This window comes from Streptomyces sp. NPDC013317 (assembly GCF_055563155.1).
In genome coordinates this window covers 57,497-100,720 of the sequence record NZ_JBVHDX010000020.1, presented here as the reverse complement: position 1 = coordinate 100,720, position 43,224 = coordinate 57,497, and the positions used below count along the sequence as shown (strand labels likewise).

The 43,224-nt window shown below is 71.8% G+C and carries 35 protein-coding genes and 1 pseudogene (1 of these 36 running past the window's edge); 16 read left to right on the top strand and 20 right to left on the bottom strand.

The window, feature by feature from the left end:
* Positions 1 to 218 precede the first annotated feature (218 nt).
* Together ACZ3IJ_RS33910 and ACZ3IJ_RS33905 are read right to left on the bottom strand one after the other, a co-directional pair.
* Positions 219 to 1,388, bottom strand: a complete 1,170-nt coding sequence (locus ACZ3IJ_RS33910) for a helix-turn-helix domain-containing protein (RefSeq protein ID WP_467474710.1) — start codon at positions 1,386 to 1,388, stop codon at positions 219 to 221.
* A gap of 397 nt (positions 1,389 to 1,785) precedes the next feature.
* Positions 1,786 to 2,121 carry a hypothetical protein gene (locus ACZ3IJ_RS33905; RefSeq protein WP_391797193.1) on the bottom strand — a complete coding sequence of 112 codons (336 nt, stop codon included), beginning with the start codon at positions 2,119 to 2,121 and terminating at the stop codon, positions 1,786 to 1,788.
* Between the two features lie 330 nt (positions 2,122 to 2,451).
* Here ACZ3IJ_RS33905 and ACZ3IJ_RS33900 point away from each other — a divergent pair, with 330 nt between their 5' ends.
* Positions 2,452 to 2,973 carry a universal stress protein gene (locus ACZ3IJ_RS33900; RefSeq protein WP_352190601.1) on the top strand — a complete coding sequence of 174 codons (522 nt, stop codon included), beginning with the start codon at positions 2,452 to 2,454 and terminating at the stop codon, positions 2,971 to 2,973.
* 192 nt (positions 2,974 to 3,165) lie between these two features.
* Positions 3,166 to 3,729 carry a GPR1/FUN34/YaaH family transporter gene (locus ACZ3IJ_RS33895; protein ID WP_467474707.1) on the top strand — a complete coding sequence of 188 codons (564 nt, stop codon included), beginning with the start codon at positions 3,166 to 3,168 and terminating at the stop codon, positions 3,727 to 3,729.
* Positions 3,730 to 3,927: 198 nt separating this feature from the next.
* On the opposite strand, the gene glmS is transcribed toward ACZ3IJ_RS33895, so the two are convergent.
* Both glmS and ACZ3IJ_RS33885 read right to left on the bottom strand, forming a co-directional pair.
* Positions 3,928 to 5,745: a glutamine--fructose-6-phosphate transaminase (isomerizing) gene (glmS, locus tag ACZ3IJ_RS33890; RefSeq protein ID WP_352190599.1), complete on the bottom strand. Its 1,818-nt coding sequence runs from the start codon at positions 5,743 to 5,745 to the stop codon at positions 3,928 to 3,930.
* Between the two features lie 44 nt (positions 5,746 to 5,789).
* Complete coding sequence (locus tag ACZ3IJ_RS33885; protein WP_041662420.1) at positions 5,790 to 6,065, bottom strand: hypothetical protein; 276 nt, start codon at positions 6,063 to 6,065, stop codon at positions 5,790 to 5,792.
* A 187-nt stretch (positions 6,066 to 6,252) separates the two neighbouring features.
* Between ACZ3IJ_RS33885 and ACZ3IJ_RS33880 the strand changes: the two genes are divergently transcribed.
* Positions 6,253 to 7,875, top strand: a complete 1,623-nt coding sequence (locus ACZ3IJ_RS33880; RefSeq protein ID WP_467474704.1) for a beta-N-acetylhexosaminidase — start codon at positions 6,253 to 6,255, stop codon at positions 7,873 to 7,875.
* A gap of 79 nt (positions 7,876 to 7,954) precedes the next feature.
* On the opposite strand, the gene ACZ3IJ_RS33875 is transcribed toward ACZ3IJ_RS33880, so the two are convergent.
* The 6 genes from ACZ3IJ_RS33875 to ACZ3IJ_RS33850 form a co-directional block, all read right to left on the bottom strand.
* Positions 7,955 to 9,727 carry an IucA/IucC family protein gene (locus ACZ3IJ_RS33875; protein WP_467474702.1) on the bottom strand — a complete coding sequence of 591 codons (1,773 nt, stop codon included), beginning with the start codon at positions 9,725 to 9,727 and terminating at the stop codon, positions 7,955 to 7,957.
* The gene (locus ACZ3IJ_RS33870; protein ID WP_467474700.1) at positions 9,724 to 10,257 is read right to left on the bottom strand and encodes a GNAT family N-acetyltransferase; all 534 of its coding nucleotides are present in this window, start codon (positions 10,255 to 10,257) and stop codon (positions 9,724 to 9,726) included. Before ACZ3IJ_RS33870 ends, ACZ3IJ_RS33875 begins: the two co-directional genes overlap by 4 nt.
* On the bottom strand, positions 10,254 to 11,537 hold the full coding sequence (locus tag ACZ3IJ_RS33865; protein ID WP_467474698.1) for a lysine N(6)-hydroxylase/L-ornithine N(5)-oxygenase family protein: 1,284 nt from the start codon (positions 11,535 to 11,537) through the stop codon (positions 10,254 to 10,256). The genes ACZ3IJ_RS33870 and ACZ3IJ_RS33865 overlap by 4 nt, the downstream gene beginning before the upstream one ends.
* Positions 11,524 to 12,963: a pyridoxal phosphate-dependent decarboxylase family protein gene (locus ACZ3IJ_RS33860; RefSeq protein ID WP_467474696.1), complete on the bottom strand. Its 1,440-nt coding sequence runs from the start codon at positions 12,961 to 12,963 to the stop codon at positions 11,524 to 11,526. The genes ACZ3IJ_RS33865 and ACZ3IJ_RS33860 overlap by 14 nt, the downstream gene beginning before the upstream one ends.
* A 128-nt stretch (positions 12,964 to 13,091) precedes the next feature.
* The gene (locus ACZ3IJ_RS33855; protein WP_467474694.1) at positions 13,092 to 13,958 is read right to left on the bottom strand and encodes a siderophore-interacting protein; all 867 of its coding nucleotides are present in this window, start codon (positions 13,956 to 13,958) and stop codon (positions 13,092 to 13,094) included.
* Positions 13,959 to 13,962: 4 nt separating this feature from the next.
* The gene (locus ACZ3IJ_RS33850) at positions 13,963 to 15,009 is read right to left on the bottom strand and encodes an ABC transporter substrate-binding protein (protein WP_467474692.1); all 1,047 of its coding nucleotides are present in this window, start codon (positions 15,007 to 15,009) and stop codon (positions 13,963 to 13,965) included.
* A gap of 96 nt (positions 15,010 to 15,105) precedes the next feature.
* On the opposite strand from ACZ3IJ_RS33850, the pseudogene ACZ3IJ_RS33845 reads away from it, so the two are divergent.
* From ACZ3IJ_RS33845 to ACZ3IJ_RS33820, 6 genes and pseudogenes are all read left to right on the top strand, one after another.
* Positions 15,106 to 15,387: pseudogene (locus ACZ3IJ_RS33845) on the top strand (Scr1 family TA system antitoxin-like transcriptional regulator); the annotation flags it as partial.
* A gap of 115 nt (positions 15,388 to 15,502) precedes the next feature.
* Positions 15,503 to 15,643: a DUF397 domain-containing protein gene (locus ACZ3IJ_RS33840; protein ID WP_467474690.1), complete on the top strand. Its 141-nt coding sequence runs from the start codon at positions 15,503 to 15,505 to the stop codon at positions 15,641 to 15,643.
* Positions 15,644 to 15,652: 9 nt separating this feature from the next.
* Positions 15,653 to 16,204: a GNAT family N-acetyltransferase gene (locus ACZ3IJ_RS33835; RefSeq protein ID WP_467474688.1), complete on the top strand. Its 552-nt coding sequence runs from the start codon at positions 15,653 to 15,655 to the stop codon at positions 16,202 to 16,204.
* Between the two features lie 115 nt (positions 16,205 to 16,319).
* Positions 16,320 to 17,330, top strand: coding sequence for a quinone oxidoreductase family protein (locus ACZ3IJ_RS33830; protein ID WP_467474686.1), 1,011 nt, complete (start codon positions 16,320 to 16,322; stop codon positions 17,328 to 17,330).
* 44 nt (positions 17,331 to 17,374) lie between these two features.
* Positions 17,375 to 18,823 carry a membrane-associated oxidoreductase gene (locus tag ACZ3IJ_RS33825; RefSeq protein WP_467474716.1) on the top strand — a complete coding sequence of 483 codons (1,449 nt, stop codon included), beginning with the start codon at positions 17,375 to 17,377 and terminating at the stop codon, positions 18,821 to 18,823.
* A gap of 93 nt (positions 18,824 to 18,916) precedes the next feature.
* The gene (locus ACZ3IJ_RS33820) at positions 18,917 to 20,812 is read left to right on the top strand and encodes an SMI1/KNR4 family protein (protein ID WP_467474684.1); all 1,896 of its coding nucleotides are present in this window, start codon (positions 18,917 to 18,919) and stop codon (positions 20,810 to 20,812) included.
* Between the two features lie 13 nt (positions 20,813 to 20,825).
* On the opposite strand, the gene ACZ3IJ_RS33815 is transcribed toward ACZ3IJ_RS33820, so the two are convergent.
* From ACZ3IJ_RS33815 to ACZ3IJ_RS33795, 5 genes are all read right to left on the bottom strand, one after another.
* Positions 20,826 to 21,329, bottom strand: coding sequence for a GNAT family N-acetyltransferase (locus ACZ3IJ_RS33815; protein WP_467474682.1), 504 nt, complete (start codon positions 21,327 to 21,329; stop codon positions 20,826 to 20,828).
* An 84-nt stretch (positions 21,330 to 21,413) separates the two neighbouring features.
* Complete coding sequence (locus tag ACZ3IJ_RS33810; RefSeq protein WP_158987554.1) at positions 21,414 to 22,574, bottom strand: acyl-CoA dehydrogenase family protein; 1,161 nt, start codon at positions 22,572 to 22,574, stop codon at positions 21,414 to 21,416.
* A 7-nt stretch (positions 22,575 to 22,581) separates the two neighbouring features.
* Positions 22,582 to 23,517, bottom strand: a complete 936-nt coding sequence (locus ACZ3IJ_RS33805; RefSeq protein WP_467474679.1) for a hydroxymethylglutaryl-CoA lyase — start codon at positions 23,515 to 23,517, stop codon at positions 22,582 to 22,584.
* Positions 23,514 to 25,511: an acetyl/propionyl/methylcrotonyl-CoA carboxylase subunit alpha gene (locus ACZ3IJ_RS33800; RefSeq protein ID WP_467474677.1), complete on the bottom strand. Its 1,998-nt coding sequence runs from the start codon at positions 25,509 to 25,511 to the stop codon at positions 23,514 to 23,516. The genes ACZ3IJ_RS33805 and ACZ3IJ_RS33800 overlap by 4 nt, the downstream gene beginning before the upstream one ends.
* Before the next feature lie 8 nt (positions 25,512 to 25,519).
* Positions 25,520 to 27,127 carry a carboxyl transferase domain-containing protein gene (locus ACZ3IJ_RS33795; protein ID WP_467474675.1) on the bottom strand — a complete coding sequence of 536 codons (1,608 nt, stop codon included), beginning with the start codon at positions 27,125 to 27,127 and terminating at the stop codon, positions 25,520 to 25,522.
* A gap of 87 nt (positions 27,128 to 27,214) precedes the next feature.
* Here ACZ3IJ_RS33795 and ACZ3IJ_RS33790 point away from each other — a divergent pair, with 87 nt between their 5' ends.
* Together ACZ3IJ_RS33790 and ACZ3IJ_RS33785 are read left to right on the top strand one after the other, a co-directional pair.
* Positions 27,215 to 27,802, top strand: a complete 588-nt coding sequence (locus ACZ3IJ_RS33790) for an SACE_7040 family transcriptional regulator (protein WP_383223879.1) — start codon at positions 27,215 to 27,217, stop codon at positions 27,800 to 27,802.
* 62 nt (positions 27,803 to 27,864) lie between these two features.
* A complete protein-coding gene (locus tag ACZ3IJ_RS33785; RefSeq protein WP_467474673.1) occupies positions 27,865 to 28,650 on the top strand; it encodes a phosphatase in 786 nt (261 codons plus the stop codon).
* Positions 28,651 to 28,809: 159 nt separating this feature from the next.
* Here ACZ3IJ_RS33785 and ACZ3IJ_RS33780 read toward each other — a convergent pair whose 3' ends face one another.
* Positions 28,810 to 29,772: a cation diffusion facilitator family transporter gene (locus tag ACZ3IJ_RS33780; protein WP_467474671.1), complete on the bottom strand. Its 963-nt coding sequence runs from the start codon at positions 29,770 to 29,772 to the stop codon at positions 28,810 to 28,812.
* 79 nt (positions 29,773 to 29,851) lie between these two features.
* Between ACZ3IJ_RS33780 and ACZ3IJ_RS33775 the strand changes: the two genes are divergently transcribed.
* Positions 29,852 to 32,617, top strand: coding sequence for a SpoIIE family protein phosphatase (locus tag ACZ3IJ_RS33775; protein WP_467474669.1), 2,766 nt, complete (start codon positions 29,852 to 29,854; stop codon positions 32,615 to 32,617).
* A 45-nt stretch (positions 32,618 to 32,662) separates the two neighbouring features.
* On the opposite strand, the gene tesB is transcribed toward ACZ3IJ_RS33775, so the two are convergent.
* The 3 genes from tesB to ACZ3IJ_RS33760 form a co-directional block, all read right to left on the bottom strand.
* On the bottom strand, positions 32,663 to 33,523 hold the full coding sequence (gene tesB, locus ACZ3IJ_RS33770; protein ID WP_391797213.1) for an acyl-CoA thioesterase II: 861 nt from the start codon (positions 33,521 to 33,523) through the stop codon (positions 32,663 to 32,665).
* Complete coding sequence (locus ACZ3IJ_RS33765) at positions 33,524 to 34,681, bottom strand: acyl-CoA dehydrogenase family protein (RefSeq protein WP_361851611.1); 1,158 nt, start codon at positions 34,679 to 34,681, stop codon at positions 33,524 to 33,526.
* A 138-nt stretch (positions 34,682 to 34,819) separates the two neighbouring features.
* Positions 34,820 to 36,385 (bottom strand): helix-turn-helix domain-containing protein, encoded by a 1,566-nt coding sequence (locus ACZ3IJ_RS33760; RefSeq protein ID WP_467474667.1) that lies wholly within the window; start codon positions 36,383 to 36,385, stop codon positions 34,820 to 34,822.
* A 151-nt stretch (positions 36,386 to 36,536) separates the two neighbouring features.
* Between ACZ3IJ_RS33760 and ACZ3IJ_RS33755 the strand changes: the two genes are divergently transcribed.
* Positions 36,537 to 37,214, top strand: a complete 678-nt coding sequence (locus ACZ3IJ_RS33755) for a hypothetical protein (RefSeq protein WP_467474666.1) — start codon at positions 36,537 to 36,539, stop codon at positions 37,212 to 37,214.
* Positions 37,215 to 37,253: 39 nt separating this feature from the next.
* On the opposite strand, the gene ACZ3IJ_RS33750 is transcribed toward ACZ3IJ_RS33755, so the two are convergent.
* A complete protein-coding gene (locus ACZ3IJ_RS33750; protein ID WP_467474664.1) occupies positions 37,254 to 38,780 on the bottom strand; it encodes a PucR family transcriptional regulator in 1,527 nt (508 codons plus the stop codon).
* Between the two features lie 186 nt (positions 38,781 to 38,966).
* On the opposite strand from ACZ3IJ_RS33750, the gene ACZ3IJ_RS33745 reads away from it, so the two are divergent.
* The 3 genes from ACZ3IJ_RS33745 to ACZ3IJ_RS33735 all read left to right on the top strand — a co-directional run.
* Positions 38,967 to 40,439: a sodium:solute symporter family protein gene (locus tag ACZ3IJ_RS33745; RefSeq protein ID WP_467474662.1), complete on the top strand. Its 1,473-nt coding sequence runs from the start codon at positions 38,967 to 38,969 to the stop codon at positions 40,437 to 40,439.
* 76 nt (positions 40,440 to 40,515) lie between these two features.
* Complete coding sequence (gene speB, locus ACZ3IJ_RS33740; protein ID WP_467474660.1) at positions 40,516 to 41,490, top strand: agmatinase; 975 nt, start codon at positions 40,516 to 40,518, stop codon at positions 41,488 to 41,490.
* A 141-nt stretch (positions 41,491 to 41,631) separates the two neighbouring features.
* Positions 41,632 to 43,224 carry the 5' portion of a thiamine pyrophosphate-binding protein gene (locus tag ACZ3IJ_RS33735; RefSeq protein WP_467474658.1) on the top strand. The gene runs 90 nt beyond the window's last position, so 1,593 of the gene's 1,683 nt are visible here — the first part of the coding sequence; its start codon is at positions 41,632 to 41,634; its stop codon lies off the right edge, out of view.

The window sequence follows — 43,224 nt, the reverse complement described above, 5'->3', positions numbered from 1 at the left end:
CCCCGGCTATCCGGCCGCCCCCACCCCCCCCGTCTTTTTGGTGGGGGGGGGCCCCCCCCCGGGGGGGGGGGGGGCCGGGGGGGGCCGGGGGGGGGCGGCCCGGGGGGGGGGGGGGGGGGCGGGGGGGGGCACGCCGACGGGCGCCCGGGAGAGGTGTCCCCGGGCGCCCGTCGGTTTTCTCTGTGCGCGGCTTGTGGCGCGCGCGGTCTGGCCCGCCCCTAGGGGGCGCTGCGCTGACCCGGCAGGGCAGCGCGACCTGAGGCGTACACGTCGGCATGCTGCTTGCCCGGCTCCATCGGGCCCCCGGGCCGCCGGACGACCGGCGGGCCCTGCTGGGGCACGAGCGGGTCGAGCACCGTCGTCGTGGTCTCGGCCTGCGGACGCCTGGCCCGGTAGGCCGCGCGGTACGCGGCCGGCGAGGAGCCGAGCTGGCGGCGGAAGTGCCCGCGCAGCGCCACCGGGGAGCGGAAGCCGCAGCGTCCCGCGACCTCGTCGACCGAGTAGTCGGAGGTCTCGAGCAGCCGCTGCGCCTGCAGCACCCGCTGGGTGATCAGCCACTGCAGCGGGGCGGACCCCGTCAGCGAGCGGAAGCGCCGGTCGAACGTACGCCGTGACATGTACGCGCGGGCCGCGAGCGTCTCCACGTCGAACTGCTCGTGGAGGTGCTCCAGGGCCCAGGCGACGACCTCCGCGAGCGGGTCGGCGCCGATCTCCTCTGGTAAAGACCTGTCGAGGTAGCGCTCCTGGCCGCCGCTGCGCCGCGGCGGGACGACCAGCCGGCGCGCCAGTGCGCCCGCGGCCTCCGCGCCGTGGTCGGTCCGCACGATGTGCAGACACAGGTCGATGCCGGCCGCGGTGCCGGCCGAGGTCAGTACGTCCCCGTCGTCGACGAAGAGCTCCCGCGGGTCCACATGGACCGACGGATAGCGCTTCGCGAGCGTCGGCGCGTACATCCAGTGTGTGGTGGCCGGTCTGCCGTCGAGCAGTCCGGCCGCGGCGAGCACGAACGCGCCGGTGCACAGCCCGACGATCCGCGCGCCCTCTTCGTGTGCCCGGCGCAGCGCTTCGAGCGCCTCCGGCGGTGGCGGCGAGGTGATCGACCGCCAGGCCGGTACGACGACGGTTCCGGCGCGACTGATCGCGTCGAGTCCGTACGGTGCGGTGAGTTCGAGGCCCCCTGTGGTCCGCAGCGGGCCCTCCTCACCGGCGCACACCAGCAGGCGGTAGCGGGGTACTCCCGCGTCCTGCCGGTCGATTCCGAACACGGAGAGCGGGATGGAGCTCTCGAAGATGGGGCCGCCGCTGAACAGCAGCACCGCGACGACTTCGCGGCGGCGGCGCCCGGTCAACTTCCGTGCGGCCTCCGTTACGGCGGAGTCCTGGCTCATGACGCTAAGCCCCCCTTGGTGTTCGCGTCTCCCTGGTCCTGTCGCTCCTGCACGTTTCCCCTCGGTTTTGCACGAGACCCCAGTCTTCGATACCCATGATCGAATCTACTGTGTTCCGTAGTGCCGACGTGACAAGTTCACCGTCCGGCACATTGTCGACAAGGCAACTTGGCGCGAAGCATTCGATCACGAAGCGTTCCACTCGCGGGCGGCGCAGGGAAGTGCGTCGTGACCGCATGGCCCGTCCCCGTAGGGTGCGGGGGCCGAGCCGAAGCCTTTCATGCCTGGTGGCACCAGGGTTGAGGGGGCATTCCGCCAAGGACTCACCGGCATGTGGAAGTTGGCTGAAATCATACGGGTGTGAGTGTGCGAACCCGTCAGCTTCACGGGGAGTCCGTCACCTCTGACGGTGGTTTCGGCCGCCATGGGAGTGTCGTCCGCGGGGGCCCGCGGCCTCGGCGCGCAGCCCCCGTTCCGCACGGCGCAGCAGCACCCGGCAGACCGCCGTCACCGCGGCGAGTCCGAGCGCCGTGCCCGCCGCCCCGCCCAGCGAGGTGCCGTAGACGACGAGCACGACGGGGACCAGGACGCAGCAGAAGACGGCCCAGCGGACGACGTCGCCCGCGGGGTCCGCCGGGGGGTGCGGGGCCGCGGGGCCGGGGGAGCGGGCGGGGGGACGGGGGCCGGCGGGGGCGGCGGAGGCGGGGGTGACGGCGGCCGGTGGTGCGGGCACGGGCGGGGCTCCCTGCGACGGTGACTGGACCTGTGGGAACGAGAAGCGGAACGTTCCGGTCACTCCCCGTGGCGGCCGTTCGGCCCCCGTACCGGACAGCTGTAGGACACAACCGGCATTGCCATAACGGGACGGGCTCGTGCATGCTCCCTGGAACGCCCTGCGGGCGCCGTGTGTGGCCCCGGACCGCTCTGGGCAGGAGAGAGGTGTCGCCGTACCCTTGGGGGTATGGGCTTGGGAAGATGATTCCCGGACACCGCTCCGTCGCCAACCGTTGCTCCGTACGACGCTCCGTCCCTTCCCACAAGGATCTTCTTCGCCGAGACACCGATGGCCGGTCACGAATTCTCCGAACCCGCGGACCGCAAGCGCGTCGCCGACTCCACGGTCGACCCCCTCGCGGTGGAACAGCCACGCCACTCCTGTGATCCCGCCTTCCGGCACGGAGTGGTCGTCGGCTTCGACGGCTCGACCTCCAGCGAACGGGCCCTGGCGTACGCCATCGGCATGGCCCGCCGATCCGGCTCCGGTCTGATCATCGTGCACGTCGCCAACCGGCTGCCCACCACCGTCTGGGCGGGATGCGAGCCCCCGGTCTTCGTCGACGTCCCGGACCATCGCACCGAGGTGCTCGGCCTGGAGTTGGCCTGCGCGGACTACCTGGCCGAGGTCCCCTGGATCCTCGTGGAGCGCGGCGGCGACATCTGCCACGAGCTGGAGGAGGTCGGCCGGGAGTACTCGGCCGACGCGATCGTGGTCGGCTCGACGCACGGCATCGTCGGCCGGCTCTTCGGCTCGGTGGCCGGCCGGCTCGCGAAGCGCGCGCAGCGGCCCGTGATCGTCATCCCGTGACCGGCGTCCGCTGACGCCGGCCCTTCCGGCCGCCCGGCCCTTGGCCGCCTCTCCTCGACGCTTCGTCAACTCCCTTGGCATGGCGATAATTTCTGCCGCCGTCAGGTGATTTGTGTGCTTGTGAAGGGTAGTTAAAGGTCACCGGAACAAGCAGCTCACGCAGCACAACTGCGCACCTGAAGGGAGCCCGCCGTGGACAACGAAGTCGCCGCGGGAAACACGACCTCCACTCTCGGCCACCTCGCGCTCGGACTGACCCTGCTGGCCTTCGGCATCGGCAGCACGGGTGTCATCGACAACGTCGCGGCGTCGGACGCCGCATCCCTCGCCACCTGGGTCGGCGGGGTGGCGCTCTTCCTCGTCGGTCTGCTCGCCCTGCGCGCGGGCAACGGCGGTGAGGGTACGGCCTATTCGGCGCTCGGTGCGTTCTGGTTCACCTGGGGGACCGGAGTGGGCGACGGTGGTTCGGCGGAGGCGACCGGCCTCTTCCTGCTGCTCTGGGCGCTGCTGGCGCTCACGCTGACGATGGCGGCCGGCGGCAGCGGTCTGTTCGGGCAGGGCGTGTACGGGCTGCTGTTCGTGGCGCTGCTGCTGCTCGGCATAGGTGCCCTCGCGGACAACGGCGGTCTGGCGAAGGCGGGCGGCTGGGTCGCCGCGGTGGCGGGCCTGGCGGCCTGGTACGGCGCGACGGCGGCGGTGGCGCACTGGCCGACCTCGGTCAGCCGCGCCCGCCGTGGAGCCCCGGCAGCCGGCTGAGACGCACAAGCGCCTGGCGAGTGAGCGGAGGCGAGCCGAGCCCTGAAGAATGCAGCGGTCCCCGCGCACCTCATCGGTGCGCGGGGACCGCTGTCATGTCCGGCCGGGCGTCCGGCCCTCCGGGGACAGGTCCGGAAATGCGGGCGGACGGGCTTTCCCGGCCGTGGTCGAGAGCTCCGGGGGACAGGCCCGGACGTGCTACTCGACCGTGACGGACTTGGCCAGGTTGCGCGGCTTGTCGATGTCGCGGCCCATGGCGAGCGCCGTGTGGTAGGCGAGGAGCTGGAGCGGGATGCCCATCAGGATCGGGTCCAGCTCGTCCTCGTTCTTCGGGACGACGATGGTGTGGTCGGCCTTGACCTGCTCCTGGTGCGCGACCGCGAGGATGCGGCCGCTGCGGGCCTTGATCTCCTCCAGCGCGGCGCGGTTCTTCTCCAGCAGGTCGTCGTCGGGGACGATCGCGACCGTCGGCAGGGCCGGCTCGATCAGGGCGAGCGGCCCGTGCTTCAGCTCGGAGGCCGGGTACGCCTCGGCGTGGATGTAGGAGATCTCCTTCAGCTTCAGGGAGGCCTCCAGGGCGACCGGGTAGCCCCGCACGCGGCCGATGAACATCATCGACTGGGCGCCCGCGTACTGCTCGGCGATCTTCTTGATCTCCTCCTCGGTCTCGAGGATCTCGCTGATCTGCGCGGGCAGCTTGCGCAGGCCCTCGATGATCCGCTTGCCGTCGGTGACCGAGAGGTCGCGGATGCGGCCGAGGTGGAGGGCGATCAGCGCGAAGGCGGTGACCGTGTTGGTGAAGCACTTGGTGGAGACGACGCAGACCTCCGGGCCGGCGTGCACGTACACGCCGCCGTCGGCCTCGCGGGCGATGGCCGAGCCGACCACGTTGACGACGCCGATGACCCGGGCGCCCTTGCGCTTCAGCTCCTGCACGGCGGCGAGCACGTCGTACGTCTCACCGGACTGGGAGACGGCGATGTAGAGGGTGTCGGGGTCCACGACCGGGTTGCGGTAGCGGAACTCCGAGGCCGGCTCGGCGTCGGCGGGGATACGGGCCATGGACTCGATCAGGCCCGCGCCGATGAGGCCGGCGTGGTACGAGGTGCCGCAGCCGAGGATCTTGATCCGGCGGATGGAGCGGGCCTCGCGGGCGTCGAGGTTGAGGCCGCCCAGGTGGACGGTGGAGAAGCGGTCGTCGATCCGGCCGCGCAGCACGCGGTCGACCGCGTCGGGCTGCTCGCAGATCTCCTTGTGCATGTACGTGTCGTGGCCGCCCATGTCGTAGGAGGCGGCCTCCCACTCCACGGTCTCGGGGGTGGCCGTCGTCGAGGCGCCCGAGGTCGTGTACGTGCGGAAGTCGTCGGCCTTGAGGGTGGCCATCTCGCCGTCGTCGAGGGTGACGACCTGGCGGGTGTGGGCGATCAGGGCGGCGACGTCCGAGGCGACGAACATCTCCTTCTCGCCGATGCCGAGGACGACCGGGGAGCCGTTGCGGGCCACCACGATGCGGTCGTTGAAGTCGGCGTGCATGACGGCGATGCCGTAGGTGCCCTCGATGACCTTGAGCGCCTCGCGGACCTTCTCCTCCAGGGTGGTGGCCTGGGAGCGGGCGATCAGGTGGGTGATCACCTCGGTGTCGGTCTCCGACGCGAAGACGACGCCGTCCGCCTCCAGCTTGGCGCGGAGCTCCTGGGCGTTGTCGACGATGCCGTTGTGGACGACCGCGACCTTGTTCTCGGGGTCCAGGTGCGGGTGCGAGTTGATGTCGCTCGGCGCGCCGTGGGTGGCCCAGCGGGTGTGGGCGATGCCGGTGGTGCCGGTGAAGCGCTTGGGGACGCGGGCTTCCAGGTCACGGACCCGGCCCTTGGCCTTGACCATCTTCAGGCCGGAGGCCTTCGGGCTGGTGATGACGATGCCGGCGGAGTCGTACCCCCGGTACTCCAGCCGCTGCAGGCCTTCCAGCAGCAGCGGGGCCACGTCGCGCTTTCCGATGTAACCGACAATTCCACACATAAAGGTGTTACCCCTCCTGGTTGGTGAGTGTGCCCGGCCGCGTGTCAGCCGTAGACGATGCGGCGCAGCTGCCGGAGCGAGAGCTCCGGTGGTGCCACGGCGCGGTGCGGCAGCTCGGCCGCGATGCGCTCGAAGATCTCGGCGTTCACGGCGCCCCCGGACTGCAGTTCGCGGTGGCGGCGGCGGACGAAGTCCTCGGTCGACTCGTCGAAGTACGCCAGCACGTCGAGCACCACCCGGGCCGCCTCACCGCGCTGCAGCGCGGTGCTGCGCACCAGGTGGTCGATGAGGTCGTCATGCGACGGGCGGCGTTCGAGCACCAGTGAATACTGAGGGGTGCCCCCCGGACTTCGCAAGAATCCTGCCCGAATTCGGGCAGAGGTCTTCATGATCGCCGCCTCGGAGAGGGTATTGGTCTACACCTTGACCCACGGAAGTGGTCCACGGTACGCATGGTGACTGTTCGGATACGCATATCCACAGCCGCGAAGTCCACCGAAAGGGACCATGCCTGTGAGACAGCGCAGAACGCTTCCCCGTGTGCTCGGCGCCCTGCTGCTCCTTGCGGCCGCCGGGATCTCCTGCGTCGGAGCCGCGCCCACCGCCCGCTCCGCCGCCGAGCCCGCACTCCGGCCGCTCGGCCAGATCGTCCCCGCCCCCGCCTCCGTGGCACCCGGCGGGCAGCCGTACACGATCACCGCCGCCACCCGCATCCGGATCGACGGCCGCTCCCGCGAGTCCCGCGCCGTCGCCGACTACCTCGCCGGGATCCTGCGCCCCTCCACCGGCCACCCGCTGCGCGTCGTCGACCAGGACGACGCGAGCGGCGGCATCCGGCTCCGGCTGACCGACGGGGAGAAGGCGCTCGGCGAGGAGGGCTACCGGCTCCAGTCCGGCCGTGGTGGCCTCACGCTCACGGCCCACCGGCCCACCGGGCTCTTCCGCGGCGTCCAGACCCTGCGCCAGCAGCTCCCGGCGGCAGTCGAGAGGCGCACCGTGCAGCCCGGCCCCTGGCAGGTCGCGGGCGGGACCATCACCGACACCCCGCGCTACGCCTGGCGCGGCGCGATGCTCGACGTCTCCCGTCACTTCTTCACCGTCGACCAGGTCAAGCGGTACATCGACCAGCTCGCCCTCTACAAGGTCAACAAGCTGCACCTGCACCTCTCCGACGACCAGGGCTGGCGCATCGCCGTCGACTCCTGGCCCCGCCTCGCCACCTACGGCGGCTCCACCCAGGTCGGCGGCGGACCCGGCGGGTACTACACGAAGGACGACTACCGGGAGATCGTGCGGTACGCCGCCTCCCGCCACCAGGAGGTCGTGCCCGAGATCGACCTGCCCGGGCACACCAACGCCGCTCTCGCCTCCTACGCGGAGCTGAACTGCGACGGCGTCGCCCCGCCGCTCTACACGGGCACCAGCGTCGGCTTCAGCTCCCTGTGCGTGCCGAAGGCCGTCACGTACGACTTCGTGGACGACGTCATCCGCGAACTCGCCGCGCTGACCCCGGGGAAGTACCTCCACATCGGCGGCGACGAGGCCCACTCCACGCCCCACGCGGACTACGTGGCGTTCATGGAGCGGGTGCAGCCGATCGTCGCGAAGTACGGCAAGACCGTCGTCGGCTGGCACCAGCTCACGAGCGCCGTCCCCGCCCCCGGCGCCCTCGCGCAGTACTGGGGCCTCGACCGGACCGGCGCGGCGGAGAAGGAGCAGGTCGCCGCGGCGGCGCGGAACGGCACCGGGCTGATCCTCTCGCCAGCCGACCGCCTCTACCTCGACATGAAATACACCAAGGAGACCAAGCTGGGCCTGGCCTGGGCCGGCTACGTGGAGGTGCAGCGCTCGTACGACTGGAATCCGGCCGCCTACCTTCCGGGCGCGCCCGCGGAGGCGGTGAAGGGCGTCGAGGCGCCGCTGTGGACCGAGACGATCTCCGAGGACGCGCACATCGACCAGATGGTGTTCCCGCGCCTGCCGGGCGTGGCCGAGCTGGGCTGGTCCCCGGCGGCGACGCACGACTGGGAGGCGTACAGGGTGCGGCTCGCGGCGCAAGGACCGCGGTTCGAGGCGCTCGGCATCGACTACTACCGCTCACCGCAGGTGCCGTGGCCGGCGGCTGAGTAGAGCGGCGGCCGGGGTAGATCGGGGCGGAAAGAAGCGTGTGCCCGGCGGAGGACCGTACTCCGCCGGGCACACGCCGGTCTCAGCGGGCGAACCGTGCGATGGGGTTCGCCAGGTCGCCGATCAGCTGGAGCGCCGCGGACGGGTCCGACAGGTCCACCATCTGCTTGTTGTTGCGCAGCTGCAGGCGGTTGAGGGCCGAGAGCGCGAACGTCTCGGCGAACATGTCGTACTGCGTGAACTTCTCCGCGAGCTCCGGCTTCGACTCCTGGTAGTCGCGGACGCACTCCGCGACCGTCCGCCAGAACGCCTCCTCGTCGAGCGTGCCCTCCGCGGCCAGCGTCGCCGCCATGAAGCGGAAGAAGCAGTCGAAGACGTCGGTGAAGATCGACAGCAGCTTCATCTCCTCGGGGACGTCGGCCCGCACCCGCTCCACCGCGGGCGGCAGGACCGCGGCCGGATCCATGACGCAGATCTCCTCGGCGATGTCCTTGAACACCGCCCGGACGACCGCGCCCCGCTCGTCGAGGACCAGGATCACGTTCTCGCCGTGCGGCATGTAGACCAGGTCGTACACGTAGAAGCTGTGCAGCACCGGCAGCAGGTACGCGTCCAGGTAGCCGCGCAGCCACTCCGTCGGCGCCAGGCCCGAGTCCTTGATCAGAGCGCCCGCGAAGGACGCGCCCTCGTGGTCGACATGGAGCAGCGAGGCCATCGTCGCGAGCCGCTCACCCGGCGCCAGGGAGGCCACCGGGGACTCGCGCCAGAGCGCGGCGAGCATCTTGCGGTAGGGGGAGTAGCGGTCGGTCGCGGCCTCGTACTCCAGGTGCCGGTAGCCGACCGCCGCCCGCTCGCGGATGATCGAGAAGCGGGCCGCCGTGAAGACGGGGTCGGCCTCGATCAGCCCGGACAGCCAGTCGTTGATCGCCGGGGTCGCCTCCATGTACGCGGCCGACAGGCCCCGCATGAAGCCCATGTTGAGGACCGACAGCGCCGTCTTGACGTAGTGCTTGGCGGGATCCGCGGTGTTGAAGAAGGTACGGATCGACTGCTGCGCCAGGTAGGCGTCGTCGCCCTCGCCCAGGTAGACCAGGCGCTCCTGGGCGACCTCGGCGGCGAAGGTGACCGACAGCTTGTTCCACCACTGCCAGGGGTGGGCCGGCATCAGCAGGTAGTCGGCCAGGTCCAGGCCCCGCTCGGCGAGGGTCTCGGCGAAGCCGTCGACCGCCTTGTCGCCCAGCTCGGCGCGGATGAACGCGTCGTAGTCGATGCCCGCGCCGGCCGTGAAGGTGGTGCGGTCGCGCCGCGCCGCCAGCCAGATCAGATGGATCGGGGCGGCTGCCTCGGGGGCGTACGCACGGTACTCGTCGACGCCGAAGCCGAGCCGGCCGTTGTTGGCGACGAAGCAGGGGTGGCCCTCGGTCATCCCGGTCTCGACGGCCTGGAAGTCCGCGCGGGCCAGTTCGGCGGAGGTGACGGGCGGCTTGGTCGACTTGTACGCCGTACCGGCCAGGGTGGAGGAGATCTCCTCCAGGTAGACCGGCAGGATCTCGTCGCTCAGGCCGAGCGAGCCGCGCAGCTCGGTGACGAACTGGAGCGCGTCGAGCGGGAGGTGCTCGTCGCCCCGGTGGCGGCTGATGGAGCCGGCGTCGATCTGCCAGTGGTCCAGGGCGTACCGGTCGGCGGTGAAGCGGTACTCGACGGCGCCGTCGTCACTGAGGACGCGGTAGCCGTCCTCTCCCAGCTCCTGCGGGTTCAGCAGCCGCTCGTGGGCGAACTCGGCGAGGCCCTTGCGGATCAGCGCGCGGTTGGCGTCCGCCCAGCGGGCGGGGGTGAGGTGGGCGACGGGGTTCACGCGGCGACTCCCACGGCGGCCTCGAACTGTGCGCGGGTGCAGAAGCTCAGCAGGGCCTTCTTCTCCGGCTTCTGGATCTCCCGCTCGGGCACGAAGCCGACGGCCTCGTTGAGCGCGTGCACGGCCTTGTTGGCCACGTCCGGCTCGACGACGACGCGCTCGGTGGCCGGGTCGGCGAACAGCTCGTGCATCACGGCGGTGATCACGGCGCGGGTGAAGCCGTGCACGGGGGTGTCGGTCGGCGCGACCAGGAAGTGCATGCCGACGTCGCCGGGCCGCGGGTCGTAGAGCCCGACCAGCTCCAGCCGCGAGGGGTCGTACCGCTCCATGAGGACCGCCGGCTCACCGTCCACCAGGCCGATGAAGGCCTCGTGGTGCGGGTTGGCGGCGAACGCCATGTACTCGCGCTCGACGTCCTCCAGTTTCGCGTCCTGCATCATCCAGAAGGCGGCCTTGGGGTGCGTGACCCAGGGGTGGATCAGCTGTGCGTCCGCGAGCGGATCGAGGGGGCGGAAGCGGATGGTGCTCATACTGCGAACTCCTGGAACGCGATGGTCTTCTCGACGGGGTAGTAGTCGTAGCCCAGCATCGCTCCGATGATGTAGGCGTTGCGGTACGCACCCATGCCGAGGTCGGGCGAGGTGATGGAGTGCGTGTGCACGGAGGCGTTCTGCAGGAAGACGCCCTGGCCCGTCGTGTCGATCGAATAGTTGCGGGCCACGTCGAAGCGGCCCTGCCCGTCCCACCGGAGGCGGTCCCTGACCGGCTCCAGGAAGGCGGGTACGGCGTACTTGTAGCCGGTGGCGAGGATCAGGCCCTCGGTCTCCACCGTGAAGTCCTTCTCCTGCTCCTCCTGGTGGAAGCCGAGCGTGTACGTGCCGCTCGTGTCGTCGTACGCGGCGGAGTGCAGGGCCGAGTTGGTGAGCAGGCGGGTGGGGACCGGGCCGGCCAGGTTCTTCTGGTACAGCAGGTCGAAGATGGCGTCGATCAGCTCGCCGTCGATGCCCTTGAACAGGTTCTTCTGCTGGTTCTCCAGGCGGTACCGGGTCTGCTCGGGCAGCCCGTGGAAGTAGTCCACGTACTCCGGCGAGGTCATCTCCAGCGTCAGCTTGGTGTACTCCAGCGGGAAGAAGCGCGGGGAGCGCGTCACCCAGTTGAGCCGGTAGCCGTGCACGTCGATCTCGGAGAGGAGGTCGTAGTAGATCTCCGCCGCGCTCTGGCCGCTGCCGACCAGGGTGATCGACTTCTTCTTCTGCAGCGCCTCCTTGTTCTGGAGGTAGCGCGAGTTGTGGGTCAGGTCGCCGCCGAGGCCCTGGCAGGAGTCCGGGACGTACGGCGGGGTGCCGGTGCCGAGCACGATCCGGCGGGCCCGGAAGGTCTCTCCGGCCTCGGTCGTCACCACGTACTCCTGGCCGGCCTCGTCGTACGCGACGGAGGCGACGGTCGTGGAGAAGCGGATGCTGCGCATCTTGTCGGCGGCCCAGCGGCAGTAGTCGTTGTACTCGGTCCGCAGCGGATAGAAGTTCTCGCGGATGTAGAACGAGTAGAGCCTGCCCTTCTCCTTCAGGTAGCTGAGGAAGGAGTACGGGGACGTCGGGTCGGCCATCGTGACGAGGTCCGACATGAACGGGGTCTGGAGGTGCGCGCCCTCCAGGAACATCCCGGAGTGCCACTCGAAGTCGGGCTTGGACTCCAGGAAGAGGCCGTTCAGCTCGTCGATGGGCTCGGTGAGGCAGGCGAGGCCGAGGTTGAACGGACCGAGCCCGATGCCGATGAAGTCGTACGTGTCGGGGGTATCAGGCGTGGACAAGGGTCTCTCCCAGGTACTGCTCGGCGTGGCCGGCTATCAGATCGAGGACGGCGGCGATGTCGGCCACGGTCGTCTCGGGGTTGAGCAGGGTGAACTTCAGGTACTGGCGCCCGTCGACCTTGGTCCCGGCGACGACGGCCTCGCCGGAGGCGAAGAGCGCCTTGCGGGCGTAGAGGTTGGCGCGGTCGATCTCGGCGGGCGAGGTGACGTTCTCGGGGATGTAGCGGTAGACCAGCGTGGACAGCTGCGGCTCGACGACCACGTCGTAGCGCGGGTCGGCGGCGAGCAGGGCGAAGCCGGCCTCGGCCAGGTCGCAGACCTCGTCGAAGAGCTCGCCGACGCCGTCGGCGCCCATGACGCGCAGGGTCATCCAGAGCTTCAGCGCGTCGAAGCGGCGCGTGGTCTGCAGGGACTTGTCGACCTGGTTGGGGATCTGCTCGGCGACGGTACGACGCGGGTTGAGGTAGTCCGCGTGGTAGGTCGCGTGGCGCAGGGTGGCCCCGTCGCGCACCAGAACGGCGGAGGAGCTCACCGGCTGGAAGAAGGACTTGTGGTAGTCGACCGTCACCGAGTCGGCGTGCTCGATGCCGTCGAGGAGGTGGCGGCGACTGAGCGAGGCGAGCAGTCCGCAGCCGTAGGCGGCGTCGACGTGCATCCAGGCGCCGTACTCCTCGGCGAGGGCGGCGATCTCGGGCAGCGGGTCGATGGAGCCGAAGTCCGTGGTGCCGGCGGTGGCGACGATCGCCATCGGGACCAGGCCCTCGGCCCGGCAGGCCTCCAGTTCGGCGGCGAGCACGACGGACTGCATCCGCTTGTTCCGGTCCACGGGGATGGAGACGACGGCGTCGGGACCGAGACCGAGCAGGCCGGCCGACTTCTGGACGCTGAAGTGGCTGCAGTCGGACGAGAAGACGCGCAGCTTGGACAGGTCCTTCGTCTTGGCCTCCTCGCGGGCGAGGAGCAGGGCCTGGAGGTTGGACTGCGAGCCGCCGCTGGTGAACACGCCGTCGGCCGAGGGGCCGAAGCCGATGCGGCCGGTGGTCCAGTCGATGAGCTTGCGCTCGATCAGGGTGCCGCCCGCGCTCTGGTCCCAGGTGTCGAGCGAGGAGTTGACCGCCGAGAGGACGGCCTCGCCGAGCACGGCGGGGATGACGACCGGGCAGTTGAGGTGGCCCAGGTAGCGCGGGTGGTGGAAGTAGACGGCGTCCCGGAGGTAGACGCTCTCGAGCTCGTCGAGGGCGGCGGAGGAGTCGCCGAGCGGCTTGTCGAGGTCGACGGCGTCGATGGTGGGCGCCAGCTCCGCGGGGGTGACACCGCTGAACGGGCGGCGCGTCGCGGCGAGTTTCTCCGCCACCCGCTCGACTCCTTCGGTGACGGAGCGCCGGTAGCTCTCCGCCGTGGCGTCGTTGAGCAGGTGGGAACGCATGGGGATGGTCCTCCGGGACGGAAAAGGGGCGAGGGGGCGTTGCGGTGCGTAAGTAAGGTTAGCCTAACCTAACTTTGCATCGCAACGCCCCCTCGCCCCCTCAGGGTGCGGGCGTCACCGCCGTCACCTCACGATTCGTCCTCGGGCGTCTCGCGCAGGGCGTCCTCGGACAGCCCCTTGCGCCAGTAACCGACGAACGTCACCCGGCGGCGGTCGAGTTCACGCTCGCGCACGAAATGACGGCGCAGCTCCTTCACGGAACCGGACTCGCCCGCGATCCAGACGTACGGCGCCTCGCCGGGCAGCTCCACGGCGCGCACCGCCTCCACGGCGGAGGGCGCGCCCTCCTCACGGACCAGCCAGGTGACGGTCGCGTCGGCCTGTGTCGCCGGCTCCATGCGGTCGCCGGAGTACGGGACTTCGAGATAGACGTGGGCGCGGGTCTCGGCCGGCAGCCACTCCAGGATCGCCGAGGCGGCCGGCAGGGCCGTCTCGTCCGCCCAGATGAGGACGGAGTCGGCGTCGTCCGGGAGCTGGAAGCGCACGGCCGTGTTGGCGGCCGTCGCCGGACCGAGCACGACCACCCGGTCACCGGGCTTCGCCTGCTGCGCCCAGCGACAGGCGGGGCCGACGCCCGCCGCGTCAGCGGCCGATGTCGCTGTATGCAGCGCGAAGTCGATGTCGACCTCGTTCCGCGGCTCCGTGCGCTGCTCGCGGACGGTGTACGAGCGCATCACGGCACGCTCGTCTTCCGGCATCGCGCGCCAGGCCCCGAGGATCGCGTACATGTCGGGGTCGTCCAGCGGCGGCAGGACGGGGGCCTCCTGGCCGGGGTGCGGCAGGAAGAGGGAGAGCGACTGGTCGCGGCCCCCGGAGGCGAACGACTTCAGGTCCTCGCCCGTGAAGGTGACGCGGACCAGCGACGGGCCGAGCCGCCGCGTCCGGTCGACCTCAAGGCTGAAGAACTGGAACGGGGCGGTCTCGGCGGTCGTCATGGGGTCAGGCCACCTTCTTCGCGTTCTCCAGCGCCTTGGCCAGGTCCTCCAGGAGCGGGGCGCACTTGGCGTACGAGTAGATGGGCTCGGTCACGCGCGGGTAGACCTGGCCGGCCTTGACGGCGGGCAGCGCGGCCCACGTCGGCTTGGCCTTGAGGGCCTCCGGCTGCAGCGCCGAGGTGCGGTTGTCGAGCAGGATGACGTCGGCCTTGTACTTGTCGACGTTCTCCCAGCTCAGGCCCTCGAACCAACCGCCCTGGTCCAGCTTGTCGGGCGTGATGATGTTGATCCCCAGCTCCTGGAAGTAGAGCGTGTCGGTCGGCCGGACCGGGGTGGAGACGTAGAACAGGTCGGGGGAGCCGGAGCCGATCAGGACCTTGATGTCCTTCTTGCCCTTGGCGGCCTGGCGGACGCGCTCGGCGGCGGCCTCGAAGCGGGCCTTGTCGGCCAGGATCTGCTTGGTCTTCACATCGGCGCCCAGGGAGGCGGCGAGGTCGGCGTGGCGCTGGAGGACGGTCGGCATCGACTTGTCCGCGGCCCACAGGGCGACGCTCGGGGCGACCTTGAGGATCTTGTCCTTCTGCTCGGCCGGGACGTACCAGAGGTCGTTCTTCTCCCACATGTCGGTGATGAGAAGGTCCGGGTTGAGCTTGAGGTACTCCTCGATCTTGAACTCGCCCCAGACGTTGCCGAGGATCTTGACCTTCTTGACGTCGAGGTCACCGGCCTGCACGTCCGGCGTCTCCGCGCCCGTCTTCGGGTCCTTCACCGTGGTCGGCCCGAAGACACCCTTGACCTCGATGCCGAAGTCCTTGAGGGCGGCGGCCATTCCGGTGAAGGCGACGATGTTCTTCGGGGTGGACTTCGCCTCGACGGCGGTGCCGCGGTCGTCGGTGAACTTCCACGGACCGGCCTTCTCGGAGGAGCCGGCGGAGTCGCCGCCCTTGGTCTCGCTGCCGCAGGCGGCGAGCGCGGCGCCGAGCCCGAGGGCGCCGCCCGCTGCGAGCAGGCCGCGACGGGTGAGATGGGTGGCTCGGGCGTTGCTGGGCATGGCGAAGTCGCTTTCGGTACGAGCCGAGCTGGGGTTCGGCCTGGGCAAGTCGAAGGTAGGTTAGCCTAACCTCAGGTCGATCAGTAGGGGTGATCGCTGGGCTCTACGTCACATGCCGAAGGCATATGCAAGCTCGCTGCGTCGCACAAGGCGTCCTGTATCCACTCGTTCCAGGCGCAACTTGTCGACGGTCTGCTCCAGACGCCCGCGTATGCGAGGGCAGTCCTCGGGGCTCGGACGGAGGACGACCTCGACGCCAAGGTCGCTGCCCGTGTCGAACGCCAGCGGATCCTGGAAAGGTGCACCCCGCCCTTGAACTGGGTGGTGATGAGCGAGACCGTCCCGCGCCAGGAAGTCGGCGGGCCTGCGGTCATGCGAAACCAACTCGCTCAAAAGTCCTCGTACAGCGGCGACACCGGTGGGCAGTGCATCGAGTGCGCCCCCCTCGGCGCCGCCGCGTGGCGTGAATCCTCGTACAGCGGTGACACCGGCGGTGACTGCGTCGGCCGACCGCGCCGCCCACATCGCCGTCCGCGACTCCAAGAACCCCGACGGGCCTGTCTTCCCGGCCAGTCCCGCCGCGTTCAGCGCCTTCGTGGCCGCCACCTCCCGGGGGCTCCTCGGCCCGGCCTAGCATGGGCCCATGCCCGAGACCACGCCCTCCCGAGTCGAACTGTGTCCGCTCACCCTCGATGACCAGGACGAGTTCTGCTCGCTCGTCCGGGCCAGTGCCGAGCTCCACGCGCCGTGGATGCAACTCCCCGCGAACGCGCAGCAGTTCCATGCATGGATGCGCCGTTTCGAGGACGGCGGCAACCGGGGCTACCTGATCAGGGTCCGGGAGACCGGCGAGGCCGCCGGGATGGTCAACATCAACTCGATCATCCGGGGCCGCTACCAGGGCGCGTCCCTCGGTTACGCGGCCTTCGCCCCGTCCGCGGGGCGGGGATACATGGCCGAAGGGCTCACCCTCGTCCTGCGGTACGCCTTCGACGAACTGCGCCTCCACCGACTGGAGGCGAACATCCAGCCCGGAAACAAGGCCTCGCTGGCCCTGGTCGAGCGTCTGGGCTTCCGGTACGAAGGCATGTCGCCCGACTACCTCTTCATCGACGGCGCCTGGCGCGACCACGAGCGGTGGTCCCTCACCGCCCCCACCCCGTGGACGCCCGACCCTTCCCTCCCCGAGGTCTAGAGGTATTGCCTCGTCAGGTCGGGGACGCGGCTTGCGGGTGGTTCGCCCGCCGGGAATCGGATCGCCGTCGACGGGGTTGGTGGGGGACGAGCCGTTATTCGTTGTTGGAGGGGCCATGCGAGCGATTCAGGTGTACGAAGTGGGCGGTCCCGAGGTGCTGCAGGAGGTCGAGGTGGACCAGCCGCGGCCGGGTCCGGGCGAGGCGATCGTGGAGGTCGCCGCATCCGGGGTCAACTTCCTCGACGTCTACCACCGCGAAGGCCGGTACAGCCTGCCGCTGCCCTTCACCCCGGGCGCTGAGGGCGCCGGCACGGTCGTCGAAGTGGGACCCGGCGTCGCTGACGTCGCAGTCGGGGACCGGGTCGGTTGGGTGGAGATTCCCGGCACGTATGCCGAGCGGGCCGTCGTGGACTCCTCCCGGCTGGTGCCGCTGCCCGACGACATCGGCTTCGAGACAGCCGCCGCCGTACTCCTCCAAGGCATGACCGCGCACTATCTCGTCAAGGACGCCTACCCGGTTCAGGGGGGCGACACGGTGCTCGTGCATGCGGCCGCTGGTGGCATGGGGCTCCTTTTGACCCAGCTCATCACCCATCTCGGCGGCAGGGTGATCGGCACGACGTCGACCACGGTGAAGGCCGAGCTGGCGAAGCGTGCCGGGGCCGCCGAGGTGATCCTTTCCTCCGCGGTCGACGATCTCGCAGCCGAGGTGAGGCGGCTCAACGGCGGTCAGGGACTGCCGGTTGTCTTCGACGGCGTCGGCGCGCACACCTTCGATGCGAGCCTCGCCAGCCTGCGAACCCGCGGCCATCTCGTGCTCTTCGGCGCGGCGAGTGGTGCCGTGCCTCCGTTTGATCCGATGCGGCTCGCCCACGGCGGTTCGCTGACCCTGATCCGGCCCAGCCTCGGGCACTTCATCGCCGATCGGTCCGAACTGCTCCGACGGGCCGCCGATGTGTTCGAGTGGGTGCGCTCCAAGGCGCTCGAGGTCACCGTGACGGGCCGCTACGCCTTGTCCGAGGCCGTCCAGGCCCACAGCGATCTGGAGGCTCGGCGTACCACCGGCAAGCTGCTCGTCGTACCCGACGCGGCCGCTTTCGGACGCCGCGAGGAGGCGCAGAGCTGATCGTGGGTGACGAGGCCACGGGTAGGGTCCCGCACGTGGAGATCATGGATCTGACCCCGCTGGAACGCCGCCTCTGTCAGGCGTTCCCCCGCGGTGAACCGATCGACCTCCGCCAGGCTCAGGACGAGGATCCCGAGCATCCTCGAGGCTGGGGTCCGGAGCGCACGGTCCGCGCCGAGGTCCTCCGCACCCTTCTCCTCGGCGATCGGTCCGAACCCGGCGAAGTCCCCGCCCTGAACCTCGCCGGCGCCCGCATCGTCGGTGTCCTGAACCTCCAGTACGCGCAGATACCCCACCCCGTCCGCCTCACCGCGTGCCGCTTCGAGCAGACACCGCAACTCCACGGAACACAGACCAGCCTGCTCGACCTCAGCTCGTCGTACGTCCCCGCCCTCAGAGCCACCGGCATACGCGTCGACGACGCCCTGCGGCTCACCGACTGCCGTATCCCCGGCAGCGTGCAGTTGGGCAGCGCACAGGTCACGGGCGGAATCTTCCTCGACCGCGCCCGCCTCGGCGCCGGCGGCGGGCCCGCGCTCGAGCTCAGCCGTGCTTCCGTCGGCAACGACGTCTGGGCTCCCGGACTGGTGGCACTCGGCGAGATACGCCTGCAAGCGGCCCGCATCGAGGGCGGTCTCGATCTCGAGGACGCCCACATCAGGAACCCGAGCGGCGATGCCCTCGACGCCGCCCACCTCACGGTCGGGGCGAGACTCAACGCGGGCGGCCTCCGGGCCGAAGGCCGCGTCAGGCTCACCGCGGCCAAGGTCGCCGGCTGGCTGACCTTCATCGACGCCCGGCTCAGCAACCCGGGAGGTGTCGCACTGGGAGTCAGCAGCTGTGAGGCACTGGGGTTCTCGCTCTGGGACGCGGCGCCGGTCTCCGGCGACGTCAGGATGCACTACGCCAACTTCAAGGTCATCCACGCCAAGCCCGAGGTCTGGCCAGCCACGGTACGTCTGGAAGGCATGACGTACGAGACCCTCGCTCCGCGCCTGCCCGCCGAACAACGACTCGCACTGCTCGAGCGGGACGAAGACGGGTTCGTGCCCCACGCCTACGAGCAACTCGCGGCCGTGTACCGCCGCGTCGGTGACGACGCCGAGGCCCGCACCGTCCAACTCGCCAAGCAACGCCGACACCGGACCACGCTGCCCTGGTACGGCAAGCTCTGGGGCCACCTCCAGGACGCGACCGTCGGCTACGGTTTCCGCCCCACGCGTGCCATGGCCTGGCTCCTCGCCCTGCTGGTCCTCGGCTCCGTCGCCTTCGGTCTCGACCACCCGCCCCGGGCCGAACGGGGCAAAGGACCGGAGTTCAACCCCGTCGTCTACGTCCTCGACCTGCTCCTGCCCATCGTCGACTTCGGCCAGGAGAAGGCGTTCACTCCCACCGGCCCCCACCAGTGGCTGTCCTACCTGCTCATCGCAGCAGGCTGGATCCTCGCCACGACCGTCGCTGCCGGAGTGACCCGGAATCTCAACCGCCAGTGACCCGTCCTGCCCGGAACCGCGGTCTCGCGGTCGTCCGGCAGGCGGCACGATCGCACGAGGCCCGGTGTCAGTGGCGGATGGCACCATGCGGGCATGAGTGGCGGATCTTTCAACTGGCATGAGTTCCTCTCGCGTTGGCAGCAGGAGTGGGTTCCGCGCGCCGACGCGGAGGACGAGGAGGGTGAGGACGGCGGTCTGGGCTCCGGCTCGCCCGCCCGTCCCGCCGCCGAAGAGTCGGCGATCGCCGCCGCCGAGGAGCGACTGGGGCGGCGTCTGCCGCCCTCGTACCGGGAGTTCCTGGCCGTCAGCGACGGATGGCACGTGGATCAGCCGGCCGGGATCTACCAGCTCGGTGGCGCCGCGGACATCGACTGGTTCGGGGATCCCTTCGACATGACGCCGATGTACGAGGAGAACCTCGGCGACGACCCGCGCGAGGAGGACGTCCTGCTGGCCGGGATGTGGCGGCGGGCGCTGCGGCTGGAGACGGACTCCGACATGTCGCACGCCCTGCTCGACCCGGGCGACACCGACCAGGACGGCGAGTGGGCGCTCTACGTCTACAAGGGCTGGGGCGGGGAGTTCCCGGACCGCTACCCGTCGTTCCGCGCGTACATGGAGGCCATGTACCGCGGCTTCCACGCGGACCGGGTGGAGCGGCCCGACTTCGTGAACGCGACCACGCGTGCGCAGGACGCCCGGGTGGAGGAGGCCCACCGGCTCGTCCTGCGCGGACGGTACGAGGAGGCCCTGCCCCTGCTGGAGGAGGCCCGGTCCTTCGGGCGGCCGGGGAGCGCCGTCCTGTTCAACCAGCTCCGGCACCTGACGGCTCCCGCCGGCGCGCAGGACTACGGCATGCTGGTGGCCGACCCGCGGTACCTGCCGGAGCTGCTGCCCGTCCACGCCATGACGCCGGCCCGTGGGGACTGGAGGCTGGGCGGGGACGACCACTGGCTCGGCATGATGGCGGCCCGCGGGGTGCCGCGCCCCACCGCCGAGGACGTACTGGGCGCGCTGCGGGACGGCACGTATCGCTACGCGCCCGACGGTGCGTGGGGCCGGGCCGTCGCCGAGGCGCGGGAGTCGGCCCGCTGGGGTGCGACCGACGCCGCGTGGCGGGTGCTGCGGGAGGCGCTGCCGCTGTGGGAGGCGCCCGGGCCCTCGCTCGTCGCTCCCCTCGGCCTGCTCGCCGATCCGGTCCTGGGTCCGCTGGTCACCCCGGAGCGGGGGCGGGAGATCCTCGCGACCCCGAGAGCGGGGGAGAAGGGGCCCGCTCTCGAGACCGCGCCCGATCTCGACCCGCCGGGTCTCGCCTGGCTGACCGGACCCGCGAAGTACGGGCGACCGCTCGACGCCTACCGCTGTGTCTGGGTCGAGGCGACCGACCCCACCGAACTGCCCGCCCTGATCGGTGAGGAGGGCGCGGAACTGAGCGCGCCCACCGATGCGGGGGAGGTGTTCCGGCGGGCGCCGAGGCCGCATGAGCGGGAGGGCGTGGAACTCTGGGAGGACCGGGCCGTGGTCGCCGCAGGCCGCACGGCCGAGGGGTGGGCGTTCGCCTTCGACGGCCACTCCCACGGTCAACCGGGCAACCTGTTCCGGTCGCCCGCGCAGGCCGCCTCCGTATCCGGGGAGCGCGCGGTGGTGGTGTGGCGCGAGCCGAGGAGCTCGTCGCCGGCCGCCTTCCACCTCTCGGTGGCCGAACGGGGCGAGGAGCGTTACGCGTTCACCCTGCGGGGCGCGGAGGTCGAGCGCTCCGGCGCGATACCCGCGGCGCTGGACCCCGCACGGCTGTGCCGCCCGGAGGACTCCGAGACGGACCGCGAACTGCGGGTGCTGGAGGCCCTGCAGACCGAACTCGGCCTCTCCCTGCCCCGTTTCGCGCTGACCCACGGCAGGCTCCCCACCTTCACCACCCGGTCATGGACCCGGGCACCGCAGGAGGGCGAGGGCTTCGGCTACCTGACCTTCGTACGGCATCGGCCCTGATCCGGTTCCTGGCTCACGGCAACGAGCGCGTGAGCCAGGCCACCTCGCCGTTCTCCTCCATGGAGAGGTGGTCCCGCTCGAAGCCGAGTTTCTCCAGCACGCGGAGCGACGGCTTGTTCCACGTGCCGACGGTCGACCAGAGCCGCTTCCGCCCGGTCGCGATCGCGGCGTCGAGCACCGCGCCGGCCGCCTCGGTGGCGTAACCGCGCCCGTGCGCGCGCTGGAACAACTCGTAGGCGATCTCGGGCTCCTCCAGGGTGGTGCGGCCGATGATCAACCCGCAGTAGCCGATGAAGTCGCCCTCCTCGCGCCGCTGGACGGGGAGCAGAGCGATCCCCGTGTTCTCCGTCGCTGCGAGAAGCTCCGCTATGGACGACCGGATGCGTTCCACCGGAGGCCTCCCCTTGCCGCGCTCGGCGAGCAGGTCGCAGAACTCCTCGGCGTCCGACTCGGCCCACGGCCGCAGGATCAGCCGCTCGGTCTCCAGGTGGTACGCCATCGTCTCGTACGTGGTCATGACCTCACTCTCTCAAGGGACATCGCGAACGCGCCGGGCTCCCCTCGGGATCCGAGGGAAGCCCGGCGCGTTCGCGGGGGACGGTCAGGCCGAGAGGCCGAGCTCGCGGGCGATCAGCATGCGCTGGACCTCGCTCGTGCCCTCCCCGATCTCCAGGATCTTGGAGTCGCGCCACATGCGGGCCACCGGGTACTCGTTCATGAAGCCGTAGCCGCCGTGGATCTGCGTGGCCTCACGGGCGTTGTCGACGGCGACCGTGGAGGAGTACAGCTTCGCCAGCGCGGCCTCCTTCTTGAACGGCTCGCCGAGCACCAGGCGCGAGGCCGCGTCCCGCCAGCCGATCCGGGCCATGTGCGCCCGCATCTCCATGTCCGCGATCTTGAACTGGATGGCCTGGTTGTCGCCGATCGGCCGGCCGAAGGCGTGACGTTCCTTCGCGTACTTCACGGACTCGTCGACACAGCCCTGCGCGAGCCCGGTCGCCAGCGCCGAGATCGCGATCCGGCCCTCGTCGAGGATCCGGAGGAACTGCGCGTAGCCGCGGCCCTCCTCACCGAGCAGGTTCGCCGCCGGGACACGGACGTCGTCGAAGGACAGCTCGCGGGTGTCCGAGGCGTTCCAGCCGACCTTGGAGTAGGGCGCGGCGACGGTGAAGCCCGGGGTGCCGGAGGGGACGATGATCGAGGAGATCAGCGGGCGGCCGTCGGGCTTGCGGCCGGTGACGGCGGTGACGGTGACCAGACCCGTGATGTCCGTACCGGAGTTGGTGATGAAGCACTTCGAACCGTTGATGACCCAGTCGTCGCCGTCGCGGACGGCGGTGGTGCGGGTGCCGCCGGCGTCGCTGCCCGCGCCGGGCTCGGTCAGACCGAAGGCGCCCAGGATCTCGCCCGAGCACATCCGGGGGAGCCACTCCTGCTTCTGCTCCTCGGTGCCGAAGCGGTAGACCGGCATCGCGCCGAGCGAGACGCCCGCCTCCAGGGTGATGGCGACGGAGGAGTCGACGCGGGCGAGCTCCTCCAGGGCGATGCCGAGGGCGAGGTAGTCGCCGCCCATGCCGCCGTACTCCTCGGGGAAGGGCAGGCCGAACAGGCCCATGCGGCCCATCTCGCGGACGATCTCGTACGGGAACTCGTGGCGCTCGTAGTAGTCGCCGATCTTGGGCGCGACGACGTCGTGCGCGAACTCCTCCACGGTGCGGCGGAGTTCCTCGTGCTCTTCGGAGAGCCGGTGGTCGAGGGACATGGGTACGTCACTCCTTGTGGGAGAGGGCGCGGACGGTACGGGACGGGCTCGGTCGGCCCAGTTGCTCGGCCATCCACACGCTGGTGGCGGTGAGGGCGGCCAGGTCGACCCCGGTCTCGACGCCGAGGCCGTCGAGCATCCACACGAGGTCTTCGGTGGCGAGGTTGCCCGTGGCGCTCTTGGCGTACGGGCAGCCGCCGAGGCCGCCGGCGGAGGCGTCGACCGTGGTGACGCCGTGCTGGAGGGCGGCGAGGGTGTTCGAGAGGGCCTGGCCGTAGGTGTCGTGGAAGTGCACGGCCAGGCGGGAGGTGGGCACCCCGGCCTCGTTCAGGGCCTGGAGGAGCCGGGTGACGTGACCGGGCGTGGCGACGCCGATCGTGTCGCCGAGGCTCAGCTCGTCGCAGCCCATCTCGGCCAGCGCCTTGGTGACGCGGACGACCTGCTCGACGGGGACGGCCCCCTCCCAGGGGTCTCCGAAGCACATGGAGAGGTAGCCGCGGATGCGGAGACCCTGCTCTATGGCACGGGTGACGACGGGCTCGAACATGGCGAGGGCCTCGTCGACGGTCCGGTTGAGGTTGGCCTTCGCGAAGGACTCCGTGGCGGAGGCGAAGACGGCGATCTCTCGGGCGCCGAGGGCCATGGCGCGGTCGAGGCCGCGCTCGTTGGGCACGAGGACCGGCAGCCGGGCCGGGACGCCCTGGAGGAGCGGGAACAGCTCCTCCGCGTCCGCCAGCTGAGGCACCCACTTGGGGTGGACGAAGCTGGTCGCCTCGACGGTGGAGAGCCCGGCGGCGGCGAGCCGCCGCACGAACTCGGCCTTCGTGGCGGTCGGGACGACGGTCTTCTCGTTCTGCAGGCCGTCGCGCGGGCCGACCTCGTGGATCCGGACCCGGGCGGGGAGCCCGGGCGCGGGCACGTGCATGGGCAGGCCCGTGGTCATGCTTCCTCCCTGGGGGTCACCACGGCGAGGATCTGGTCCATGGCGACGGTGGAGCCGGGCGTGACGTCCAGCTCGGTGACGGTGCCGGCGTGCGGGGCGGAGATGACGTGCTCCATCTTCATGGCCTCGACGACGAGCAGGCTCTGCCCCGCCTCGACCTCGTCCCCGACCGCGACCTTGACGACGGTGACGGTGCCGGGCATGGGCGCGGCGAGGGTGTCGGCACCGCCGTGACGGGCGCCGGTCAGGGCGGCGGCGACGGGGTCGTGGTCCTGGACGTGCCAGGAGTCCCCGTCCCGCCCGAGCCAGATGCCCTCGGGGGAAGGGGCGAGGTGGAAGCGGTGGACGACGCCGTCGAGGTGCACGGTGGCGTGGTGGGCGGAGATCTCCCCCACCCCGCCCGGCGACGCCCCGGTGTCGTCGGGGTCCCCGGGAAGCCGCAGCTCGGCGCTCGTCGCCGTGCCGCGTACGCGGATCGCCACCGGGTCGTGGCCCGGCACGCGGAAGTGGTGCGGGGTCCAGGCGGGCCTGCCGCCGAGGCGCCAGCCGGAGGGGGCGTCGAAGGGGTCGGCCCAGGCGCCCGCCGTGGCCGTCGCCGCCGGGTACTGGCGTACCAGTGCCGCCGCCGCGTACACCTCCGGCGGTACGGACCCGTCGATCAGGCTCTCCGCGTCCCGTTCCACCAGGCCCGTGTCCAGGTCGCCGGTCATGACGTCCGGGTGGGCGAGGAGACGGCGGAGGAAGCCCGCGTTCGTCTGCACGCCCAGGGTGACCGTGTCGGCGAGGGCCGCGCGGAGGCGGCGGAGGGCCGTGGGGCGGTCCTCCGCGTGGACGATGACCTTGGCGAGCATCGGGTCGTAGAGGCTGCCGACCTCCGTGCCCACGCTCAGGCCCGAGTCCGTGCGCGCGCCCGCGCCCTGGGGCTCGCCCAGTGCCAGGACCGTGCCGCCCGAGGGGAGGAAGCCGCGCGCGGGGTCCTCGGCGCAGATGCGGGCCTCGATCGCCCAGCCGTCCAGGCGGACGTCCGACTGGCCGAAGCCCAGCTTCTCGCCCGCCGCGACGCGCAGCTGCCACTCCACCAGGTCGATGCCGGTGATCAGCTCGGTGACCGGGTGCTCCACCTGGAGGCGGGTGTTCATCTCCATGAAGTAGTACGAGGACGGGTCCCCGCCCGGCACGATGAACTCGACCGTCCCCGCGCCCACGTATCCGCACGAACGGGCCGCGTCGACCGCCGCCGCACCCATCTCCTCGCGGATCTCGGGCGTCAGCAGGACGCTCGGGGCCTCCTCGATGATCTTCTGGTGACGGCGCTGGAGCGAGCACTCGCGCTCGCCCAGGTGCACCACGTTGCCGTGGCCGTCCGCCAGGACCTGGATCTCGATGTGCCGGGGCCGGTCGATCCACCGCTCCACGAGCAGCGTGTCGTCCCCGAAGGAGGAGCGCGCCTCCCGCCGGGCCGCCGCGATCTCCTCGGTCAGCGTCGACAGGTCGCGGACGAGCCGCATGCCCTTGCCGCCGCCGCCCGCCGAGGGCTTCAGCAGGACCGGGGCGCCCAGCTCGCGCGCCGCCGCCTCCAGTTCCGGGTCGGCCGCACCGGGGACGACCGGCACGCCCGCCGCCTTCACCGTCTCCTTGGCCCGGATCTTGTCGCCCATCAGGGAGATCGCGGACGCCGGAGGGCCGATGAAGACCAGACCCGCGTCCGCGCACGCCTGCGCGAAGCCCGCGTTCTCGGCGAGGAAGCCGTAGCCCGGGTGGACCGCCTGTGCGCCCGTGCGGCGCGCCGCGTCGAGGAGCGCCTCGACCGAGAGGTACGACTCCGAGGCCGCCGGCGGACCGATCCGTACCGCCGTGTCCGCCTCGCGCACATGGCGCGCGTCGGCGTCGGCGTCGCTGTAGACCGCCACCGAACGCACGCCGAGCGCGCGCAGGGTGCGGATGACCCGGACCGCGATCTCGCCGCGATTGGCGACGAGCACTGTGTCGAACATGGACTCCCTCACATCCGGAAGACGCCGAACTGGGGGTCACCCAGGGGCGCGTTGGCACAGGCCGTCAGGGCGAGGCCCACCACCTGGCGGGTCTCCATCGGGTCGATGACCCCGTCGTCCCAGAGCCTCGCCGACGCGTAGTAGGCGTTGCCCTGGGTCTCGTACTGCGCGCGGATCGGGGCCTTGAAGGCCTCCTCGTCCTCCGCGCTCCACTCGTCGCCGAGCTGGTCCCGCTTGACCGTCGCGAGGACGGACGCGGCCTGCTCGCCGCCCATGACCGAGATCTTGGCGTTCGGCCACATCCACAGGAAGCGCGGCGAGTACGCCCGGCCGCACATGGAGTAGTTGCCCGCGCCGTACGAGCCGCCGACGACGACGGTCAGCTTCGGCACCCTCGTACAGGCCACGGCGGTCACCATCTTGGCGCCGTGCTTGGCGATGCCGCCCGCCTCGTAGTCCTTGCCGACCATGAAGCCCGAGATGTTCTGCAGGAACAGCAGCGGGATGCCGCGCTGGTCGCACAGCTCGATGAAGTGCGCGCCCTTCTGGGCGGACTCGGCGAAGAGGATGCCGTTGTTGGCGACGATCCCGACCGGGTGACCGTGGATCCGGGCGAAGCCGGTGATCAGCGTCTGCCCGTACTCGGACTTGAACTCCTGGAAGCGGGAGGCGTCCACGATCCGCGCGATGACCTCGCGGACGTCGTAGGGCGTACGGGAGTCCACCGGAACCGCCCCGTAGAGCCCGGCCGGGTCCACCTTCGGCTCCTCGACCGGCTCGACCGACCAGGGCAGTTCGCCCCGCGCGGGCAGGGTGGCGACGATGTTCCGGACGATGCGCAGCGCGTGGGCGTCGTCCTCCGCGAGGTGGTCGGTGACCCCGGACGTACGGGAGTGCACCTCGCCGCCGCCGAGCTCCTCCGCCGTGACGACCTCGCCGGTCGCGGCCTTCACCAGCGGCGGACCGCCGAGGAAGATCGTGCCCTGGTTCCGTACGATCACGGCCTCGTCGCTCATCGCCGGGACGTACGCGCCGCCGGCCGTGCAGGAGCCGAGGACCGCCGCGATCTGCGGGATGCCGGCGCCGGACATCCGGGCCTGGTTGTAGAAGATCCGGCCGAAGTGCTCGCGGTCCGGGAAGACCTCGTCCTGCATGGGCAGGAAGGCGCCGCCCGAATCCACCAGGTAGAGGCAGGGGAGACGATTCTCCAACGCCACTTCCTGGGCCCTCAGGTGCTTCTTCACCGTCATCGGGTAGTACGTGCCGCCCTTGACGGTGGCGTCGTTGGCGACGATCACGCACTCACGGCCGGAGACCCGCCCGATGCCCGCGATGACGCCGGCGGCCGGTGCCGCGTCGCCGTACATGCCGTTCGCGGCCAGCGGGGCCAGCTCCAGGAACGGGGAACCCGGGTCCAGGAGCGTGTCCACGCGGTCGCGCGGCAGCAGTTTGCCGCGCGCGGTGTGCCGGGCGCGCGCCTTCTCGCCACCGCCGAGCGCCACCGCGGCGAGCTTGGCGCGGAGTGTGGCCGAGAGCTCGTGGTGCGCCGCCTCATTGGCCTGCCAGGCCGCCGACGCGGGGTCCGCCGCGCTCGTCAGCACAGGTGCCTGCTGCATCTCTCGAGCTCCCTTGCTCGGTTAATGAGCGTTAACGTATGTCGTTCAGGTTAACGACCGCTAACCCGGTTGTCTAGAATCGCTTGCATGACCACCACCGCCAGGACCGACGCCCCCACGCGACGCGAGCAGATCCTCAAGGAGGCCGCTCGCCTCTTCGCCGAGCGCGGCTTCCACGGGGTGGGCGTCGACGAGATAGGAGCCGCCGTCGGCATCAGCGGTCCCGGGCTCTACCGGCACTTCCCGGGCAAGGACGCGATGCTCGCCGAGCTGCTCGTCGGCATCAGCGAGCGGCTCCTGGACGGCGGGCGGCTCCGGGTCGGCGAGGAGTCGGGCGGCCCGCGGGCCCTGCTCGGCTCGCTCATCGACGGGCACATCGACTTCGCGCTCGACGACCGGCCCCTGATCACCCTGCACGACCGGGAGCTGGACCGGCTCAAGGACGAGGACCGCAAGCGGGTGCGCCAGCTCCAGCGGCAGTACGTGGAGCTGTGGGTGGCGGTCGTACGGGAGCTGTACCCGGCGGCCGGGGAGTCGGAGGCGCGGGCCGCGGTCCACGCCGTCTTCGGCCTCCTGAACTCGACGCCGCACCTCGCCGCGCTGGGCCGCCAGTCGATGGAGGAGCTGCTGCGGCGGCTGGCGCACGGGGCGTTCGGGGCGCTCGCGGAGGCGTAGCGACCGGTCCACGGGGTGAAATCGGGCCGCCGGTGCGGCGGCGGCCCGGCAGAATGAGGCCCATGCCGATACTCAGTCGCCCCGCCCTTGTCGAGCACCTCGTACGGACCCGGATCGCGGGCGATGTCGCCACCCCGCGCGACAACAACCTCTCCCACTACCGCAAGCTCGCCAACGGAGACCGGCACTACTGGCTCGGTCTGGAACTCGGCGACCGGTGGACGGACGAGCAGGACGTCCTCGCCGTGATGGCCGAGCGGTGCGGGGTGAACGACGACCCCGCCCACCGCACCGGGCAGGACACCATCGACCCCGAGTTGACCGTCGACGCCCTGGACCGGGCGGCCGCGCGCCTGCGCAAGGCCGCCGCCGGGCGGGAGCGGGTCCTCTTCGCGACCGGGCATCCGGGCGCGCTGATCGACGCCCACAGCCGGGTCGCGGCGGCGCTGCGGGCCCAGGGCTGCGACATCGTACGGATCCCGGGCGGGCTCACGGCCGACGAGGGGTACGTCGTCCAGTTCGCCGACGTCGCCGTCTTCGAGCGGGGCGCCAGCCTCTGGCACACCCATTCGCCGGAGCCGATGAACGCGATCCTGGACGGCCTGGAGGCCCTGGGCGAGGCCCGGCCCGACCTGGTCGTCGCCGACCACGGCTGGGCCGGCCGCGCGGGGCAGCGGGGGATCGACTCCGTCGGGTACGCCGACTGCAACGATCCCGCGCTCTTCATCGGGGAGGCGGAGGGGACGATGCAGGTCACGATCCCGCTGGACGACCACGTCCTGGACCCCCGCTCCTACGAACCCCTGACGGCCTACCTCCTGGACGCGGCAGGCCTCACCTCGGCCTGAAGCGCCGGCACTCGACCTTGCCCCCCGCGTGTGGGCAATCGTCCCGCTGGGGCGTGGGGGTCCCCCCAGACTCCGTCCGGGGGGGACCCCCACGCCCCAGCGGAACAGTTGCCCACAACGGTGAGTGGGAGGCAACGCGCCTGCGCGCACGGAGGCACCTCACCGCCCGCAGCGGGACGGTGTCGGGTCCAGGTAGACGCGGCGGATCGACGGGAAGCGTTCTCGCAGCTGCTGCTCCGCCTCCTCGCACGCCCACTCCACCTGCCCCGCCGAGGACACGTCCCGGAAGTCGATCTTCGCCGCGACCAGCACCTCCTCCGGACCCTGGATCAGCGTCGTCAGTTCGAGCACGCCGATGATGTGCGGCACGGTCAGCAGCTCCTCGCGGATCTCGTCCCGCATCCGCCGCGGTACCGGGCGCCCGATCAGCAGCTCCGCGTTGGAGCGGCCCAGCACCCAGGCCACGTACACGAGCAGGGCGCCGATCAGGATCGAGGCGACACCGTCCCAGAGGCTGTCGCCGGTGACCTCCACGCCGAGCAGGCCGCCCGCGGCGAGCAGCAGCCCCGCCAGGGCCGCCGAGTCCTCCATCACCACGGCCTTGACCGTGGTGTCGGGCGTGCGCCGCAGGTAGCGGCCGAAGGGAGCCTCCATCCGCTCCGCCTCGCCCCTGACCTGCCGGACGCCGGTCCGCAGCGAGAAGCCCTCCAGGACGAAGGCGACGCCGAGCACGATGTAGGAGACGAGCGGGTCGCCCACCTCCTCGCCGTACACGAGGGTGTGGACGCCGTCGTAGAACGAGAAGACCGCGCCACCGACGAACGTGGCGACGGCGGCGAGCAGCGCCCAGACGTAGCGCTCGTTCGCGTACCCGAGCGGATGGTCCTCGTCGGCCGGCTTCTCGCTGCGCCTGAGCGCGGTGAGCAGCATGACCTCGGTGACCGTGTCGGCGACCGAGTGGGCCGCCTCGGAGAGCATCGCGCTCGACCCGCTGATCACGCCCGCCACCGCCTTGGCGACGGCGATCCCGAGGTTCGCCACCGCCGCCACGATCACGGTGAAGGTGCTCTCGCTGTTCTGCGAGCCGTTCCGTGAGCCGTTCTGCGAGCCGTTCTGTGCCATGGTCGGACGGTATGTCCGGGTGCCGGTACGGAAGGCCAACGACACCGCCCCTCCCGCACGACGGTGTTAGAAATAAGGCATGGCTGGATTCGTCAGCCGCATGCGCTCGATGCTGAGCGCACGGACCGTCGCCCGGCAGGTCTTCCTCCTCCAGGTGGCGATCGTGGTGCTCCTGGTCGTCGCGGCCATGGTGGCGCTCGTCCTGCAGTCCCGGAGCGACAGCGAGCGGGAGGCCCGCAACCGGTCCCTCGCCGTGGCGCAGACCTTCGCCGGCTCGCCGGGGCTCGAAGAGGCCCTGGCGGGCTCCGACCCCTCGGCGGTCCTGCAGCCGAAGGCCGAGCAGGCTCGCGCCGGATCCGACGTCTCGTTCATCGTGGTGATGACCCCCCAGGGGGTGCGGTACACCCACCCCGACCCTGCCCAGATCGGGCGGAAGTACATCGGCACGATCGGCCCGGCGGCGGCGGGCGGCATCGTCAGCGAGACCGTCACCGGAACGCTCGGCCCCTCCATCCGTGCCGTCGTGCCCGTCGTCGGGCAGAACGGCGAGGTGATCGCCCTGGTGGCGGCAGGAGTCACCAAGGAGCAGGTGAGCGGCGTGGTCGAGGACCATCTGCCGCTGCTGTTCGGCACCGCCGCCGCGGCGCTCGCCCTCACCACCGGCGGAACCGCGCTGGTCAGCAGGCGGCTGATGCGCCAGACCCATGGGCTGGGTCCCGCCGAGATGACACGGATGTACGACCATCACGACGCGGTGCTGCACGCCGTGCGCGAGGGCGTCCTGATCCTCGACGGGGAACGCCGCCTGGTCCTGGCCAACGACGAGGCGCGCCGGCTGCTCGATCTCGCCCCCGACGCGACCGGGCGCACGGCGCTGGACCTGGGGATCGACCCGGACATGGCCGAGCTGCTGGACTCGGGCCGACCGGCCGCCGACGAGGTGCACGTGGCGGGCGAGCGCCTGCTCGCGGTCAACCAGCGGCTCACCGACCGTGACGGCGGCCCGCCCGGCAGCGTCGTCACCCTGCGGGACAGCACCGAACTGCAGGCGCTCACCGGCAGGGCCGACGTCGCGAGGGAGCGGCTGCGGCTGGTGTACGACGCGGGGGTACGCATCGGGACCACGCTCGACGTCGTGCGGACCGCCCAGGAACTCGCCGACTTCGCCGTCCCGCGCTTCGCCGACTTCGTGACCGTCGACCTCGCCGATCCGGTCGTGATGGGGGAGGAGCCGACGACGGGGCAGGGCGCGGACATGCGGCGCGTGGCGTTCCGCGGCATCCGGGACGACAGCCCCCTCTACGAGACCGGCAGCCTGATCAGCTTCGTGCCGTCCACCCCCCAGGCGGCCGGCTTCGGTACGGGGAAGGTGGTCGTGGAGGCGGACATGACCACGCTCTCCGGCTGGCAGAAGCAGGACCCGGAGCGCGCCCGCAGACTCCTCTCGTACGGGATCCACTCGATGATCGCGGCTCCGCTGCGGGCCAGGGGCGTCATCCTGGGTGTGGCGACGTTCTGGCGCGCGGAGAAGCCCGAGCCCTTCGAGGAGGACGACCAGTCGCTCGCCGAGGAACTGGTGGCCCGCGCCGCGATGAGCGTCGACAACGCCCGCCGGTACACACGCGAGCACACCATGGCGGTCACTCTCCAGCGCAGCCTGCTGCCGCGGGGTCTTCCCCAGCAGACCGCCGTGGACGTCGCCCACCGCTACCTGCCCGCGCAGGCGGGGGCCGGCGGGGTGGGCGGTGTCGGCGGCGACTGGTTCGACGTCATCCCGCTCCCGGGCGCCCGGATCGCGCTCGTCGTCGGCGACGTCGTCGGACACGGCCTGCACGCCGCAGCCACCATGGGCCGGCTGCGGACCGCCGTCCACAACTTCGCCAACCTCGACCTGCCCCCGGACGAACTGCTGTGGCACCTGGACGAGCTGGTCGCCCGGATCGACGAGGACGAGGTCACGCACGGAAACGGAAACGGGGCCGAGGACGGTCACAGGGACGAGGCCGGGGACGCGGACGAGGGCGAGGACGAGGACCGGCACGGCGCCGGGAACGGCACCGGTACGGTCGCGCAGGTCACCGGCGCCACCTGCCTCTACGCGATCTACGACCCGGGCTCCCGGCTCTGCACCCTCGCCCGCGCGGGGCATCTAGGGCCCGTGCTCGTGCGGCCCGACGGCACCGCCGAGTACCTCCAGGTCCCCGGCGGTCCGCCGCTGGGCCTGGGCGGCCTGCCCTTCGAGACGGTCGAGCTGGAGCTCCCCGAGGGCAGCACCCTCGTGCTCTACACCGACGGTCTCGTCGAGGACCGCGGCCGCGACATCGACGAGGGCCTCGAACTGCTGCGCCGCGCGGTCGCCCACCCCGGGCGCACCCCGGAGGAGACCTGCCGCGCCGCCCTCGGGTGCCTGGGGCCCGGGCGCCCGCGCGACGACGTCGCCGTGCTGGTCGCCAGGACCCGCGTCCTGGACGCCGACCGCACCGCCGCCTGGGAGGTGCGCCCGGACCCCTCGGCCGTGGGCCCGGTACGCGCCGAGGCGGCCCGGATGCTGGAGGGCTGGGGCCTGGAGGAGGAGGCGTTCGTGACCGAGCTGATCCTCAGCGAGCTGGTCACCAACGCCATCCGCTACGGCACCGCCCCGATCCACGTGCGGCTGATCCACGACCGCGTCCTGATCTGCGAGGTCTCCGACGGCAGCAGCACCGCCCCGCACCTGCGCCGGGCGGCGGAGTCGGACGAGGGAGGGCGAGGGCTGTTCCTCGTGGCACAGTTCGCGGAACGCTGGGGAACCCGGTACACCCCCGGCGGCAAGGTCATCTGGACGGAACAGACCATCCCCCGCTAGCGGCCGCAGACCCGCCGGGTCGCGGGACCGCACGTCGTCGGCGCGTCAGCGTGGGACGCGGACGACGCCCTCCTGGATGACGGAGATCGCCAGCCGCCCGTCCTGGGTGTAGATCCGCGCCTGACCGAGCCCGCGTCCGCCCGACGCGGACGGCGACTCCTGGTCGTACAGCAGCCATTCGTCCGCCCGGAACGGCCGGTGGAACCACATCGCGTGGTCCAGCGAGGCCCCCACGACGTCCCCGACCGCCCAGCCGCCCCGCCCGTGGGCGAGCAGCACCGAGTCGAGCAGCGTCATGTCGGAGACGTACGTGGCCAGGCAGACGTGCAGCAGCGGGTCGTCGGCCAGTTTGCCGTTCGTACGGAACCAGACCTGCGAGCGCGGTTCGCGCGGCTCCCCGACGGAGCCCCACGGCGGGGTGTCGGCGTACCGCAGGTCCACCGCCGCCCGCGCCTCCACCAGGCGCGCGGCGACGTCGGCCGGAAGGTGCCGGGGCAGCATCTCGGCCGCCGTCGGCAGGGACTCAGGGTCCGGCGCGGCCGGCATGTCGTACTGGTGCTCCAGCCCCTCCTCGTACGTCTGGAAGGACGCGGAGAGGTGGAAGATCGGCCGCCCGTGCTGGACGGCGACGACCCGGCGGGTGGTGAAGGACCGGCCGTCGCGGATGCGGTCCACGGTGTACACGATCGGCGCGCCCGGGTCCCCCGCACGCAGGAAGTACGCGTGCAGGGAGTGGGCGAGGCGGTCCTCCGGGACGGTCCGGCCCGCCGCGACCAGCGCCTGGGCGGCCACCTGGCCGCCGAAGACGCGGGGGACGACGGCGGAACGGGACTGTCCCCGGAAGAGGTTCTGCTCGATCTGCTCCAGGTCGAGCAGATCGAGCAGGGCGTCGAGAGCCTCGGGCACTTACAGACCCATCGACTTGGCGATGATCGACTTCATGATCTCGCTGGTGCCGCCGTAGATGCGGTTGACGCGGTTGTCGGCGTACAGGCGCGCGATCGGGTACTCGTTCATGTAGCCGTAGCCGCCGTGCAGCTGGAGGCAGCGGTCGATCACGCGGTGCGCGACCTCGGTGCAGAACAGCTTCGCGCTCGCGGCCTCGGCCGGGGTCAGCTCGCCCGCGTCCAGGGCCTCCAGGGCGCGGTCGGCGACGGCCTCGGCCGCGTCCACCTCGGCCTGGCAGGCGGCCAGCTCGAACTTGGTGTTCTGGAAGTGCGCGACCGGCTTGCCGAAGACGGTGCGCTCCTGCACGTACTGCTGGGCGAAGCGGACGGCTGCCTTGGCCTGCGCGTAGGCGCCGAAGGCGATGCCCCAGCGCTCGGAGGCCAGGTTGTGGCCGAGGTAGTAGAAGCCCTTGCCCTCCTCGCCGAGCAGGTCCTCGACCGGCACCTTCACGTCGACGAACGCCAGCTCGGCGGTGTCGGAGGTGCGCAGGCCGAGCTTGTCCAGCTTGCGGCCGATGGAGTAGCCCTCGGACTTGGTGTCCACGGCGAAGAGCGAGATGCCGAAGCGGCGGTCCTCGGCCGTCGGGGCGGAGGTACGGGCGCAGACGATCACGCGGTCGGCGTGGACGCCACCGGTGATGAAGGTCTTGGCACCGTTGAGGACGTAGTGCGTGCCGTCCTCGGAGAGCTTGGCGGTGGTCTTCATGCCCGCGACGTCGGAGCCGGTGCCCGGCTCGGTCATCGCCAGCGCCCACATCTCGTCGCCGGAGACGAAGTTCGGGAGGTAACGCTTCTTCTGCTCGTCGGTGGCGAGCATCTTGATGTAGGGCAGGGCGAGCAGCACGTGCACGCCGGAGCCGCCGAACTGGACGCCCGCGCGCGAGGTCTCCTCGTACAGGACGGCCTCGAACTTGTGGGTGTCCAGGCCCGCCCCGCCGAACTCCTCGGGGACGTTGATGCCGAAGATGCCCAGCTCGCCGAGCTTGCCGTAGAACTCGCGCGGTGCCTGGCCCGCGGCGAACCACTCGTCGTAGACGGGGACGACCTCGGCCTCGATGAAGGCCCGGATGGTCTCCCGGAACGCCTCGTGGTCCTCGTTGAATACCGTACGGCGCACGAGCCGCCTCCTTCGGAGTCCTGCGTACCTGACGCACTATGCCTAAGCGCTTGCTCAGTCAAGTTACCCATCGGTTCGCGCCGCTGTCCAGATCTGGGGGCCCCAGGGTTGCCCACATCACGTCCGGCCCGGCGGGGCTCAGGAGCCGGGTGCCGCGCCGGGCAGCCACCGGTGGCCGACGGTGTCGTACTCGAACACCGCGCTCCCCTTCAGGGCGCCGGTGCGGAACGGCCGGCCGTCGTCGGTGATCCGGACCGTTCCGGAGCGGCCCTCGCTGCTCCACTCCAGCTCCAGGTACCAGCGGCAGTCGCAGCCCGCCGTCCGTGCGGTCACCAGCAGTTCCTCGGGGGCCGATGCCGTCACGGCGTACGGGAGGGAGACCGCGGGGATCGGGCGGCCGGTCGCCCCCGAGGCGTCGTAGCCCGCGACGGACCGGGCGACGGGCCGGGGCTTGTCGAGGTTCACGTCGAAGTGGCGCGGCGTGACGGCCCCGCCGCAGCCGTTGGCCATCCGGTAGGCGTTCCACGCGGGCGGCTCGGCGCGGCCGGTGACCCTGACGTGAAGGGCCTGGAGCACCACGGCCTTCGTCGGGGACCTCCCCTGGAGGGAGACCCGTACGAGGGTGTTCCCTCCGTGCACGGCGCCCTGCGCGCGCGCCCAGGGGGCGGCGTCCTGCGCCGCCGGGGGCGGAGGCACGCGCCCGGGCCCGGCGTCGACGAGATAGGTGTGCCCGCACCCCTGCTCCCAGACGTGGGACGCGACGGTCCAGGTGAAGGGGGGCTCGGGGGGTGTGGTCGGAGTCGGAGTGGCTTCGGTGGGGGCGGTCCTGGTGGGGGAGGGCGCGGCGGTCCCGGAAGGGGCGGCCGGGGTGATCGGAGCGGTCGGGGTCGCGGTCAGGGGCGGGGTCGAGGAGGCGGCCGGGGCGGACGGGCCGGCCGGTGCGGCCGGGGTCGTTCCGCCGACGGAGGCGAGTCCCGGGCCGGGCGCGGCCGAGGGGCCGAGCGCGAGGAGGGCCAGGGCCGCGGTGACCACGGCGGCGGTCCGGGCCCGCAGCCGCGTGCGACGTCCGTCCGGAGGTCTGCCGGAGGGGCCGGGGGCGGGTTCGGTGCCGACTTCCGGCGTGCGCCCGGGTGCGGGTGCCGTGGGGGTCGGGGACGCTCCCGCGCCTGCCTGAGCCGGTCCCGGGGCCGAGCCCGAGCCCGGGTCCGACGCCAGGTCCGGCTCCGGGGCCGAGTCCGGGGCCGAGCCCGAGCCCGGGTCCGACGCCAGGTCCGGCTCCGGGCCCGAGCCCGAGCCCGAGTCCCGGGCCGAGCCCGAGCCCGAGCCCGAGCCCGAGCCCGAGTCCCGGGCCGAGCCCGAGCCCGAGCCCGAGCCCGGGTCCGACGGAGCCGGACCCGGCGTCGGCGCCTGGTCCGGACCCGGGGTCGGCCGGCGCAGCGCGGGCGGGCGGCGGACCTGGTCCGCGCTGGTCCACACCCTGCGGAGCGCGCGCCGCTCCTCCTCGGTCGCCCCGCTGAGCCGCGCCAGGTGGTCGACCACGGCGAACGCCTCCGGCACCGTCTCGCCGGAGCAGTAGCGGAAGAGCGTGGACGTGCTCACGTTCAGCCGCCGCGCGAGAGCGCCGTAACTCCGGCCGGAGCGTTCCTTGAGCTCACGCACCCGCCGCGCGAACTCGTCGACCGCCGGGTCCTGTGTCCGTCCCATCCGCGTTCCACCCCCCTTTACGTACTCCCACGTCAGCGGGGGTGGAACGGTTCCGGCACGGAAGGAGGGCGCGTCGGCGTTGTGCGGGACCCCGTTCTGTCCCGACGCTGTCCCTGTCTTCACGCACCGCAACGACTGGGGGATGACCGCCATGGTCACGTTCCGTTCCGCTCTCGCCGCCACCGGCGCCGCCCTCGGCCTCCTGGCCCTGGCCGCCGTACCGTCCGCCTCCGCCTCCGCCTCGGGCTCGCACTCGGCCACCGCCTCGGCCTCGTCCTCGGCCGCCCAGCGCGCCGCCGTCGCCGCGGTCCGGTGGCCCGCCTTCCTGGCCCCGGCGCAGATGCCGCCGTCGTCGACGCCGTGGACGGCCACGCAGGTCTTCTCCGGCGTCCCGGAGAACGGCGGCGCCCTCTGTGCCCCGTACAAGATCCCGGCGCAGAACAGCCGCTACCGCGAGTTCACCACCGAGCTCGACACCAACGGCGTCCAGATCACCACCGTCGCCCGCACCGAGGCCGACGCCGTGAAGCTGGTCGACACCCTCCGCCAGTCCCTCGCCGGCTGCGGGCCCCTGCTCGAGCAGCAGAACCCGGGCCTGCAGGCCGTCAGCGCCTCCCACGGCAAGGTCGCCGTCGAGGAGGGCGCCTGGGTCTACAGCCTCGACACCGCCGACCCGCAGATCGGCATCACCGACATCCACCTCTTCTCGGTGGGCCGTGACGGCAAGACCGTCACCTACGTCCGGTGGGGACAGATGGGCGACCTGGCGGACGCGCCGGTGGAGGCGTTCAAGACCACCACGCGCACCGCGGTGAACAAGCTCCGCTGACGCCCACGCCCACGCCCACGCCCACGCCCACGGCCGGGGTCACACCCGGCCGAGGGCGAACCACAGCTCCATCCGTACGTTCGCGTCGTCCAGGTCCATGTCCAGGAGCGTCGCGCAGCGGGCGACGCGCTGGCGGACGGTGTTGCGGTGGATGTCGAGGGCGACGGCCGTCCGGTCCCAGCTGCCGTGCAGCGAGAGCCAGGTCCTGAGCGTCTCGGTCAGCGGCTCGCCGATGGGTGCGAGCAGGGTCCGGGCGTACGCGGCGGCCTCCGCCTCGTCCATGAGGCCGCCGAATCCGGCGGGCCGGTGGCGTACGAGACCGGTGCGGCCCGCCTCGGCCCTGCGCAGCGCCCGTGCGGCCTGAGCGTCGCCCGTGGCGAGGTCGCGGGCCTCGACGGGGGCGCTGACCCCAAGGGTCCAGCCCGGCTGGGCGGTGACGGGGGAGGAGGCGGGAAGCAGGAGCCGGACGGACACGGGGGTGCCGTCCGGCTCCGCCGCGCCCGCGCCCGCCGCCCGGTCCGCGGGCTCGTCCGGGCCCGTCGCGCCCGTTCCCGGGCCCGCCGTCCCGCCCGCCTCGAGCAGTGCCGTGCCCAGGGCCGCTGCCAGGCCCGGCGCCGCGAAGGGCGTCCCGTCGCCGCCGTGGGCGTGGACGACCGTCCAGGGGCCGGGGTCGAGGGCCGCCGCGGCCTCCTGCGGCGGGGCGCCGAGGAGGAGGCGTACCAGAGCGGTGTCCCGGGCCGAGGCGTCGGCGCCCCGGTGCGGGGCGGTCAGCAGCGAGAGCAGGACGACCGCGACGCCCGCGATCGTGTGGTCCCCCGGCTCCCGGCTCTCCGTCGCGACCCCGAGCGTCAGCCCGTCGCCGCCGCCCAGGGCGTACGCGGCCAGCCGCAGCCCGTCGCCCTCGCCGCTCGCGGAGGCCGGACCGCCGGGCCGGGGGCCCAGGACGCGTGCCAGGTCCACGAGTGCCCGGGCCGCTCCGTCCGGCAGCTCGCGGCCCGCCGCCGCGTACGGCGTGCCGTCCGCCGCGTAGAGCGCCGCGTACCCGCCGAGGCGGGAGGCGAGCGCGCCGAGGACGGCCGGGACCGGCGCCGGCCTGGCGGCCGCCACCGCCAGCGACTGCTGGGCCTCGGTCACGCGCCGCAGCTCCCGGTGGCGGGCCTCCGCCATCAGCCGCCAGACCGCGCGGGCCACCGCCGTGAACGGGGTCTGCGGCGGCACCTCGACCAGCGGCAGTCCGTGCCGCTCGCAGGCGGCGACGAGTGCCGCGGGCACCGTGTCGTACACCGGTGCCACCCCGAACCCGAGCGCCGCCGCGCCCGCCGCCACCACCCGCTCGACGTAGGTCGCCGGGTCCGGGAGCTGCACGCCCGCCGTCATCAGCAGCTCACCGCCGAGAAGGTACGGATAGGGGTCGGCCATCTCGGAGGTGTGCACCCAGTGGACCGCCGCGTCCGGCGGGCCCGCGAGCAGCCGGAGCCCGAGGTCCCGGCGGCTCAGCAGAGCGGCCAGAGAGACCGGCGGGGCCGGTGGGGTGGGTGGTGCCGATGAGGGTTCCTGCGCGGACATGGCTATGGACCTTTCGTACATCGACTCCCATGAACAGTGGATGAAACTTACGCTTCAGGGGCGCTTTCCGGCCACCTAGTCTCGTGCCATCCAGCGGCCGCGGGTACGGGCGGATGTCCTCGCGATCAGTCACTGGAGTCACTCCACCCGCACGACACGCCACCGAAGTGAACGAGGGAGGGCCCCATGGCCGTCGACTACACAGTGATCGTCCTGTATTTGGCCGGCATGCTCGCGATGGGCTGGTGGGGCATGCGCCGCGCCAAGTCCAAGAGCGAGTTCCTGGTGGCCGGCCGTCGCCTCGGTCCCTGGATGTACTCCGGCACCATGGCCGCCATCGTCCTCGGCGGCGCCTCCACCATCGGCGGTGTGGGCCTCGGCTACAAGTACGGCCTCTCCGGCGCCTGGATGGTCTTCACCATCGGCCTCGGCCTGCTGGCCCTCTCCGTCTTCTTCTCCGCGCGCATCGCCCGGCTGAAGGTCTACACCGTCTCCGAGATGCTCGACCTGCGCTACGGCGGGAAGGCCGGCGTCATCTCAGGCGTGGTCATGTGGGCGTACACGCTGATGCTCGCCGTCACCTCCACCATCGCGTACGCCACGATCTTCGACGTCCTCTTCGACCTGCCCCGCACGGTCGCGATCGTCCTCGGCGGCGCCATCGTCGTCGCCTACTCGACGCTCGGCGGCATGTGGTCCATCACCCTCACCGACATGGTGCAGTTCGTGGTGAAGACCATCGGCGTGCTGATCCTGCTGCTGCCCATCGCCGTGATCAAGGCGGGCGGCTTCGCGGAGATGAAGGCCCAGCTCCCCACCGAGTACTTCGCGCCGCTCGGCATCGGCGGCGAGACGATCTTCACGTACGTGCTGATCTACACCTTCGGCATGCTCATCGGCCAGGACATCTGGCAGCGGGTCTTCACCGCCCGGACCGACAAGGTCGCCAAGTGGGGCGGCACGGTGGCCGGTACGTACTGCCTCGTGTACGCCCTCGCCGGCGCCGTCATCGGCACCGCGGCCAAGGTGCTCTACCCGAACCTGCCCAGCGCCGACGACGCCTTCGCGACGATCGTCAAGGACGAGCTGCCCATGGGTGTGCGGGGTCTGGTCCTCGCCGCCGCGCTCGCCGCCGTCATGTCCACCTCCTCCGGCGCGCTGATCGCCTGCGCCACCGTCGCCAACAACGACATCTGGTCGAGGCTGCGCGGGCTGACCACCGCGGGCGGCGGCGAGGACCACGACGAGGTGAAGGGCAACCGCCTCTTCATCCTCCTCATGGGCGTCGCCACCATCGTCATCGCCATCGCCCTGAACGACGTCGTCCAGGCGCTGACCGTCGCCTACAACCTGCTGGTCGGCGGCCTGCTCGTGCCGATCCTCGGCGGCCTGCTCTGGCGCCGCGGCACCGTGCAGGGGGCCCTGGCCGCGGTCACCGTCGGCGGCCTCTCCGTCATTGGCCTGATGTGGGCTTACGGAATCCTGGCAAATGAGCCTGTTTACTATGGTTTGTTGGCCTCGCTCGCCGCGTATGTGATCGTTTCCCTGGCGACCCGTCCGACGGACGCCACCGTGCTCGCGAACTGGCGTGCCCGGCTGGCGGGCCGGGACACCGCCGACGCGACGCCGGAGGCCGTACCGGCCGCCGTGACCGGCTGACCGCACCGCAGACACCCGGGCGGGGCCCACCAGGCCCCCGCCCGGACCTCACCGACACACCCAGGAGGACCCGACCATGAGCAGCGACCAGAACGCCTTCCGCGGCCCGACCGACTCGTCCCGCATCCCGCGGTACGCCGGTCCCGCGACGTTCGCCCGGCTGCCGCGACTCGACGAGGTCGGTACCGCCGACATCGCCGTGGTCGGCGTCCCCTTCGACAGCGGTGTCTCCTACCGCCCCGGCGCCCGCTTCGGCGGCAACGCCATCCGCGAGGCCTCCCGCCTCCTGCGCCCGTACAACCCGGCGCAGGACGCCTCGCCGTTCGCCCTGGCCCAGGTCGCCGACGCCGGTGACATCGCGGCCAACCCGTTCAACATCAACGAGGCCGTCGAGACGATCGAGGCCGCGGCGGACGACATCCTCGGCACCGGCGCCCGCATGATGACGCTCGGCGGCGACCACACCATCGCCCTGCCGCTGCTGCGCTCCGTCGCCAAGAAGCACGGCCCGGTCGCGCTGCTCCACTTCGACGCGCACCTCGACACCTGGGACACGTACTTCGGCGCCGAGTACACCCACGGCACGCCGTTCCGCCGCGCCGTCGAGGAGGGCATCCTCGACACGTCCGCCCTGTCGCACGTCGGCACGCGCGGCCCGCTGTACGGCAAGCAGGACCTGACCGACGACGAGAAGATGGGCTTCGGCATCGTCACCTCGTCGGACATCTACCGCCGTGGCGCCGACGAGGTCGCCGACCAGCTCCGCCAGCGGATCGGCGACCGCCCGCTGTACATCTCCATCGACATCGACTGCCTCGACCCGGCCCACGCGCCCGGCACCGGTACCCCGGAGGCGGGCGGCATGACCTCCCGCGAGCTCCTGGAGATCCTGCGCGGCCTCTCCTCCTGCAACCTGGTCTCCGCCGACGTCGTCGAGGTCGCCCCGGCCTACGACCACGCCGAGATCACCGCGGTCGCCGCCTCGCACACGGCGTACGAGCTGACCACGATCATGTCCCGCCAGATCGCCGAGAGCCGCGCGGCAGACTAGCGCGAGCCGCTCGCGTCGGCGCGCTGCGCGCAGCGCGCCGACGCGGGGGTTGTGGGCATGCGTTCCGCGGGACGGAACGGGTGGGCACAACCCGCACCGGGCCGCACCCGAACCACACGCCACGCCCAAGGGGACCCGTCCATGACCCACGACCACGACCTGGTGCTCCGCCCTACAGAGGCGCAGACCGCCGCCGCGCTCAACCCGCCCCCCGGGCGGAACGGCGGCGACCTCGTCGTCGAGACCCTCTCCGGGCTCGGCGCGACCACCGTCTTCGGGCTCCCCGGCCAGCACGCCCTCGGCATGTTCGACGCCCTCCGCCGCTCCTCCCTCTCGTACGTCGGACTGCGCGTCGAGAACAACGCGGGCTTCGCCGCCGACGCCTACGGCCGGATGACCGGCGAGGCCGCCCCCCTGCTGCTCTCCACCGGCCCCGGCGCGCTGATGTCGCTCGCCGCGCTCCAGGAGGCGGCCGCCGCCTCCGCCCCCGTCCTCGCCATCGGCAGCCAGATCCCGGTGGCGGGGCTCGGCGGCGGGCGCCACGGCTACCTGCACGAGCTGCGCGACCAGCAGGCGTCGTTCCGAGACATCGTGAAGTCCGTGCACACCGTCCGTACGCAGTCGCAGATCCCGTCCGCCATCGCGGCGGCCTGGGAGTCGGCGCTGACCGCCCCGCACGGCCCGGTGTGGGTGGAGATCCCGCAGGACGTGCTGCTCGCCGGGACGAGCCTGCCGGTCGTCACGGCGATGGACGCCACCCCCGAGGAGATCGCCCCGCGCCCCGAGCTGACGGCGGTGGCGGCCCACCTCCTGGCGAACGCCGAACGCCCCGCGATCATCGCGGGCGGCGGAGTCGTCCGCTCCGACGCCTCCGGCAAGCTGAGGGCGTTGGCCGAGCGGATCGACGCGCCCGTGGTCACCACCTTCGGCGGCAAGGGCGCCTTCCCGTGGGAGCACCCGCTGTCGCTCCAGTCCTGGCTGGAGGACCGGCACACCACCGACTTCCTGGAGGACGCCGACGTCCTGCTGGTCGTGGGCTCCGGCCTCGGCGAGCTGTCCTCGAACTACCACACGTTCGCCCCGCGCGGCCGGGTGATCCAGATCGAGGCCGACGCGGGCAAGCTGGAGTCCAACCACCCGGCGCTCGGCATCCACGCGGACGCCCGGCTGGCCCTCCAGGCGCTCCTGGAGACCGTGGAGGAGCGTACGGACGAGACCGCCCCCGAGCGGGTCGCGGCCGTCCTGGCCAAGGTCCGCGAGCGGATCGCCGCGCAGGACCTCGGCCTGGAGCAGCGGATCGTCGCCTCGGTCCGCGAGGCGCTGCCGGACGACTCGCCCAGCTTCTGGGACATGACGATCCTGGCGTACTGGGCCTGGTCGGCCTTCGACGCCCGCCGGCCCAACACCATGCACTCCGCCCAGGGCGCCGGCGGCCTCGGCTACGGCTTCCCCGCCGCCCTCGGCGCGTCGGCGGCCGACCCGACCGTCCCGGTCCTCGCGGTCTCGGGCGACGGCGGCGCGATGTACTCGATCGCGGAGCTGGCGACGGCGAAGCAGTACGGCTCGAACGTCACCTGGCTGATCGTCGACGACGGCGGCTACGGCATCCTGCGCGAGTACATGACGGACGCCTTCGGCGAGGCCACGGGCACGGAGCTGGCGCGTCCGGACTTCGTGGCCCTCGCCGAGTCCTTCGGCGTCCCCGCGGTCCGTACGACCCCGAAGGAGCTGACG

Bases quoted from the DNA above. Each gene is read 5' to 3' on its own strand.
- ACZ3IJ_RS33910 (WP_467474710.1), bottom strand. From the start codon at position 1,388: ATGAGCCAGGACTCCGCCGTAACGGAGGCCGCACGGAAGTTGACCGGG.
- ACZ3IJ_RS33900 (WP_352190601.1), top strand. From the start codon at position 2,452: ATGGCCGGTCACGAATTCTCCGAACCCGCGGACCGCAAGCGCGTCGCC.
- glmS (WP_352190599.1), bottom strand. From the start codon at position 5,745: ATGTGTGGAATTGTCGGTTACATCGGAAAGCGCGACGTGGCCCCGCTG.
- ACZ3IJ_RS33880 (WP_467474704.1), top strand. From the start codon at position 6,253: ATGCCTGTGAGACAGCGCAGAACGCTTCCCCGTGTGCTCGGCGCCCTG.
- ACZ3IJ_RS33870 (WP_467474700.1), bottom strand. From the start codon at position 10,257: ATGAGCACCATCCGCTTCCGCCCCCTCGATCCGCTCGCGGACGCACAG.
- ACZ3IJ_RS33860 (WP_467474696.1), bottom strand. From the start codon at position 12,963: ATGCGTTCCCACCTGCTCAACGACGCCACGGCGGAGAGCTACCGGCGC.
- ACZ3IJ_RS33855 (WP_467474694.1), bottom strand. From the start codon at position 13,958: ATGACGACCGCCGAGACCGCCCCGTTCCAGTTCTTCAGCCTTGAGGTC.
- ACZ3IJ_RS33850 (WP_467474692.1), bottom strand. From the start codon at position 15,009: ATGCCCAGCAACGCCCGAGCCACCCATCTCACCCGTCGCGGCCTGCTC.
- ACZ3IJ_RS33835 (WP_467474688.1), top strand. From the start codon at position 15,653: ATGCCCGAGACCACGCCCTCCCGAGTCGAACTGTGTCCGCTCACCCTC.
- ACZ3IJ_RS33830 (WP_467474686.1), top strand. From the start codon at position 16,320: ATGCGAGCGATTCAGGTGTACGAAGTGGGCGGTCCCGAGGTGCTGCAG.
- ACZ3IJ_RS33825 (WP_467474716.1), top strand. From the start codon at position 17,375: ATGGATCTGACCCCGCTGGAACGCCGCCTCTGTCAGGCGTTCCCCCGC.
- ACZ3IJ_RS33820 (WP_467474684.1), top strand. From the start codon at position 18,917: ATGAGTGGCGGATCTTTCAACTGGCATGAGTTCCTCTCGCGTTGGCAG.
- ACZ3IJ_RS33815 (WP_467474682.1), bottom strand. From the start codon at position 21,329: ATGACCACGTACGAGACGATGGCGTACCACCTGGAGACCGAGCGGCTG.
- ACZ3IJ_RS33810 (WP_158987554.1), bottom strand. From the start codon at position 22,574: ATGTCCCTCGACCACCGGCTCTCCGAAGAGCACGAGGAACTCCGCCGC.
- ACZ3IJ_RS33805 (WP_467474679.1), bottom strand. From the start codon at position 23,517: ATGACCACGGGCCTGCCCATGCACGTGCCCGCGCCCGGGCTCCCCGCC.
- ACZ3IJ_RS33800 (WP_467474677.1), bottom strand. From the start codon at position 25,511: ATGTTCGACACAGTGCTCGTCGCCAATCGCGGCGAGATCGCGGTCCGG.
- ACZ3IJ_RS33795 (WP_467474675.1), bottom strand. From the start codon at position 27,127: ATGCAGCAGGCACCTGTGCTGACGAGCGCGGCGGACCCCGCGTCGGCG.
- ACZ3IJ_RS33790 (WP_383223879.1), top strand. From the start codon at position 27,215: ATGACCACCACCGCCAGGACCGACGCCCCCACGCGACGCGAGCAGATC.
- ACZ3IJ_RS33785 (WP_467474673.1), top strand. From the start codon at position 27,865: ATGCCGATACTCAGTCGCCCCGCCCTTGTCGAGCACCTCGTACGGACC.
- ACZ3IJ_RS33780 (WP_467474671.1), bottom strand. From the start codon at position 29,772: ATGGCACAGAACGGCTCGCAGAACGGCTCACGGAACGGCTCGCAGAAC.
- ACZ3IJ_RS33775 (WP_467474669.1), top strand. From the start codon at position 29,852: ATGGCTGGATTCGTCAGCCGCATGCGCTCGATGCTGAGCGCACGGACC.
- ACZ3IJ_RS33760 (WP_467474667.1), bottom strand. From the start codon at position 36,385: ATGGGACGGACACAGGACCCGGCGGTCGACGAGTTCGCGCGGCGGGTG.
- ACZ3IJ_RS33755 (WP_467474666.1), top strand. From the start codon at position 36,537: ATGGTCACGTTCCGTTCCGCTCTCGCCGCCACCGGCGCCGCCCTCGGC.
- ACZ3IJ_RS33750 (WP_467474664.1), bottom strand. From the start codon at position 38,780: ATGTCCGCGCAGGAACCCTCATCGGCACCACCCACCCCACCGGCCCCG.
- ACZ3IJ_RS33745 (WP_467474662.1), top strand. From the start codon at position 38,967: ATGGCCGTCGACTACACAGTGATCGTCCTGTATTTGGCCGGCATGCTC.
- speB (WP_467474660.1), top strand. From the start codon at position 40,516: ATGAGCAGCGACCAGAACGCCTTCCGCGGCCCGACCGACTCGTCCCGC.